The 56,641-nt window shown below is 65.8% G+C and carries 49 protein-coding genes and 1 pseudogene (2 of these 50 cut by a window edge); 29 read left to right on the top strand and 21 right to left on the bottom strand.

The features are described from left to right. Positions 1-8, top strand: a pseudogene (locus tag AC5P60_RS09645) (hypothetical protein); its annotated part reaches 409 nt to the left of the window's first position; the annotation flags it as partial. A gap of 41 nt (positions 9-49) precedes the next feature. Here AC5P60_RS09645 and AC5P60_RS09640 read toward each other — a convergent pair. Then, complete coding sequence (locus AC5P60_RS09640; RefSeq protein WP_483693553.1) at positions 50-952, bottom strand: LysR family transcriptional regulator; 903 nt, start codon at positions 950-952, stop codon at positions 50-52. Between the two features lie 123 nt (positions 953-1,075). Here AC5P60_RS09640 and AC5P60_RS09635 point away from each other — a divergent pair, with 123 nt between their 5' ends. Beyond that, positions 1,076-2,071, top strand: coding sequence for an aldo/keto reductase (locus tag AC5P60_RS09635; RefSeq protein WP_049402903.1), 996 nt, complete (start codon positions 1,076-1,078; stop codon positions 2,069-2,071). A 175-nt stretch (positions 2,072-2,246) separates the two neighbouring features. Continuing rightward, positions 2,247-3,674 (top strand): amino acid permease, encoded by a 1,428-nt coding sequence (locus AC5P60_RS09630; protein ID WP_005411719.1) that lies wholly within the window; start codon positions 2,247-2,249, stop codon positions 3,672-3,674. A 92-nt stretch (positions 3,675-3,766) separates the two neighbouring features. On the opposite strand, the gene AC5P60_RS09625 is transcribed toward AC5P60_RS09630, so the two are convergent. Together AC5P60_RS09625 and AC5P60_RS09620 are read right to left on the bottom strand one after the other, a co-directional pair. After that, positions 3,767-5,008 carry a dipeptidase gene (locus AC5P60_RS09625; protein ID WP_483693555.1) on the bottom strand — a complete coding sequence of 414 codons (1,242 nt, stop codon included), beginning with the start codon at positions 5,006-5,008 and terminating at the stop codon, positions 3,767-3,769. Between the two features lie 210 nt (positions 5,009-5,218). Next, positions 5,219-6,388, bottom strand: a complete 1,170-nt coding sequence (locus AC5P60_RS09620; RefSeq protein WP_005411721.1) for a class I SAM-dependent rRNA methyltransferase — start codon at positions 6,386-6,388, stop codon at positions 5,219-5,221. 350 nt (positions 6,389-6,738) lie between these two features. Here AC5P60_RS09620 and AC5P60_RS09615 point away from each other — a divergent pair, with 350 nt between their 5' ends. Together AC5P60_RS09615 and AC5P60_RS09610 are read left to right on the top strand one after the other, a co-directional pair. Continuing rightward, entirely contained in the window at positions 6,739-7,701 is a 963-nt protein-coding gene (locus tag AC5P60_RS09615) for a TerC family protein (RefSeq protein ID WP_010487446.1), read from the top strand. Between the two features lie 106 nt (positions 7,702-7,807). After that, on the top strand, positions 7,808-8,578 hold the full coding sequence (locus AC5P60_RS09610) for a rhomboid family intramembrane serine protease (RefSeq protein ID WP_483693556.1): 771 nt from the start codon (positions 7,808-7,810) through the stop codon (positions 8,576-8,578). Positions 8,579-8,736: 158 nt separating this feature from the next. Here AC5P60_RS09610 and AC5P60_RS09605 read toward each other — a convergent pair whose 3' ends face one another. Continuing rightward, positions 8,737-9,843 carry a glycerophosphodiester phosphodiesterase gene (locus tag AC5P60_RS09605; RefSeq protein ID WP_049453517.1) on the bottom strand — a complete coding sequence of 369 codons (1,107 nt, stop codon included), beginning with the start codon at positions 9,841-9,843 and terminating at the stop codon, positions 8,737-8,739. Between the two features lie 194 nt (positions 9,844-10,037). Here AC5P60_RS09605 and AC5P60_RS09600 point away from each other — a divergent pair, with 194 nt between their 5' ends. Further along, positions 10,038-11,132, top strand: a complete 1,095-nt coding sequence (locus AC5P60_RS09600) for a beta family protein (RefSeq protein WP_483693557.1) — start codon at positions 10,038-10,040, stop codon at positions 11,130-11,132. On the opposite strand, the gene AC5P60_RS09595 is transcribed toward AC5P60_RS09600, so the two are convergent. The 6 genes from AC5P60_RS09595 to rpmH form a co-directional block, all read right to left on the bottom strand. After that, positions 11,080-11,667, bottom strand: coding sequence for a sce7726 family protein (locus AC5P60_RS09595; protein ID WP_080264262.1), 588 nt, complete (start codon positions 11,665-11,667; stop codon positions 11,080-11,082). The two genes, AC5P60_RS09600 and AC5P60_RS09595, sit on opposite strands and share 53 nt — an antisense overlap. Before the next feature lie 106 nt (positions 11,668-11,773). Beyond that, positions 11,774-13,123 carry a tRNA uridine-5-carboxymethylaminomethyl(34) synthesis GTPase MnmE gene (gene mnmE, locus AC5P60_RS09590; protein ID WP_495201731.1) on the bottom strand — a complete coding sequence of 450 codons (1,350 nt, stop codon included), beginning with the start codon at positions 13,121-13,123 and terminating at the stop codon, positions 11,774-11,776. A gap of 3 nt (positions 13,124-13,126) precedes the next feature. Next, positions 13,127-15,799, bottom strand: coding sequence for a polysaccharide deacetylase family protein (locus AC5P60_RS09585; protein WP_483693560.1), 2,673 nt, complete (start codon positions 15,797-15,799; stop codon positions 13,127-13,129). 163 nt (positions 15,800-15,962) lie between these two features. Next, a complete protein-coding gene (gene yidC, locus AC5P60_RS09580; protein ID WP_483693561.1) occupies positions 15,963-17,678 on the bottom strand; it encodes a membrane protein insertase YidC in 1,716 nt (571 codons plus the stop codon). Then, positions 17,678-18,172, bottom strand: coding sequence for a ribonuclease P protein component (gene rnpA / locus AC5P60_RS09575; protein ID WP_005411728.1), 495 nt, complete (start codon positions 18,170-18,172; stop codon positions 17,678-17,680). The genes yidC and rnpA overlap by 1 nt, the downstream gene beginning before the upstream one ends. A gap of 5 nt (positions 18,173-18,177) precedes the next feature. Then, entirely contained in the window at positions 18,178-18,318 is a 141-nt protein-coding gene (gene rpmH, locus AC5P60_RS09570; protein ID WP_005411729.1) for a 50S ribosomal protein L34, read from the bottom strand. A gap of 255 nt (positions 18,319-18,573) precedes the next feature. Here rpmH and dnaA point away from each other — a divergent pair, with 255 nt between their 5' ends. From dnaA to AC5P60_RS09495, 15 genes are all read left to right on the top strand, one after another. After that, a complete protein-coding gene (dnaA, locus tag AC5P60_RS09565) occupies positions 18,574-19,905 on the top strand; it encodes a chromosomal replication initiator protein DnaA (protein ID WP_049453530.1) in 1,332 nt (443 codons plus the stop codon). Between the two features lie 275 nt (positions 19,906-20,180). Beyond that, positions 20,181-21,281 (top strand): DNA polymerase III subunit beta, encoded by a 1,101-nt coding sequence (gene dnaN / locus AC5P60_RS09560; RefSeq protein WP_005411731.1) that lies wholly within the window; start codon positions 20,181-20,183, stop codon positions 21,279-21,281. A 996-nt stretch (positions 21,282-22,277) separates the two neighbouring features. Further along, on the top strand, positions 22,278-23,372 hold the full coding sequence (recF, locus tag AC5P60_RS09555; protein ID WP_483693562.1) for a DNA replication/repair protein RecF: 1,095 nt from the start codon (positions 22,278-22,280) through the stop codon (positions 23,370-23,372). 112 nt (positions 23,373-23,484) lie between these two features. Beyond that, positions 23,485-25,944: a DNA topoisomerase (ATP-hydrolyzing) subunit B gene (gyrB, locus tag AC5P60_RS09550; protein WP_483693563.1), complete on the top strand. Its 2,460-nt coding sequence runs from the start codon at positions 23,485-23,487 to the stop codon at positions 25,942-25,944. A 67-nt stretch (positions 25,945-26,011) separates the two neighbouring features. Further along, positions 26,012-26,869 carry a CPBP family intramembrane glutamic endopeptidase gene (locus AC5P60_RS09545; protein WP_049453510.1) on the top strand — a complete coding sequence of 286 codons (858 nt, stop codon included), beginning with the start codon at positions 26,012-26,014 and terminating at the stop codon, positions 26,867-26,869. Between the two features lie 71 nt (positions 26,870-26,940). Next, positions 26,941-27,747: a M48 family metallopeptidase gene (locus AC5P60_RS09540; protein ID WP_005411735.1), complete on the top strand. Its 807-nt coding sequence runs from the start codon at positions 26,941-26,943 to the stop codon at positions 27,745-27,747. 132 nt (positions 27,748-27,879) lie between these two features. Continuing rightward, positions 27,880-29,067 (top strand): tetratricopeptide repeat protein, encoded by a 1,188-nt coding sequence (locus tag AC5P60_RS09535; protein ID WP_005411736.1) that lies wholly within the window; start codon positions 27,880-27,882, stop codon positions 29,065-29,067. A gap of 143 nt (positions 29,068-29,210) precedes the next feature. After that, complete coding sequence (locus tag AC5P60_RS09530; RefSeq protein ID WP_495201730.1) at positions 29,211-29,876, top strand: energy transducer TonB; 666 nt, start codon at positions 29,211-29,213, stop codon at positions 29,874-29,876. Positions 29,877-29,970: 94 nt separating this feature from the next. Continuing rightward, positions 29,971-30,732: a TonB-system energizer ExbB gene (gene exbB, locus AC5P60_RS09525; RefSeq protein WP_005411738.1), complete on the top strand. Its 762-nt coding sequence runs from the start codon at positions 29,971-29,973 to the stop codon at positions 30,730-30,732. A gap of 62 nt (positions 30,733-30,794) precedes the next feature. After that, entirely contained in the window at positions 30,795-31,220 is a 426-nt protein-coding gene (locus tag AC5P60_RS09520) for an ExbD/TolR family protein (protein WP_005411739.1), read from the top strand. A gap of 3 nt (positions 31,221-31,223) precedes the next feature. Beyond that, on the top strand, positions 31,224-31,637 hold the full coding sequence (locus AC5P60_RS09515; protein ID WP_005411740.1) for an ExbD/TolR family protein: 414 nt from the start codon (positions 31,224-31,226) through the stop codon (positions 31,635-31,637). A gap of 182 nt (positions 31,638-31,819) precedes the next feature. After that, positions 31,820-33,280, top strand: a complete 1,461-nt coding sequence (gene cls / locus AC5P60_RS09510) for a cardiolipin synthase (RefSeq protein WP_164208278.1) — start codon at positions 31,820-31,822, stop codon at positions 33,278-33,280. Positions 33,281-33,320: 40 nt separating this feature from the next. Continuing rightward, complete coding sequence (locus tag AC5P60_RS09505; protein ID WP_005411742.1) at positions 33,321-33,590, top strand: hypothetical protein; 270 nt, start codon at positions 33,321-33,323, stop codon at positions 33,588-33,590. A 9-nt stretch (positions 33,591-33,599) separates the two neighbouring features. Next, positions 33,600-34,343: a pyridoxine 5'-phosphate synthase gene (locus AC5P60_RS09500; RefSeq protein WP_049432449.1), complete on the top strand. Its 744-nt coding sequence runs from the start codon at positions 33,600-33,602 to the stop codon at positions 34,341-34,343. 101 nt (positions 34,344-34,444) lie between these two features. Beyond that, positions 34,445-35,536 carry a PA0069 family radical SAM protein gene (locus AC5P60_RS09495; protein ID WP_024958794.1) on the top strand — a complete coding sequence of 364 codons (1,092 nt, stop codon included), beginning with the start codon at positions 34,445-34,447 and terminating at the stop codon, positions 35,534-35,536. Positions 35,537-35,592: 56 nt separating this feature from the next. On the opposite strand, the gene AC5P60_RS09490 is transcribed toward AC5P60_RS09495, so the two are convergent. The 3 genes from AC5P60_RS09490 to AC5P60_RS09480 form a co-directional block, all read right to left on the bottom strand. Further along, a complete protein-coding gene (locus tag AC5P60_RS09490; protein WP_033833520.1) occupies positions 35,593-36,300 on the bottom strand; it encodes a 2OG-Fe(II) oxygenase in 708 nt (235 codons plus the stop codon). A gap of 109 nt (positions 36,301-36,409) precedes the next feature. Next, positions 36,410-37,426 carry a class 1 fructose-bisphosphatase gene (locus AC5P60_RS09485; RefSeq protein WP_049402951.1) on the bottom strand — a complete coding sequence of 339 codons (1,017 nt, stop codon included), beginning with the start codon at positions 37,424-37,426 and terminating at the stop codon, positions 36,410-36,412. A gap of 425 nt (positions 37,427-37,851) precedes the next feature. After that, positions 37,852-39,054, bottom strand: a complete 1,203-nt coding sequence (locus tag AC5P60_RS09480; RefSeq protein WP_049454335.1) for an amino acid aminotransferase — start codon at positions 39,052-39,054, stop codon at positions 37,852-37,854. A 171-nt stretch (positions 39,055-39,225) separates the two neighbouring features. Between AC5P60_RS09480 and AC5P60_RS09475 the strand changes: the two genes are divergently transcribed. After that, positions 39,226-41,319 carry a TonB-dependent receptor family protein gene (locus AC5P60_RS09475; protein WP_445950119.1) on the top strand — a complete coding sequence of 698 codons (2,094 nt, stop codon included), beginning with the start codon at positions 39,226-39,228 and terminating at the stop codon, positions 41,317-41,319. 80 nt (positions 41,320-41,399) lie between these two features. Here the strand turns inward: AC5P60_RS09475 and AC5P60_RS09470 are convergent, their stop codons facing one another. Continuing rightward, a complete protein-coding gene (locus AC5P60_RS09470) occupies positions 41,400-41,738 on the bottom strand; it encodes a hypothetical protein (RefSeq protein WP_005411772.1) in 339 nt (112 codons plus the stop codon). Positions 41,739-41,885: 147 nt separating this feature from the next. Between AC5P60_RS09470 and AC5P60_RS09465 the strand changes: the two genes are divergently transcribed. The 3 genes from AC5P60_RS09465 (at position 41,886) to ligD (ending at position 45,859) form a co-directional block, all read left to right on the top strand. Then, complete coding sequence (locus tag AC5P60_RS09465; protein ID WP_014035432.1) at positions 41,886-42,284, top strand: hypothetical protein; 399 nt, start codon at positions 41,886-41,888, stop codon at positions 42,282-42,284. Between the two features lie 164 nt (positions 42,285-42,448). Next, positions 42,449-43,369 (top strand): non-homologous end joining protein Ku, encoded by a 921-nt coding sequence (ku, locus tag AC5P60_RS09460; protein ID WP_088470435.1) that lies wholly within the window; start codon positions 42,449-42,451, stop codon positions 43,367-43,369. Between the two features lie 3 nt (positions 43,370-43,372). Continuing rightward, a complete protein-coding gene (gene ligD / locus AC5P60_RS09455; RefSeq protein ID WP_483693564.1) occupies positions 43,373-45,859 on the top strand; it encodes a DNA ligase D in 2,487 nt (828 codons plus the stop codon). A gap of 71 nt (positions 45,860-45,930) precedes the next feature. Here ligD and AC5P60_RS09450 read toward each other — a convergent pair whose 3' ends face one another. From AC5P60_RS09450 to AC5P60_RS09435, 4 genes are all read right to left on the bottom strand, one after another. Beyond that, positions 45,931-46,323 carry a hypothetical protein gene (locus AC5P60_RS09450; protein WP_033833527.1) on the bottom strand — a complete coding sequence of 131 codons (393 nt, stop codon included), beginning with the start codon at positions 46,321-46,323 and terminating at the stop codon, positions 45,931-45,933. A gap of 167 nt (positions 46,324-46,490) precedes the next feature. Then, positions 46,491-47,519: an alcohol dehydrogenase AdhP gene (gene adhP / locus AC5P60_RS09445; protein ID WP_033833528.1), complete on the bottom strand. Its 1,029-nt coding sequence runs from the start codon at positions 47,517-47,519 to the stop codon at positions 46,491-46,493. Positions 47,520-47,615: 96 nt separating this feature from the next. Continuing rightward, positions 47,616-48,254, bottom strand: coding sequence for a bifunctional 4-hydroxy-2-oxoglutarate aldolase/2-dehydro-3-deoxy-phosphogluconate aldolase (gene eda, locus AC5P60_RS09440; RefSeq protein ID WP_033833529.1), 639 nt, complete (start codon positions 48,252-48,254; stop codon positions 47,616-47,618). 113 nt (positions 48,255-48,367) lie between these two features. Next, the gene (locus tag AC5P60_RS09435; protein ID WP_005411799.1) at positions 48,368-48,958 is read right to left on the bottom strand and encodes a cysteine dioxygenase family protein; all 591 of its coding nucleotides are present in this window, start codon (positions 48,956-48,958) and stop codon (positions 48,368-48,370) included. Positions 48,959-49,196: 238 nt separating this feature from the next. Between AC5P60_RS09435 and AC5P60_RS09430 the strand changes: the two genes are divergently transcribed. Next, positions 49,197-50,252 carry a LacI family DNA-binding transcriptional regulator gene (locus AC5P60_RS09430; protein ID WP_033833530.1) on the top strand — a complete coding sequence of 352 codons (1,056 nt, stop codon included), beginning with the start codon at positions 49,197-49,199 and terminating at the stop codon, positions 50,250-50,252. Between the two features lie 109 nt (positions 50,253-50,361). Here the strand turns inward: AC5P60_RS09430 and phhA are convergent, their stop codons facing one another. Next, positions 50,362-51,255, bottom strand: a complete 894-nt coding sequence (gene phhA / locus AC5P60_RS09425; protein ID WP_483693565.1) for a phenylalanine 4-monooxygenase — start codon at positions 51,253-51,255, stop codon at positions 50,362-50,364. Between the two features lie 125 nt (positions 51,256-51,380). Between phhA and AC5P60_RS09420 the strand changes: the two genes are divergently transcribed. Together AC5P60_RS09420 and AC5P60_RS09415 are read left to right on the top strand one after the other, a co-directional pair. Then, positions 51,381-51,866 carry an Lrp/AsnC family transcriptional regulator gene (locus AC5P60_RS09420; protein WP_005411782.1) on the top strand — a complete coding sequence of 162 codons (486 nt, stop codon included), beginning with the start codon at positions 51,381-51,383 and terminating at the stop codon, positions 51,864-51,866. A 147-nt stretch (positions 51,867-52,013) separates the two neighbouring features. After that, on the top strand, positions 52,014-52,757 hold the full coding sequence (locus tag AC5P60_RS09415; protein WP_483693566.1) for a hypothetical protein: 744 nt from the start codon (positions 52,014-52,016) through the stop codon (positions 52,755-52,757). Positions 52,758-52,803: 46 nt separating this feature from the next. On the opposite strand, the gene AC5P60_RS09410 is transcribed toward AC5P60_RS09415, so the two are convergent. After that, a complete protein-coding gene (locus AC5P60_RS09410) occupies positions 52,804-53,796 on the bottom strand; it encodes a patatin-like phospholipase family protein (RefSeq protein ID WP_005411784.1) in 993 nt (330 codons plus the stop codon). A 234-nt stretch (positions 53,797-54,030) separates the two neighbouring features. Next, on the bottom strand, positions 54,031-55,047 hold the full coding sequence (locus tag AC5P60_RS09405; RefSeq protein WP_049454351.1) for a TIGR00266 family protein: 1,017 nt from the start codon (positions 55,045-55,047) through the stop codon (positions 54,031-54,033). 158 nt (positions 55,048-55,205) lie between these two features. On the opposite strand from AC5P60_RS09405, the gene AC5P60_RS09400 reads away from it, so the two are divergent. Beyond that, positions 55,206-56,641, top strand: the 5' portion of a protein-coding gene (locus AC5P60_RS09400) for a TonB-dependent receptor (RefSeq protein WP_049402969.1). The gene runs 835 nt beyond the window's last position; the window shows 1,436 of its 2,271 coding nt (coding positions 1-1,436); the start codon lies at positions 55,206-55,208; its stop codon lies beyond the right edge, outside the window.

The raw sequence follows: 56,641 nt of genomic DNA, 5'->3' as shown, positions 1-56,641 counted from the left end.
GCGTAGCGGCGCGCGTGGTCGATTGGAGCATGCCAACCAAGGTTGGCATCTACCGGTCGTGCATCTCCGCGCGCAGGTGGTCGATGAACACCCGCAGCTTGGGCGCCATCTGCTCACGCGCGGGGTAGTACAGGTGGAAGCCGGGGAATGGCGGCTGCCAGTCCTGCAGCACGCTCTGCAGTCGCCCAGCGTTGATGTCGTCGGCCATCAACGAGGCGAAGCCCTGGGCCATGCCCAGACCCGCCAGCACGGCACCATGGGCGACGCCGGCATCGTTGAACACCAGCCGTCCGCTCACTTGCACGTCCAGGTCGTGGCCGTCGCGGCTGAACTCCCAGGGCATCAGCCGGCCGTTGGCCAGCCGGTGCACGATGCAGGCGTGGCCCTGCAGGTCATGCGGGGTCTGCGGCACGCCATGGCGTTCGAAATAGGCCGGCGTGGCCACCACCACCTGCCGCTCGGGTGGCCCGACCGGCACCGCGATCATGCCCTGTGCGAGTGATTCGCCGAGGCGGATGCCGGCATCGAAGCCCTCGGCCACCAGATCGGTCAGCGCCGGGTCGACGCACAGTTCCACCTGCACCTGCGGGTAACGCGCAAGAAAATCGGGCAGCCGCGGCAGGACCATGCGATCGGCGACGATGCGCGGCAGGGTCACACGCAGTCGCCCGGCAGGCACCGAGCGCGCGCTGTCCAGTTCGGCAAAGGCCTGGTCGATCTGGTCCAGGCCGCCGCGCACGCGTTGCAGGAAACGCGCGCCGTGTTCGGTCAGGCTGACCCGCCGCGTGGTCCGCTGCAGCAGGCGCACGCCCATCCGCGCTTCCAGCGCGCGCACGCTCTGCGACAGCGCCGAGGTCGACACGCCCAGGGCATCGGCGGCGCGGGTAAAGCTGGCATGCTCGGCCACGTGGACGAAGGCGACCACAGCGGTGAGGGGGACGGAGGCATCCATTGTGAAGCCAGCCTTCAAGGTAAGTCCGGTGATCGGCAGTTTATCCACATGATGGCGTGGAGGATGCTGTGCCCCTCGCCGCTGCCCCTCCAGGCGTGGCGCCCTTCCCCCAAGGAGATCCGCATGAAGACCCGTACTCTCGGCCCTGCCGGCCCCACCGTGTCCGCCCTTGGACTGGGCTGCATGGGCATGAGCGCCTACTACGGCGGCCGTGGCAGTGACGATGACGGCATTGCCGTCATCCGGCACGCGCTGGACCGTGGCGTGAGCCTGCTCGACACCGCCGATGTGTATGGCCCGCACACCAACGAGGTGCTGGTCGGCCGCGCGATCGCCGGCCGCCGCGACCAGGTGTTCCTGGCCAGCAAGTTCGGCATCGGCCTGGACCCGGCGGACCCGAAGGCGCGGCAGGTCAACGGCCATCCGGACTATGTGCAGGCCGCCTGCGAGGCCAGCCTGCGCCGGCTGGGCGTGGACCACATCGACCTCTACTACCAGCACCGCGTCGACCCCAGCGTGCCGATCGAGGACACCGTCGGTGCGATGGCACGTCTGGTGGAACAGGGCAAGGTGCGCTGGCTGGGCCTGTCCGAGGCCTCGGCGGCCACCCTCCGCCGCGCCCATGCGGTGCACCCGATCACCGCGGTGCAGAGCGAGTACTCGCTGTGGTCGCGCGAGCCGGAGCAGAACGCGGTGCTGGCCACCACGGAGGAACTGGGCATCGGCTTCGTGCCGTATTCGCCGCTGGGCCGTGGCTTCCTGACCGGCGCCATCCGCAGCCCGGATGACTTCGACACCGACGATTACCGGCGCACCTCGCCCCGCTTCGAAGGCGAAAACTTCCAGCGCAACCTGGCACTGGTGGATACCGTGCAGGCGCTGGCCGCCGAGCGCGGCATCGCCGCCTCGCAGCTGGCGCTGGCCTGGGTGCTGTCGCGCGGCGAGCACATCGTGCCCATCCCGGGCACGACGCGGCGGGCACGGCTGGACGAGAACCTCGCTGCGCTGCAGGTGGAACTGGACACGGCCACGCTGGACGCACTGGACGCGGCCTTCCCGCTGCATGCCGCGGCCGGTGACCGCTACTCGGTCAGCGGCATGGCCAACATCGAGTCGTAGCAGCGGCCGGGACGGACGCACACCGGTGGCTACCACCGGATTGTGCCGATTCCGGCAGCCTGGCCGGGGCGCAGCGCGCGCCCGGCCATGCATGACCCCCGTCAGTGGTAATGCTGCGCTGCGTTCGGTCACACTCGGGAACTTGTCGTTCTTAGTCACCCCTTCCGAGGCCTGCATGTCCCTGTTCCGGCGCAAGTCCCTAGATTCCGTCACCGTCCACGAAGCCGGCAGGCGCCTGATCCCGACGCTCAGCTGGCCGCACCTGATCGCGCTGGGCATCGGCGCCATCGTCGGTACCGGCATCTACACGCTGATCGGCGTGGGTGCCAACCTGGCCGGCCCGGCCGTGCTGATCTCCTTCGCGATTGCCGGTGCGGTCTGCGCCTGCGCGGCACTGTCCTACGCCGAACTGTCGACGATGATGCCGGCCGCCGGCAGTGCCTACACCTACAGCTACAGTGCGCTGGGCGAGGTGTTCGCCTGGGTGGTGGGCTGGAGCCTGATCCTGGAGTACTCGCTGGTGGTGAGTACGGTGGCGGTGGGCTGGTCAGGCTACTTCGTCGGCTTCCTCGAATGGGTCCATACCCAGTTCGGCTGGAATGTGCACCTGCCGGCCTGGCTGGCCGCCGGCCCGCACGTGGAAGGCGGCATGATCAACCTGCCGGCGATCATCATCACCTGGCTGGTGGCCGGCATGCTGATGGCCGGCACCAAGGAAAGCGCCACGCTCAACGCCATCCTGGTGGTGTTCAAGCTGATCGCGCTGGCCATCTTCGTCGCCGTGGCCCTGCCCGCCTTCGACAGCGCCAACCTGCAGCCGTTCATGCCGTATGGTTTCGCCAAGTCGATGGGCCCCGACGGCGTCGAGCACGGCGTGATGGCGGCGGCAGCCATCATCTTCTTCGCCTTCTACGGCTTCGATGCGATCTCCACCGCCGCCGAGGAGACCAAGAACCCGGGCCGCGACCTGTCGATCGGCATCATCGGTTCGATGATCGGCTGCACCATCGTCTACGTGCTGGTGGCGCTGGCGGCCGTCGGTGCGATGAGCTACGCGGTGTTCGGCCACAGCGCCGAGCCGCTGGCGCTGATCATGCGCCAGCTGGGCCATCCGACCGCGGCAATGGTGATCGGCGTGATCGCGATCATCGCCCTGCCGACGGTGCTGCTGGCCTTCCTGTACGGCCAGAGCCGCATCTTCTTTGTGATGAGCCGCGATGGCCTGCTGCCGCGTGGCCTGTCCAAGGTCAACGCACGCACCGGCACGCCGGTGGCGACCACGCTGTTCACCGCAGTGGTGGTGTCGGCGCTGGCCGGTGTGGCGCGCCTGGACGAGATTGCCGCGCTGGCCAACGCCGGTACCCTGGCCGCGTTCACCGCCGTCGGCATCTGCCTGGTGGTGCTGCGCCTGCGCGAGCCGAACCGCGAGCGCACGTTCCGCACGCCGCTGGCCTTCGTGGTCGGCCCGCTGGCCGCGCTGGGCTGCATCTACCTGTTCCTCAGCCTGCCGCACACCACCCAGCTGTATTTCCTGCTGTGGAACGTGGCCGGCCTGGTGCTGTACTTCCTGTACAGCCGTCGCCACGCGCTGATCGCGAAATAACCGGATCGCCGGTAGTGCCGGCCGCTGGCCGGCACCTCACATCCTGTTGATACGGGCAATGCCGGCCAGCGGCCGGCACTACCGCAGGGCGGTCAACCGCCCTGCTTTGCCGCGTAGTCCTGCGCCTGGCGCATCACCCGCAGCAGGTTGCCGCCCCAGATGCCGGCAATCTGCTGCTCGGTGTAACCCTTGCGCAGCAGCCACGCGGTGATCTTCGGCAGCTGGCTGACATCGGGCAGGCCGCTCAGGCCACCGCCGCCATCCCAGTCCAGGCCGATGCCCACGTGCTCGGGGCCGACCACCTTGAGGATGTGCTCGAAGTGGGCGAAGAAGTCGTCGAGGCTGGCATGGCGCACCGGGTGCTCGTGGTCCAGCGCCTGTTCGGCCTTCAGCAGGGCAACACCCTGCTCGATGCCCATGCCTTCCCAGCCACCCAACTGCTTGCTCAGCGCTTCCTCGGCCTGCTTGCGCTCGGGTGTCTTCGCCGTGTCGATCAGGTAGCCGCCATAGGCGTTCACCTGGATCACGCCGCCGGCCTTGGCCAGCTTGCGCAGGCGCGGGTCATCAAGATTGCGCGGGTGGTCGTAGACCGCCTTGGCTGAGCTGTGCGACAGCACGAAGGGCACCGGCATCATTGCCAGCAGGTCATCGAACACCGCGTCGGACGCATGCGACTGGTCGATCACGATGCCCAGCTTCACCGCCTGCTGCACCAGGCCCTTGCCGGCCGGGCTCAGGCCTTTCCATTCCGCTCCCTTGGGGTCGGTGGCCGAATCGGCGAACTCGTTGTTGGCGAAGTGCACGGTACTGAGCAGGCGCAGGCCGGCACGGTGGTAGAACGAGAGCAGGCTGGGGTCTTCCACCAGCGGGCTGGCGTTTTCCATGCTGATGTAGACCACGCGCTTGCCGGCGGCCTTGATGCGTGCCGCGTCATCGGCGGTCAATGCCAGCGCGAAACGCTCGGGATTGGCGGCCAGCATTTCGCGGATCTCCAGCAGCCGCTGCAGGCCATGGTCACGCTCGGCGAGGTGCGCGGCTGGGCTGCGGTCGCCCTGATCGGTGTAGATCGCCCAGAAGCCGCCGTCCAGCGCGCCCTCGACCATGCGCGGGTAGTCCACTTGCGAGAGTGCGTTGCGGTCGTGGCGCTGCTCGATGTCGAAGCCGGTCCGGCCGAAATTGGCCGGCGTATCCAGGTGGCTGTCGAGCGTGACCAGGCGCTGCTGCAGGGCCTTGGCGCGGGCCAGTTCCTGTGCGCTGAACTCGATGGCATGAGCCGACAGCGGCGCACACAGCGCCAGGGCAAGCACGACGGACAGGTGGCGCAACGATGGCATGGGCTCTCACCGGCAATGGGAAGAGCCCGACCATAGCGCTGCGGCCGGCAGATTTGTAGAGTCGGGCTCACGCTCGGCTGCCAGGCACCGCGAGTCGAGCATGAATCGTATTCACGGCCCAGCGGCCAGCTTCCCGCGCATTGCGATGCGTTCGAAACAATGGCGCCCCCAGGATCAGGTGGCTCGGCTCGCCTCTACATCGTCCCGCGGTCAGTCGACCACGCGGCAGAACACGGCCTTCAGGTAACGCGATTCCTGCACGTGGGCCATGAACGGATGGTCCGGACCCGCACCAGCGACCTTCAGGATCTGGATCGTGCGGCCGGAGAAATAGGCCGCGCGGCGCAGCATGTCGAGGAACTGGTCCTCGGCCACCAGGCCGGTGCAGGAGAACGTGGCGAACAGGCCGCCCGGCTTGACCACGCCCAGCGCCAGCTTGTTCATGTCCAGGTACTTCTTCAGCGCGGTGATGACCTGGTCGCGGTCGCGGGTCATCTTCGCCGGATCCAGGATCACCACGTCGTACTGCTCGCCGCGGTTGGCGGCGTCGCGCAGCCACGGGAAGATGTCGGACTGGATGAACTTCGGGCGCACGTTGTTCAGGCGCGAATTGCCCTTGGCGATCTGGATGACGTCCTCATCGATGTCGATGCCGACCACTTCCGAAGCGCCACGCGCAGCGGCATACACGGCGAAACCGCCGGTGTTGCAGCACAGGTCCAGCACGCTCTTGCCTTCCACCTGCTGGCTCAGCCACTCGCGGTTCTCGCGCTGGTCGGCGAAGAAACCGGTCTTGTGCGCGCCGGCCGGGTCGGCGCGGAACTTGATGCCGTACTCGGTGATCACCGACGCCTCGGTGGTGGTGTTGCCGTGGAAGTCGAAGCTCTCCTGCTTCTGCACGTGTTCGTCGGCGAAGCTGTGGAAACGGCAGCCCGGGAACTGCTCGCGCAGGGCGTCGTAGATCCATTCGCGGTGGCGGAACATGCCGGCGGCGAAGAACTCGACCACCACCAGGTCGCCGTAGCGATCCACCACCAGGCCGGACAGGCCGTCGCCTTCGCTGTGCACCACGCGCCAGGCGTCGGAGACCGCGTCGAGCTTCAGCACCTCACGGCGCAGCGACACCGCCTGGGCGATCTTGCGCGAGAACCAGCCGGCATCCACCGGCACGTTCTGATCGGTTTCAAGGATGCGCACGGCAATGCGCGAGTGCCCGTTGTAGAACCCGCGGCCAATGAACTCGCCATCGATGCCGACCACGTCGACGATGGAACCGGGCTTGGGCCGGACGGTCGGCTTCTCGACCAGTTTCTGGAAGATCCACGGGTGGCTGGAACGCCACGCATTCTTGAGGCGGACAATCGGAAGGGGGGTATTCATCCACCCATTGTAAACCGGGCGCCGGGGTCGGATCCTCGCAGGGGCTCTGACCCCGGTGTGGCGACGATGGGGTCGGAGCCCCTTTGGGGATCCGACCCCTGGCCTCCCCCCCATTTGACGGCGGCGGGGCCAGACGGCAGAATCGGCGCCAGAAGGGGAGTAGCTCCCAGACGTTGTCGCCGTCATTTCGAGCCCGCAGGCTCCGGTGCAACGGCAGTTCCAGCCGACTGGAACTGCGAGCGAGACCTTCGCCGTACTGGCGAAGCTCTGTCCCTGGATCCCCCTCCCGATCCTCCGTTGCAGATCCTCGCCGTCCGGCCTGGCATTCATCTTTCCAACGGACATTCCCAATGCAGACGATCGGTAACGTGTGGTTGTGGGGCGGCTTCGCAGCGGTGGTGGTCATCGCCCTGCTGGTCGACCTCGTGTTGATGCGCCATGGTGGACCGCACAAGGTCACCTTCAAGGAGGCCCTGTGGTGGTCCATCGGCTGGGTCGCGCTGGCCCTGCTGTTCAATGCGGGCCTCTGGTACTACCTGAATGAGACCGCCGGCCAGGTGGTGGCCAACAAGGTCGGCCTCGAATTCCTGACCGGCTACCTGGTCGAGAAGGCGCTGGCGGTCGACAACATCTTTGTGTTCCTGATGATCATGAGCTACTTCGCGGTGCCGGAGGAGCAGCGCCAGAAGGTGCTGATCATCGGCATCCTGGGTGCGATCGTGCTGCGTACGATCATGATCTTCGCCGGCAGCGTGCTGATCAGCCAGTTCCATTGGCTGCTCTACGTGTTCGGCGCCTTCCTGCTGTTCACGGGCTGGAAGATGTGGTTCGCCGCCGGCCAGGAGCCAGACCTGGAGACCAATCCCGCCCTGCGCTGGATGCGCAAGCACCTGCGCCTGCTGCCGGACTATGCCGGCAACGCACTGAGCGTGAAGCGCGACGGCGTGCGCTGGTTCACCCCGCTGTTCGCGGTGCTGATCCTGATCGCGGTCACCGACGTGATCTTCGCCGTGGACAGCATCCCGGCGATTTTCGCGATCACCACCGACCCGTTCATCGTGCTCACCTCCAACGTGTTCGCGGTGCTGGGCCTGCGCGCGATGTTCTTCCTGCTGGCCGGCATGGCCGACCGCTTCCACCTGCTGCCGTACGGGCTGGCGCTGGTGCTGGGCTTCATCGGCATCAAGATGATGATCATCGACCTGTTCAAGATCCCGACCCCGGTCTCGCTGGGCGTGGTGGCGGTGATCATCGCCGCCACCGTGGTGCTCAGCTTGAAGTACCCGCCGAAGGAGGGCGAAGGCCAGGCCTGAGCCTGAACGGCTGAACGGCGCGGCCGGTGGGATTGTCCCGCCGGCCGTATCCACTTTCCCGCCGCGGTGGCCTTGGTTTCGCGCCAGTCACCGCCATTGCTGAGGTATGGACAACAACGCGCCCCTGCCCGCCGGCGACCTGCCGGCCCCCCGCAATGACCGCTCGCGCATCCTGCGGGCGTTCAATGTCAGCCTGGCCGCCGTGCTGGTGCTGGTGGCCGTGTTCGCCCTGCAGGGCACCTTCGACTGGCGGCCCTGGGCCGTGGCGCCACTGGAAGCGAAGGGACTGCTCGGCCTGATCGGCGGCCCGATGCTGCATGCCTCGGTCGAGCACATCGTCGCCAACAGCATCGCCATCCTGATCCTCGGCACCCTGGCAGGCAGCGTCTATCCGAAGGCCACCGTGCGCGCCCTGCCCCTGCTGTGGCTGGGTTCGGGCCTCGGTGCATGGATGCTGGGCAACCCCGGCAGCGTGCACCTGGGCGCCAGTGGCGTGACCCACGGCCTGATGTTCCTGCTGGCCAGCCTCGGCCTGCTGCGGCGCGACCGTGCGGCAATCGCCACCGGCCTGATCGGCATGCTGTTCTACGGCGGCATGCTGATGACCATCCTGCCACACGCCGATGGCGTGTCCTGGCAGTCGCACATGGGCGGTGCCTTCGCCGGCATCATCGCCGCGCTGCTGTTCCGCAACGCCGACCCGCTGCCGCCGCGCCCGCGTTACAGTTGGGAAGACGAAGAAGAAGACGTCGAACCGCTGCCCGACGATGAGCTTGAGTTGCCGTCACCGCAGCGCGTGCCGGTGCTGTGGCAGCCCCGCGAAGGCCAGGACTACGTGGTGATCCCGTTCCGCCGCCCGGACGAGCCGCGCGGTTGAAAATGCCCCGGTAGTGCCGGCCGCTGGCCGGCACCCTCATGATCCGGTAGTGGCCGACCTTGGTCGGCGCGGTTGTTGTGTGCCAACCAAGGTTGGCACCTACCACAGCACACCGGCACCCCGGGTAGCGCCGGGCCATGCCCGACGGCGTTGATCGCTCAGTTCCCCGCCGCGCCCATGCCATCCACCGCCTGCCGGCCCAGTGCCGGGTCATCGGTGAAGAACGCATCGATGCCGGTGGCCAGATAGGCACGCATCTCGGCAATCGAACCCTCGGCATTGCGCGCGTTGTCGGCGCCCTTGCGCAGGTTGCTGGCCTGGAAGTGGTTCTCCGGACGGAAGGTGTACGGAATCACCATCAGGCCCACTGCATGTGCGTCCTGTACCAGCGTGGTCGGAGTGCTCAGCGCGCCCTTGGCGTCCAGCGGAATGATCGAGCGCAGTTCCGGGCCGATGCTGTCGGCGTAGCTGGCGATGTCCTTCAGTCCTGCCGGGGTCATCATCTGCGCGTAGGTCAGCTTTCCACCGGCCTTGGCGATGTCGGCCGGCTGGGTGTCGCCCTTCCACAGCAGTTGCAGCAGGCGGATGTTGCTGCCGCGCGGGATCTTGCCGCGCAGGTAGCGCAGGTTGGCGGTCTCGAACGACTGGATGGTGACCGGGCCGACGTTGGTATAGGCATTGCCACGCAGCGCGGTCAGGAGCTTGTCTTCCATCGGCAGGCCGATCGACTGGAAGTAGGTCGGGTGCTTGATCTCCGGCACCAGGCCGATGCCACGGTTGGCACGCCCGGCCTGCTGGACAAGGAATGCGAGGATCTCGTCCAGGCTGGCGATGCGGAACTGGCCGTCATAGGCGGTGCTGCGCAGTTCCGGCAGGCGCTCGCGCGCGTACAGGGTCTTCAGCTCGGCCAAGGTGAAGTCTTCGGTGAACCAGCCGTCCACCTTCTGCCCGTCGATGACCTTGCTGGTGCGGCGGCTGGCGAATTCGGGATGCGAGGCCACATCAGTGGTGCCGCTGATCTCGTTCTCGTGGCGGGCCACCATCACTCCGTCCCTGGTCATCACCAGGTCCGGCTCGATGTAGTCGGCGCCATCGGCGATCGCCTGCGCATAGGCGGCCAGGGTGTGCTCGGGCAGCAATGCGCTCGCCCCGCGATGGCCATAGACCGACACCTTGTGCGCGGCCGGGGTGGAGGATTCAGCACTCATGGCCACCGATGGTGCCACGGCCAGCGACAACAGCAACGCACAACCCCACGACTTCACTGCGACTTCCCCAATCGGTATGTGATGGGCGTCAGTATGCGGCGGCAATGTGACAGGTGGGGGACCTGGGGTCGGATCCCCGCAGGGGCTCCGACCTGAGCGCTCCCCCCATTCTTCAAACAATTCTGATTGAAGCGCTGCACGGCCCGCGACTAGCCTCGGATGACCAACAGCGAAGTTGTCAGGGGCAGATCATGAAACAACTGATGTACATGCCGATTCTCAAATGGCGACAGGGAGAGTATCTCGCGGTGGGTCGTACCAGCGAAGGAGTCAAGGATGGGATCTATCCCCTGTTCGAGATCCCGATCGAGCAGTGGGACTTCGAGAACGATGCACCGGCCAAGTCACTCGATGACCACCTGAAGAACGTAGGCAGGCGTCTGAGCAGTAACTGGAAGGCGCGGCGCTGCCTGTTCGATTCGCCCTATCTTGCCGGTGACGACACCATGGCGGACGGCCAGCACCATCTGGAGCGGATCTTCCACCTCACTCGCACCGCAGGATGCCAGGCCATTCCCGTGACCGGCATTGACCGGCATGTCGACTACCAGCAGGCGGTGGCACGCATCGTCGCCCGCGATGATCGTGGCTGCGGATTACGGCTGGTGCCGGATGATCTTGAAGGAGGGCACCTGGCCCGGATCTCAGGGTTGCTGAAACTGTTGGGCGTGGTATCAGGTCAGGTGGACCTGATCCTCGACAGCTCGACCGATGTCGCCGACTCGCCCACGCTGCAGGCATCGACCTGGCAGGCATGGATTGCGGCCGTTCCGGATCTGGCCGACTGGAGATCGATCACCCTCGTGGGTGGTAGTTTCCCTGCCAGCCTAAGCCCCTCTTCAAGCTATCGCCCACATGGCGATGTGAACCGCCGGGAATGGCGCGCGTACACGCGGCTAGCCCGCATGCACACTGAACGAATGCCGTGGTTTGGTGACTATGGCTGCGCTTCTCCACAGACGGAATTGATGGATCCTCGCCTGTTCGACCCCAACGCCAAGATCAAGTACACGATCGATGATCAGTGGCGGATCATTGTAGGTACCCAGATCAAGCGCAACGGCCGCGACCAGTACCGTGATCTGTGTCGGCACCTGGTCTCCGATCTGCCGGTGGTCTTCATGGGGCGCGGCTACAGCTGGGGTGATGCGTACATCGAAGACTGCGCAATCAGTGTCACCAGTACCGGGGGAAGCTCGACCTGGCCAACGGTGGCGACCAACCACCATATGACTAAGGTTGTTCGCGACCTCGCCAGTCTGACCGGCGCTTCAACTGTTCCCTGACCAGCGCACGGATTTCCGCAAGACTGTAGAGCTCCGACAGACGTTCACATAGCGCTGCGCGGTTGCCGCGCAGCGCTGATTTTTCAGGCGTCCGCCTGCCGATCAGAGCAGAAATTTCATCGCGCCAGAGCAGTGCTGCGACGGCCGTCGCGCTCACTGATGGATTGAGTTTTGCAGGCCGCACTAGTTCTAGCCTCACTGCGTTGCGCGCTCCACGTGATGCCAGCCTGACCCCCCACCAAGCAGGCAACGTATCCAGGGCATGGTCCAAATGGCGCTTGCCCACCACGATCGTCGCCTTGTCGAGGACATCGGAGTAGAACTGCTGCTGCAATGGAAGTCTCCGCAGGGTGTCTACATCACTCTTGATCTCGTAGCCGTGCAGATGGCCATTGATGACACAGACATCGACCCGGCAGGCGCCGCGCGCAAGCCCCATTTCCTCCACCACAAGCGTGTTCGGATTTGCGACATGCTCAGCAATGACCTTGCCCAGCAGAGCTGATCGCACGTCACTGTCGGTTATCGGGTTCATGGCGGGAATGATATCAAGGTGGTGTCGCGCACAGGATTGAAACCCCCAGCCGTCAGTCATGAGTAAGCGAGGCGGTCAGAGCCCCTTCGGGAATCTGACCTCGGATCTACTTCCCGATGCAGAAACTGGAGAAGATCCTTCCAAGCAGGTCATCGGCACTCATCTGCCCGGTGATCTCGCCCAGCGCGTCATGCGCCAGCCGCAGTTCCTCGGCGGCCAGTTCCAGGTGCTCATGCGCCAGCTCGCCATCGGCGCGCTGCGCGTGCTCCTGCGCACGCTCGATTGCGTCCACATGCCGCGTGCGCGCGGAGAACTCGCCATCCACCTGCTCCCCTGCCCCGGCCGAAGCAATCGAACGCAGACGCGCATGCAGATCGTCGAGCCCGGCGCCGGTGGCGGCCGAAACGAACACCCGGTCCGGATCGTCCAGCGACGGCAACGCCTCCAGCAGGTCCGACTTGTTGTGGATGTAGACCTTGTGCGGCACCGCCGCCACGGCCTTGCCCAGCGCCGCTTCGCCGACCGCCGGATCGCGCGCATCCAGCACGATCAGCGCCAGGTCGGTGCGCTCGATTTCCACGTGGGCGCGGCGCATGCCTTCGCGTTCGATGGCGTCACCGCCGTCGCGCAGGCCGGCGGTGTCGACCAGGGTCAGCTCCAGGCCGTCCAGGCGGATGGTCTCGCGCAGGGTGTCGCGGGTGGTACCGGCGATGTCGGTGACGATGGCGCGTTCGCTGCCGGCCAGCGCGTTGAGCAGTGAACTCTTGCCGGCGTTCGGCGGACCGATCAGCACCGCGTGCAGGCCATCGCGCAGGCGACGGCCGCGTTCGGCATCGCGGCGCAGAATGGCCAGATCGCTGCGCGCCTGTTCCAGCCCACGCCGCACCTGCGCGCCACCGAGCGTATCCAGCGGTTCGTCGGCGAAGTCGATGGCCGCTTCCACGTGGATGCGCAGCAGAACCAGCTGCTCGACCACGACGTCGATGCGGCGCGAGAACACGCCATCCAGCGAACGGCGTGCCGCGCGCGCGGCGCGGTTGTCGCCCGCGGCGATCAGGTCGGCGATGGCCTCGGCCTGGGCCAGGTCGAGCTTGCCGTTAAGGAAGGCGCGTTCGCTGAACTCTCCCGGGCGCGCCTGGCGTGCACCGAGCGCGATGCAGCGCGCGACCAGTTGCTGCAGCAGCACGGGGCTGCCATGGCCCTGCAGTTCCACCACCTCTTCGCCGGTGAAGCTGTTCGGTGCCGGGAACCACAGCACGATGCCATCGTCGATGACCTCGCCGTCGGCATCGCGTAGGCGCGCGTAGTGCGCGTGGCGCGGGCGCAGTGCAGGCGCGCCCAGCGCGTTGGCGATGGCCGCGGCACGCGGGCCGGACAGGCGCAGCAGGCCGACACCGCCGGCGCCAGGGGCGCTGGCGATGGCGACGATGGTGTCGGTGCGGATCGCGTCGTTCATGGCTCAGAGTTTCTCCAGCTGTGCGCGCGCCTGGGCCGCGCCACTGCCCTGCGGCTGCAAGGCCAGGTAGGTGGTGTAGGCCTGCTTGGCCTTGGCCTTGTCGCCGGCGTTGAAGTAGGCATCACCCAGGTTGAGATAGGCCACTGCACGCGAGGGGTCGATCTTCAGCGTGTTCTCCAGCCAGCGCGCCGCTTCGGCATAGCGCTGCTGGCGGTAGTAGACGAAGCCGAGGTTGTTGGCGGCCTGGGCGAAGTCCGGACGCAGCTTCAGTGCCTCGGTGAACTGCGCCACCGCCTCGTCGTACTGCTTCTCGCGGTACAGCTGCAGGCCGCGGTCATTGGCCTGCTGCGCGCGCTGGCGGTCGGACGCCGGGCCCGCAGTGGGCACCACCAGTTTGGCCTTGCCGCCCTGCAGGTCGGCCACCGTCACCGGCGCCTGGCTGCCCTTGGCTTCGCTGGCGGCTTCAACCTTGTTGTTCAGGGCGATCGCATCGGCGGTCAACTGGCGCGTATCAGCATTGAGGAACTCCTGGCTGTCCGGCACCTGGAACACGAACTCGCCGCCCTGCGAACCGGGCAGGCTGCCGAAGGCCGGGGTCTGGTGTGAAACGGCTGAGACGGCCGGCGCAACGTAGGCGGCCAGTTCGGTACCGGTGATCAGCCCATCGCCGTTGAGGTCGCCCTTGCCGGCCAATGCCTGCAGCAGCACCCAGGTGAACACCGAGTGGCCGTTCGGACCGGCGTCGGCCACCTGCTGGTCGGCACCGCCGGCGGTCAGCATCTGCCGCGCGCTGCGCCGCGCGTTCTCGCGCAGGAACAACGACGACGATGGACCGCCACGGGTCAGGCCCAGGCCGCTGTAGCAGGCATCCATCACGAACATAACGTGCTTGGCCTGCATGCTCTCGGCGATGTTCTGGATGTCGGTCATCGCGATGGCGTCGGTAGCGAATTCCTTCGGGTCCGAATCGACCGGGATGATGTAGCCGAGGTCACGCCCTGAGGCGAGCTGGCGGGTCGCGCCATGGCCGGCGAAGAACACGAACACGCGATCGTTCTTGCCAGTGCGGTCATCGGCCAGGCGGTCGTGGAAGGCAGCCAGGATGTTGTTGCGCGTGGCCTGCTCGTTCTTCAGCACGATCACCTGCGTGGACGGGAAGCCGAACTGCCCGGTCAGGGTATCGGCCACCGCCTGCGCATCGTGGCTGGCGTACTCCAGCTTCGGCCACTTGGCGTAGTTGTCGATGCCGACCACGATTGCCCAGGACTTCTCGTAGCCGGTGGTGATGGTGGCGGCACCGGTATCGCCCTTGCGCGCACGGGCCACGGTGAAGTCGCGGCCGTTCCAGCCAGCGAACTGGTAGCCATCGGCGATCAGCCGGTCGAGGATCTGCGGCAGCGCCTTCACCGCACGATCGTGAATGTCGTGGAACAGGATGATGCCGCGCTGTTCCTTGTTCACCTGGTCGAGCACGCGCTGCACGATCGATTCCGGCACCGGGTCAGCCCAGTCCATCGAGTCGATGTTCCACATGATCGACTTCAGCCCGGCTTCGTTGAGCAGCTGCAGGCCTTCGGCATTGCGTGCGCCATAGGGGAAGCGGAACAGCGGCGCGCGCTTGCTGTCGACATCCTTCAGCAGCGTGTCGGTGTCCAGCACCTGCTGGCGCAGCGCGTCACCGGTGGTGCGCGACAGCTGGGCGTGGGTCAGGCTGTGATTGCCGACCGCATAGCCCTCTTCCATCAGGTTGCGGCTGATCCTGGCCATCGGGCCGAGGCTGACCTTGCCGTCGGCCTCGACCTTGCCCAGGTTGCGGCCCACTTCGAAGAACACGCCCGGCACGTCGTAGCGCTTGAGGATGGCCACCACTTCATCGGTATAGGCCTTGTGCGGGCCATCGTCGAAGGTGAGCACAACAGTCTTGGCCGGCAGGTCGCGTCCGAAGATCTCGCGGTCGCTGTCCTTCATCGACATCGGGTACGGCTCGATCACGCCGTAGTCGCGCAGGATCGCTTCGCGGCTGTAGTCCTTGTGCAGGTGGGCGATGTAGTCGTCCCACTTCTCGCGCTTCAACTCGATGGCGCGGGTGCGCTCGAAGCGGCTGAAGATGCGGGTCAGTTCCTGGTTGTAGTTGCGCTCGATCTCATCAAGCGCCTCCAGGTCCTCACCGATGCGCTGGTGCAGCTTCACCGCCGGCAGCGACGAATCGGTGCCGACCCGTTCATGCAGGTCACGCAGCACTTCGCGGAAGGCCAGGCGGTCGGCGTCGAACAGTTCCGGCGCCGACTCGATGTAGTCCAGCACGGTGCCGAGGGTGGCGAAGCGCTGCGGACTGGAGCCGCGCAGCAGCGTGTCGAACTGCGCGGCGATGGCCGTGCGCTGTTCCAGGCCATCGTGGAACAGCTGCTGGCCCACGCGCGTGGAGGTACCGCGGTCGGCAGCCGACTGCTGTTCCTCGTCGGCCAGCAGCACGATGATGCGGCGGTAGCCGTCGAGCTGCTTCTGCAGCGCGGCCAGCAACGGTGCAGCGGCGGGATCGGCGGCGGCCGCGGCCTGCGCGCTGGGCTGGGTGACCGTGGACGCCGGCGCCTTCGCGTCCTTGTCGCCACAGCCGGCAACGACCAGGGTCAACAACAGCGACGGCAGGAACAGGCGGAACGACGGCGCACGCTGCATGGAGGACTCGAAGGTGGGAGGAACGGTGTGCCGGCGATTCTAACGCCGCATGCGAAAAGCCCGCCTTGCGGCGGGCTTCTCATCGACCGGGGCGGTAGTAGAGTCGACTGTTAGTCGACTGCTCTACTGCCAGTCGACCAACAGTCGACTCTACAGGTCGGGATTACTTCTTTTTGACCGGGGCCGGCGCGGTGGTGGCCGGGACCGGCTCGCCGCCATGGCGCTTGGTCATCCACCACTGCTGCAGCAGGCCCAGGCCGCCGTTGACCACCCAGTACAGGACCAGGCCGGACGGCATGAAGGCCATCATGACGCCGAACACCAGCGGCATGAACTGCATCATCTTCTGCTGCATCGGGTCCATGCCCGGTGCCGGGGTCAGCTTCTGGGTGAACCACATCACTGCCACGTTGATGACCGGCAGGATGAAGTACGGGTCGCGTGCGGTCAGGTCCTGGATCCAGCCGAACCAGGGCGCCTGGCGCAGTTCGACCGATTCCACCAGCACCCAGTACAGGGCGAAGAAGATCGGCATCTGGATGAGGATCGGCAGGCAGCCCCCCATCGGATTGATCTTTTCCTTCTTGTACAGCTCCATCATCGCGGTCTGGAACTTCTGGCGGTCATCGCCATAGCGTTCCTTCAGCTGCGCGATGCGCGGCTGGAAACGACGCATCTTGGCGCCGCTCTTGTACTGGGTTGCCGACAGCGGGTACAGCACCAGCTTCAGCAGCACCACCAGGCCGACGATCGCCCAGCCCCAGTTGCCGACCAGCTTGTGCACCTGGTTCAGTACCCAGAACAGGCCCTGGCCGATCACCGCCATCATCGAGAAGCGGCTGTAGTCGACCACGCGGTCCAGCCCCGGCACGTCTTCCTTGGCGATCAGGTTGACCAGCTTCGGGCCGACCCACAGGCGGGCTTCGGTACTGGTGGACTGGCCCGGGGCCACGGTGAAGGCCGGGCCACGCGCTTCGATCAGGTCACGACCGGCCACCTGCGACAGCACGTAGTGTGCGGTCTGGTCCTTCTGCGGGATCCAGGCGGTGAAGAAGTGGTGCTGCAGCATCGCCAGCCAGCCGCCGGTGATGTTCTGGTTCAGCGTGCCGTCTTCCAGGTAGTCCTTGAACGCACGACGCTGGTACTTCTTGTCGTTGTCGTACCAGGTGGCACCGTTGAAGCTGAAGGAATCCGGGTTGGTCATGCTCCGCGACAGGATGGTCGGGGTGCGGTCTAGGGTGCGGTAGACGTAGCCGTTCCACGGCGCGGCGCCAGCGTTGCTGACTTCGTCCTTGAAGCGCACGGCGTACTCGTTGCGCGAGACGGTCAGGGTGCGCTTGATGGTCACGCCGTTGTCGGCGGTCCACACGAACGGGATCTGCAGCTCGTTCTGGCCCTTGGCCAGCACGAAGTCCTTGGTGCCACCCACCAGCTTGAAGCCGTCAGCGCCGGGGACCGGGGTGTTCTTGTCTTCGCTGGCCCAGCCACTGATCGCGCTGTACGGGTGCGCGGGGTCTTCGGTCAGCAGGCGGACCGGCGGGCTGCCTTCGTCCTTGGTCTGCGGGAATTGCAGCAGCTCGGCGTCGAGCACGCGGCCGCCGTCGAGCACCAGGCGCAGCACGTCGGTGGTGACGGTCACGCGCTGGCTGGCCGGGGTAGCGCTGGCCTGGGCCTGTGCGGCGGCCTGGCCGGGGGCGCCCGGCACCTGGGCGCTGGGGATGGCGCCGGGGTTCGCGCCCGGAACACTCTGTGCGGCTGCCGGGGCCGACGTGGTGGTTGGTGCCGGGGTCGGAGCAGCCTTTTCACGGCTCCACTCCATCCACAGCAGCACGGCCACCATCAGCCAGGCAAAAACGAGGAATACGCGGGTCTGGTTCATCAGCGGACAGGCTCGGCGGGGCCGGGACGCGATGCCGGCTCGGTCAAAGAAGGAGTTGCGATGCCATCAGGCGGCGGCATTGTGCCGTCCACGCCCGGCGTGGGCAATGCACGCAGGCGACGCAGGAGGCGCAGGAAGGCCTGGCGGATCTCGTCGTTGCTGGCGGAACGCGCAGCACTACGAGCCACGACGACAAAGTCGCCTGGCTGGATGTCGGTACGTGTCTGACGCAGGATGTCGCGCAGGACGCGCTTGATCCGGTTACGCCCGACGGCGTTCGGATCAACCTTGCGGGAAACCGCCAGACCCAGCCTGGCCGGCCGGTCAGCCGGCAGCCAGTGCAGGGTCATCAGCGGATCGGACACACGGCGGGCGCCGTTGAAGACCGTTGAGTATTCGGCACGCGTGCGAACCCGCGCAGAGCGAGGGAATCGCTTGCGCGGGTCTGCAGTATTCACTGTCGAAGGGATTGCGTCTGCCGCGGGGTGCGGCATGGCAATCAGGCGCTCAGGACTTTGCGGCCCTTGGCGCGGCGACGCGACAGGATCTTGCGGCCGTCAGCGGTCTTCATACGGGCACGGAAGCCGTGGTCGCGCTTACGCTTGAGGTTGCTGGGCTGGTAGGTGCGCTTCGTGGCCATTGGGGGCCTCTCGTATGAATGGGACGGAAAGAACCGGAAATTCTAGAGAGGTACCCTGCCCCAAGTCAACCCCTGGCAGCTACGCGAATTCACCGGGCTGTGCAATAGCTGTGGATGTTTTTGTGAATAAGTAGGGGACAAGCATTCCGAAGGCGGGCGCTCGGTGGTAGTCTGAGCCATCCATTTCCCCCCTTTCAGGCCTGTGTTTGGGCGCCTTGTCGCGTCCATGCCCCGGCCACCGGACGATTATTGCTGATGGATGCTTGGTCCCGTAGTCTCGAGCGCCTCGAAGCGGAGTTCCCGCCGGAAGACGTTCATACCTGGCTGAAGCCACTGCAGGCCGATCTGCGCGTGGACAGCCTGGTGCTGTATGCACCGAATGCCTTCATCGTCGACCAGGTCCGCGAGCTGTACCTGGCCCGGATCCGCGAACTGCTGGCGCACTTCGCCGGTTTCAGCGACGTTTTTCTTGAAATCGGCTCGCGCCCGCGCCCCGTGGAGGCGCAGAACGCGCCGGTTTCCACGCCGTCGGCGTATGTGTCCAGCGAACCGCAGGTGCCGTTCGCCGGCAACCTGGACAACCACTACACGTTCGCCAACTTCGTCGAAGGCCGCAGCAACCAGCTGGGCCTGGCCGCCGCCTTCCAGGCGGCGCAGAAGCCGGGCGACCGCGCGCACAACCCGCTGCTGCTGTACGGGGGCACCGGCCTGGGCAAGACCCACCTGATGTTCGCCGCCGGCAACGCCATGCGCCAGGCCAATCCGGGCGCGAAGGTGCTGTACCTGCGTTCGGAACAGTTCTTCAGCGCAATGATCCGGGCCCTGCAGGAAAAGACCATGGATCAGTTCAAGCGCCAGTTCCAGCAGGTGGACGCGCTGCTGATCGATGACATCCAGTTCTTCGCCGGCAAGGACCGCACCCAGGAAGAGTTCTTCCACACCTTCAACGCGTTGTTCGATGGCAAGCAGCAGATCATCCTGACCTGCGACCGCTATCCGCGCGAAGTCGAGGGCCTGGAAGCGCGCCTGAAGTCGCGGCTTGCCTGGGGCCTGTCGGTCGCGATCGAACCGCCGGACTTCGAGACCCGCGCCGCGATCGTGCTGGCCAAGGCACGCGAACGCGGTGCCGAGATTCCCGATGATGTTGCGTTCCTGATCGCCAAGAAGATGCGCTCCAACGTGCGCGACCTCGAAGGCGCGCTCAATACCCTGACCGCCCGCGCCAATTTCACCGGCCGCGCGATCACCACCGAGTTCGCCCAGGAAACCCTGCGCGACCTGCTGCGCGCCCAGCAGCAGGCGATCAGCATTCCCAACATCCAGAAAACCGTTGCCGACTACTACGGCCTGCAGATCAAGGATCTGCTGTCGAAGCGTCGGACCCGCTCGCTGGCACGCCCGCGCCAGGTCGCCATGGCCCTGACCAAGGAACTGACCGAGCACAGCCTGCCCGAGATCGGCGATGCCTTTGCCGGTCGCGATCACACCACGGTGCTGCATGCCTGCCGCCAGATCCGGACCCTGATGGAAACCGACGGCAAGCTCCGCGAGGACTGGGACAAGCTGATCCGGAAGCTGAGCGAATGATGCACGGATGCCGATGAGGCGTCATCGCACAAAACGGTGCAGAATCCGGTAGCAAGCGCGGGACACGTTGTGGATAAAAATGGCGTTTGAAATCGCGTCGGTTTTATCCACAGCTTTCCCCACCCTCTGGGGGTCGGTAATACAGAGGGTTTCGATGCCTGAAATCCTTTTATTTACAAAGACTTAGCGTTGTTTTCCAGCGATTCTGTCTCTACCAGCACCACCAAGCTTTTGATTTATTCCACATTTTTTAAAGCATAGGGGCACGGAACCACATGCGTTTCACACTGCAGCGCGAAGCCTTTCTCAAGCCGTTGGCACAGGTCGTCAACGTGGTCGAACGCCGCCAGACCCTTCCGGTTCTGGCCAATTTCCTGGTCCAGGTGCAGAACGGCCAGCTGTCGCTGACCGGTACCGACCTGGAAGTGGAGATGGTGTCGCGGATCGCGGTTGAAGATGCCCAGGACGGCGAAACCACCATTCCCGCCCGCAAGCTGTTCGAGATCATCCGCGCCCTGCCCGACGGCAGCCGGATTACCGTCTCGCAGACCGGTGACAAGATCACCGTGCAGGCCGGCCGCAGCCGCTTCACCCTTGCCACCCTGCCCTCCAACGACTTCCCGTCGGTGGACGAAGTGGAAGCTACCGAGCGCGTGGCGATCGGCGAAGCAACCCTGAAGGAACTGATCGAGCGCACTGCGTTCGCGATGGCCCAGCAGGACGTGCGCTACTACCTCAACGGCCTGCTGTTCGACCTGCGCGGCGATGCGCTGCGCACGGTCGCCACCGACGGCCATCGCCTGGCCCTGTGTGAAACCGATCTGGCCAAGCCCAGCGGTTCCAAGCGCCAGATCATCGTGCCGCGCAAGGGCGTGACCGAACTGCAGCGCCTGCTGGAGAGCGGCGATCGCGAGATCGAACTGGAAGTCGGCCGCAGCCACGTGCGCGTCAAGCGCGACGATGTCACCTTCACCTCGAAGCTGATCGACGGTCGTTTCCCGGATTACGAAGCGGTGATTCCGATCGGTGCCGACCGCGAAGTGAAGGTGGATCGTGAAGCACTGCGTGCCTCGCTGCAGCGCGCCGCGATCCTGTCCAATGAGAAGTACCGCGGCATCCGCGTGGAAGTCTCGCCGGGCAACCTGAAGATCAGCGCGCACAATCCGGAACAGGAAGAAGCCCAGGAAGAGATCGAAGCCGACACCACGGTCAGTGATCTGGCCATTGGCTTCAACGTGAACTACCTGCTGGACGCCCTCTCCGCGCTGCGCGATGAGGAGGTCATCATCCAGCTGCGCGACTCCAACTCTTCTGCGCTGGTTCGTGAATCCAGCAGCGAGAAGTCGCGCCACGTGGTGATGCCGCTGCGTCTCTGACAGCAACCTGTTCCACGTGGAACCGAAGGACGCCCGGGATCTCCCCGGGCGTTTTTTTTTGCAGGTTCCACGTGGAGCATCGGCGATCGCGGAATCTCCGGGTCTGGTCGAATGTCTTGCTCGAGATTGCTGCTTGCCGATTGTTCTTGGTTGCCCCTCCGATGCAATCGGCCCTGCGCGGTAGGAATCCAGATTGCTGACCTGGGCGCTGCCCAGCCAACTTTGATCGAGTACGCAGTTCCAGGTCTTCAGCCTGATTGCAGGTAACCCGATCTGGTCGAATGGATGAAGCGGATCGCATCCCCTATCGCAGTGGTTGCTTCATCTGCAGACGTCACTGTCCACAGGCCTGATTGGGGCCGGATCAAAGCTGGCCTAGCTTCTAAATCTGGGTATAAATCTAAAGCCATGGTGGTGATGGTAGGCCCAGATTTCGTGGAAAAATGCATTATCCAATTGATTTTCAAGAGATTTATACAGCTGAAACCCCCTGTATAGAGGCCCCTCAGGCTGGGGGGGAACCTGTGGATAGTTTCGCAGGTCGGGCAAAAGGGCTTTTTTATCCACAGTTTGCCCATACCTTGTGTATAAGTCATACAGGCCCGCTGTGGACAGCGTGAAACGAATGGGCTGAATTCTTTGAAATCTGTGGAACCCTCCACGGCATCGCATCGTAGATTTCAAGAAATCCGCGCGGTGTTCGCGCAACCCACCGTCGGGGGCACCTGGCGATGCTCGCGGAATGAGGCTGAAATCGCTGAAATCTGAAGGCCCGTACTCTGCGCCGCCGCTCAGAATTCAAGGATTCCCGGGCATATCCAGACCCAGGCGAGCCCAGGTGAGGGAGCGCCACCACGTGGAACACGCGTGGGGTTGCCAGGCGGAGGCTTCAGCACAGTGGCGATGTCTGGCGCGCCACGGCTGGCTTGACCGATGCAGTAAGCTGATGGATTCCCTGCCCCACTACCGCCTCGTGCGGATGGTCTTTCGCGCCCCATGCTTATCCGCCGCCTCGCCCTGCACCAACTGCGTCGCTTCAGTGCGGTGGACCTGTCGCCCCAGCCGGGATTGAACCTGCTGACCGGCGACAACGGTGCCGGAAAGACCAGCGTGCTCGAAGCGTTGCACCTGATGGCCTACGGGCGCAGCTTCCGTGGCCGGGTGCGCGACGGTCTGGTGCGCCAGGGTCAGGAAGCGCTGGAAATCTTCGTGGAATGGGATGAACAGCGTGCCGATCACCCGCCCCACCGCCGAAAGGCCGGGCTGCGCCACAGTGGCCAGGACTGGAAGGGTCGATTGGACGGTGAAGACGTCGCGCAGCTGGGCAATCTCTGCGCAGCGCTGGCCGTGGTGACGTTCGAGCCGGGGAGCCATGCACTGGTCAGTGGGGGGGGCGAACCCCGCCGGCGTTTCCTCGATTGGGGTTTGTTCCACGTGGAACCGGATTTTCTCTCCCTGTGGCGCCGCTATTCCCGGGCGCTGAAGCAGCGCAATGCTCTGCTCAAGCAAGGCGGTCCGTCGCGGATGCTCGATACCTGGGATCACGAGCTAGCCGAGGCCGGGGAACCGCTGACCAGCCGCCGTCAGCACTACCTGGAGCGTCTGCAGCAGCGTACGGTGGCCTTGGCCGCCCGCCTGGCTCCGCAACTCGGCATCCAGGGGCTGGAACTGAGCCCCGGTTGGCGGCGGCATGAGCTTCCCTTGGCCGATGCCCTGCTTCTGGCCCGGGAACGTGACCGGCAGGCCGGCTATACCTCGGTCGGCCCACACCGGGCAGACTGGAGTGTGGATTTCCACAGCGTTCCGGGGCGTGATGCGTTGTCCCGTGGCCAGGCCAAGCTGACGGCATTGGCCTGCCTGATGGCGCAGGCCGAGGACTATGCGGAACAGCGCGGCGAATGGCCGGTGATCGCTCTGGACGATCTGGCCTCGGAGCTGGATCGCACCCATCAGGCGCGGGTGCTGGAGCGCCTGCTCGATGGGCCGGCACAGATCTTCATCACCGCTACCGAAACCCCGGCGGCGCTGCTGGACCTGACCCACATCGCCCGGTTCCACGTGGAACATGCACAAATCGTGGCTGTGCCATAGTGGGCACACCAGGGCCGCTCGACCCCGGCTGGTATAATTCGGGTTGGAATCCTTTCATTCTCGGCACATCGCGCCAAGCGGTGGCCGACCTGCGGAGCCTACGGCAAGCGCAATGAGCGACGAACAGAACACCCCGGCAAACAACGGCAATTACGACGCCAACAGCATTACCGCCCTGGAAGGCCTGGAGGCTGTCCGCAAGCGTCCCGGCATGTACATCGGTGACGTGCATGACGGCACCGGTCTGCACCACATGGTGTTCGAGGTCGTCGACAACTCGATCGACGAAGCGCTGGCCGGCCACGCCGACCACGTTGCGGTGACGATCCACGCCGACGGTTCGGTCTCGGTGTCCGACAACGGCCGTGGTATCCCGACTGGCAAGCACGAGCAGATGAGTGCCAAGCTCGGTCGCGAAGTGTCTGCAGCCGAAGTCGTCATGACCGTCCTGCACGCAGGCGGCAAGTTCGACGACAACAGCTACAAGGTTTCGGGCGGCCTGCACGGCGTCGGCGTCAGCGTGGTCAACGCGCTGTCGCAGAAGCTGCTGGTGGACGTGTTCCAGAACGGCTTCCACTACCAGCAGGAATTCAGCAACGGCACCGCAGTGACCGCGCTGGCCAAGCTGGAAACCACCACCAAGCGCGGCACTACCGTGCGCTTCTGGCCGTCCACCGTCGCCTTCCACGACAACGTGGAGTTCCACTACGACATCCTGGCCCGCCGCCTGCGCGAACTGTCGTTCCTGAACTCCGGCGTCAAGATCGTCCTTGCCGACGAGCGTGGCGACGGCCGTCGCGATGACTTCCACTACGAGGGTGGCATCCGCAGCTTCGTGGAGCATCTGGCCCAGCTGAAGACGCCGCTGCACCCGAACGTCATTTCAGTCACCGGCGAGCACAACGGCATCGTCGTGGATGTGGCGCTGCAGTGGACCGACTCCTATCAGGAGACGATGTACTGCTTCACCAACAACATTCCGCAGAAGGACGGCGGTACCCACCTGGCCGGTTTCCGCGGTGCGCTGACCCGTGTGCTCAACAACTACATCGAGCAGAACGGCATCGCCAAGCAGGCCAAGATCAACCTGACCGGCGACGACATGCGAGAAGGCATGATCGCGGTGCTGTCGGTGAAGGTGCCGGACCCGAGCTTCTCCAGCCAGACCAAGGAAAAGCTGGTCAGCTCCGACGTGCGTCCGGCGGTGGAAAACGCCTTCGGTGCGCGCCTGGAAGAGTTCCTGCAGGAGAACCCGAACGAAGCCAAGGCGATCGCCGGCAAGATCGTCGACGCCGCGCGTGCACGTGAAGCGGCGCGAAAGGCCCGCGACCTGACCCGCCGCAAGGGCGCGCTGGATATCGCCGGCCTGCCGGGCAAGCTGGCCGACTGCCAGGAAAAGGATCCGGCGCTGTCCGAACTGTTCATCGTCGAGGGTGACTCGGCAGGTGGCTCGGCCAAGCAGGGCCGCAATCGCAAGAACCAGGCGGTGCTGCCGCTGCGCGGCAAGATCCTCAACGTGGAACGCGCGCGCTTCGACCGCATGCTGTCCTCCGACCAGGTCGGCACGCTGATCACGGCGCTGGGCACCGGCATCGGCCGAGACGAGTACAACCCGGACAAGCTGCGTTACCACAAGATCATCATCATGACCGACGCCGACGTCGACGGCGCCCACATCCGCACCCTGCTGCTGACGTTCTTCTACCGTCAGATGCCGGAGCTGATCGAGCGCGGTTACGTCTACATCGGCCTGCCGCCGTTGTACAAGATCAAGCAGGGCAAGCAGGAGCTGTACCTGAAGGACGACCCGGCGCTGGACAGCTACCTGGCCAGCAGCGCGGTGGAAAACGCTGCGCTGGTGCCGGCCACCGGCGAGCCTGGCATCGAAGGCCTTGCGCTGGAAAAGCTGCTGCTGGCCTACGCAGCCGCGCTGGATTCGATCGAGCGCAACGCACATCGCTACGACCGCAACCTGCTTGAAGCGCTGGTCGATTTCGTGCCGATGGACCTGGAAAGCCTGCGCGCTGCCGGCGAAGGCGAGGGCCTGGATGCACTGGCCAAGCGCCTCAACCAGGGCAGCCTGGGCAGCCCGCGTTTCACGCTGGAACTGCAGGAAGCCAACGACGAGCGCCCGGCCGCTGTGCTGGTGACCCGTCGCCACATGGGCGAACAGCACATTCAGGTGCTGCCGATGTCGGCCTTCGAAAGCGGCGAACTGCGCGCGATCCACCAGGCATCGAAGCTGCTGCACGGTCTGGTCCGCGAAGGCGCGACCATTTCCCGCGGCGCCAAGTCGATCGAAGTCGACAGCTTTGCCAAGGCACAGAACTGGCTGCTCGAGGAGGCCAAGCGCGGCCGCCAGATCCAGCGATTCAAGGGTCTGGGTGAAATGAATCCGGAGCAGCTGTGGGACACCACGGTGAATCCGGAAACCCGCCGACTGCTGCAGGTGCGTATCGAGGACGCTGTCGCAGCCGACCAGATCTTCAGCACCCTGATGGGCGATGTCGTCGAACCGCGTCGCGATTTCATCGAAGACAACGCGCTGAAGGTCGCAAACCTGGATATCTGACACAATCGGGACACGGCCGGCGCGCGGGGAGGCGCGCCGGCCTTCGACTCTTGAACACAGGTACCTGATGTCAGCATCCGCCCCGGTTTCCGCTCCGCCCCCGGTTCCGCCGGCTTCTCCGCCGGCTTCTGCCGCGCCGCGTGCCGTTTCGCCGTTGGCGGGGTTCTTCATCGACCTGGGCATCGCCGCTGTCACCCTGTTCGGCCTGAGCCTGGTCAGCGGCCTGCTGTGGGGTCTGTACCGTGGCGTGGTGGTTGGTTACGCGAACGCGCAGGCTGGCGCTGGCGCACCCGACGCCAGTTCGGTAGCGGCGTCGCTGGGCCAGCCCGGCGCGCTTGCGCAGATTCTCATGGCGCTGTTCGCCACCGGTGGCGCCGCGTTGCTGCTGTACTTCTGGCGACGGCCGGCCAACGCCGCCGAGCGCCACGCCTCGCGCCAGGCGCTGCGCCGCCCCTCCACCTGGGGCTGGACCCTGCTGGTGGCGACCCTGATCGTGCTCGGCAGCAACGGCATCGCCTTCCTGGCCAAGCAGGTCGGCGTCGAGCCGGTCCCCACCAATCTGGCGCTGATGCAGAGCGCGATCGCACGTTTCCCGTTGTTCCTGGTGCTGTTCGCGGTGGTCCTGGCGCCGGCCTACGAGGAACTGCTGTTCCGCCGCGTGCTGTTTGGCCGCCTGTGGCAGGCCGGGCGGCCAGGGTTGGGCGTGGTACTGAGCAGCCTCGCATTTGCCCTGATCCATGAGATCCCTGGCACGAGTGCCAATGGCCCGGCCGAAATCGCACAGCTGTGGCTGGTCTACGGTGGCATGGGGGCCGCGTTCTGCTGGCTCTACCGGCGCACCGGCACGTTGTGGGCGGCGATCACCGCCCATGCACTGAACAATGCGGTCGCCCTTGCCGCGATGGTGTTCCTGGGGTCAACGTAACGCCGCGTCCGCTTGACGAAAGATTAAGCCGCTACGCTACACACTCCGCATATGAACACGGGGGAGTTTCCATGAAACAACTGCTGCTGGCCCTTGTCATCACTACCCTGGTCAGCGCCTGCGCGACCACCACCTCCCCTACCGGTCGCCGGCAGATGGTGGGCGGCGTCTCGCAGGCGCAGCTGGACCAGCTCGGCGCACAGGCGTTCGCCGAAACCAAGCAGAAGGAAAAGATCAGCACCGACGGCCGCCAGAACGGTTACGTGCAGTGCGTGGTCAACGCCCTGGTCGCGCAGCTGCCAGCTCAATACCGTGGCGTACGGTGGGAGACGGCGGTATTCGTCGACAAGGAGCCCAACGCCTTCGCCCTGCCCGGCGGCAAGGTCGGCGTGAACACCGGCATCTTCACCGTGGCCAAGAATCAGGATCAGCTGGCTGCCGTGATCGGCCATGAAATCGGCCATGTCATCGCCCGCCACCACGAAGAGCGGATCACCCGCCAGATGGGCGCACAGACCGGGCTGGCCGTGCTCGGCGCGCTGGCTGGCGCAGCCTACGGCGAAGGTGCTGCCAGCACCGTCAACCAGCTCGGCGGCATGGGCGCGCAGACTGCCTTCCTGCTACCGGGCTCGCGGACGCAGGAAAGCGAGGCTGACGTGATTGGCCAGCGGCTGATGGCCCAGGCCGGATTCAATCCGGCGCAGGCGGTCGATCTGTGGCAGAACATGATGGCCGCCAGCGGCGGTCGCAGCCCGCAATGGCTGTCCACCCACCCGGATCCGGCCAACCGGATCCAGGAATTGCGACGTGATGCCCCGGGCCTGACGCCGGTCTATCAGCAGGCGCAGGCGGCCGGGCTACGGCCAAAGTGCGGATGAGTGCGCAGTTCTATGCTGTATTGCAGCACATAAAACGATTTCTCACGCCATCTGTTTCTGATACGTTTGGCGGCTCAGATTTTTCTGACAGTCCGACTTTGCCGCTAACCGGCGGTTCGATCGAGGTGAACGATGATTTTCCGTAACCACAAAGCTGTGCTTTCCGTCCTCGTCGCGACCGCCCTGACCGGCGCCGTGGTCACCGATGCCTTCGCGCAGTCCTCGCGTTCCTCCGAGCGCGGCAACCGTGGCGGCAAGCAGGCCAAGGCCGAGGCGCTGTACCCGAACGCGACCCGCCAGGAGCCGACGGTCAAGGCTTCGGCCAAGATGGGCAGCAAGCTGCAGAAAATGATCGACAGCTACAACAAGGAAAAGTTCCCGGAAACCCGCACCCAGGCCGACGCCATCCTGGCTGACAGCGCCGCGAACGAGTACGACAAGTCGCTGGCCGCGCAGCTGGCCTCGCAGGCTGCCTACCAGACCGATGACGCTCCGGCTGCCATCGCCTACCTGAAGCAGGTCCTGCAGTTCAACGGCCTGGACAACAACGGCCACTTCCAGTCGATGCTGATGCTGGGCCAGTTGCAGCTGCAGGAAGACCAGACAGCCGAAGGCCTGGCAACCCTCGACAAGTACTTCGCCGAGAGCAAGTCGACCAAGCCGGAAGAACTGATCGCCAAGGGCCAGGCGCTGTACCAGCTGGAGCGCTACCAGGAAGCGATTCCGGTGCTGAAGCAGGCCATCGCCGGCTCCGCCGAACCGAAGGACAACTGGAACCAGCTGCTGATGGCGGCCCTGTCCGAAGCCGGCCAGTCCGGCGAAGCGGTCAAGGAAGCCGAGGCGCTGGCCGCCAAGAACCCGAACGACAAGAAGGCCCAGCTGAACCTGGCCAGCATGTACATGCAGGCCGACCAGATGGACAAGGCGGCCGCGGTGATGGACAAGCTGCGCAGCAGCGGCCAGCTCACCGAAGAGCGCGAGTACAAGCAGCTGTACTCCATCTATGCCAACACCGACAAAAAGGAAAAGGACGTCATCGCGGTCATCAACGAAGGGTTGCAGAAGGGCATCCTGAAGCCGGACTACCAGGTTTACCTGGCGCTGGCCCAGTCCTACTACTACTCCGACCAGGTGCCGCAGGCGATCGATGCGTGGCAGAAGGCTGCCCCGCTGTCCAAGGACGGTGAGACCTACCTGAACCTGGCACGCGTCCTGCATGCCGAAGGTCGCATCCCGGAGGCCAAGCAGGCCGCCCAGCAGGCGCTGGCGAAGGGTGTGAAGAACCAGGCTGATGCCAAGAAAATCATCAACCTGAAGTAAGTAGGAATAACGCCTGAATGCCTGCCCAGTTGATGCGCAGGCGCTCAGGATTGGTATAAGCTTGGAGGTTCCTGCGGTGTCATGCACCGCTGATCAGGGATTCCGCCCCCGGCATCCCGGCCCCACTATTGAGCTCTTGGCGCATGACGGAACAACTAGTCGTTCACCGGTACGAACAACCCGATGACAAGGGGCTGAGCTGGCCTCGCATCGTCGGCATCGCGTTTGTAATTGCCCTGCATCTGGCCGCCTTCATGATGCTCCTCATTCCCGCCGTGGCTCCCAAGGCCGTGGCTGAGAAGGAGCGCAACGTCATGGTGACCATCGTCGATGCGCCGCCGCCGCCGCCCCCGCCGCCGCCGCCGCCGCCGACCGATACTCCGCCGCCGCCGGTGAAGAATCTGTCGCCGCCGAAGCCGTCGCCGGTCCCGCCGCCGCCGCAGGCGCCGGTCGTGGACGTGCCGGAGCCGCGCCCGAGCGATATCGTCACCCCGCCGTCGCCCCCCGCGCCGCCGGCACCTGCGACCTCGATCGAGGCCAGCGTGGACATCTCGTCGAAGGCCATGAATCCGCCGCGCTACCCGCCGGCAGCCTTCCGCGCGGGTATCCAGGGCGAAGTGATCCTGATCATTGATGTCGATGCCAGCGGCAACGTCACCAATGTCACGGTGGAAAAGTCCAGCCGTAACCGCGACCTGGACCGTGCCGCGATGGAAGCGGCTCGCAAGTGGCGCTTCAACGCCGCTGAATCTGGCGGTAAGAAGACGGCAGGTCGCGTTCGCGTCCCGGTCAACTTTGCGCTGAACTGATGCGCCCGGGTGGCCGCTTGGCCACCCCTGCTCCCGGTTCGATTGTTTAGCTTAGCTACACCCTTTATCACCACACACAACAAAGGTAAGCGTCATGCTGCAGGAAATTTTCATCGCCGCTGCTGCCGGGGGCAATCCGTCCAACGCCCTGTCGCAGATGGGCTTCGAGCACCTGATCCACGAAATGACCACCAAGCCGGGTGATTTCGCGGTTTCCTGGGTCGTGCTGCTGACCCTGATCGCCATGTCGGCCATGTCCTGGTACTGGACCGTCATCAACATCTTCCGTGCGACCCGCCTGAAGAGCGCTGCTGATCGCGTCGTCAGCCTGTTCTGGGATACCCCGAACGCGCAGGACGCCATCCGTGCCATGGAAGAGCAGCCGGCTTCGGAGCCGTTCTCGAAGATCGCCCTGGACGCTGCCCAGGCTGCTGCGCACCACCAGCGCGCTGAAGGCGGCGCCACCGGCGGCGTGGGTGAGAACCTGAGCCGTTCGGAGTTCGTCGACCGCGCCCTGCGTCAGGCCGTCACCCGCGAAAGCAACAAGCTGCAGTCGGGCATGACCCTGCTGGCCACCGTCGGCGCGACCGCTCCGTTCGTCGGTCTGCTGGGTACCGTGTGGGGCATCTACGGCGCCCTGATCAAGATCGGTGCCACCGGCTCCGCTTCGATCGACGCCGTTGCCGGCCCGGTGGGTGAAGCGCTGATCATGACCGCGATCGGTCTGTTCGTCGCGATCCCGGCCGTGTTCGCCTTCAACTTCTTCAGCAAGATCAACAGCGCGACCATCAGCAAGTTCGATACCTTCGCGCACGACCTGCACGACTTCTTCGCCACCGGCTCGCGCGTCCGCTAATTGCGGCGCGCGTCACCCAGCGACGAACGTAAGTAGTCACCAAGATCTAGACGGAGCCCGTTATGGCTTTCAGTAGTGGTAACAGCGGCGGCCCCATGGCCGACATCAACGTTACGCCCCTCGTGGACGTGATGCTGGTGCTGCTGATCATCTTCATCATCACGGCGCCCCTGATGTCCCACAAGGTCAAGGTGGATCTGCCGGAAGCCAACCTGATCCAGAAGCCGGAAGACGCTGAAAAGCGTTCCGGACCGATCACCCTGGCAGTCAAGGAAGACGGCTCGATCTACTGGAACGACGAAGAAATCAACAAGCAGACTCTCGAGTCGCGCTTGGCGACCGCCGCCCAGCAGACCCCGCAGCCGCCGCTGAACCTGCGTGGTGACCGCACCACCAAGATGCGCGTCATCAACGACCTGACCAAGGTCGCGCAGGAGCAGGGCATGCTGGACGTCGGCTTCGTCGCGACCAAAGAAAAGGGGCAATAAGCCATGGCATTCAGTAGTGGTGGTGGCAAGGGCCCCATGGCAGACATCAACGTCACGCCCCTCGTGGACGTGATGCTGGTTCTGCTGATCATCTTCATCGTGACCGCGCCGATCATGACGTACCCGATCGCCGTCGACCTGCCGCAGCGCGTGCTCAACCCACCGCCGCAGCTGGTCGAACCGCCGCCGCCGATCGAACTGAAGATCGACGCCAGCAACCAGGTCTCGTGGAACAACAGCCCGATCAATACCAGCGAGCTGCAGCAGCGGATGGAGCAGGAGGTCCAGCGTGACCCGACCAACCAGCCGGAACTGCGCATCGACGCCAGCCCGGATTCCGAGTACGACGTGATGGCCAAGGTTCTGGCCGCCGCGAAGAATGCTCAGATGAAGAAGATCGGTTTTGTGCAGCAGTAATCGCTACACCGCAACACAACAGTCATGACGCGACTGCAGACGCCCCTGGAGACAGGGGCGTTTTTTTGTTCTCGTCCTGGCACATGGGATCTCGTCCTGGCACATGGGATGGGGTCAGAACGCCTTTCCTTCGGAAAAGGGATCTGACCCCATCCGGCAGCATGCGCCGCTATGATCGGCGCATGCTTGCCCTCTTCGATTCCCTGCGCCATTGGCTCGACGGTATCGCCCACCTCGGCACGATCCTGGCGGTGGCTTACCTGCTGTACCTGTTCGCGCTGGCGGGCTGGATCATGCTGCAGAAGCGCGAGCCGGTGGCCACGCTGAGCTGGATCCTTTCGTTGGCACTGCTCCCCTATCTCGGGCTCTTCATCTACTACCTGCTGGGCCCGCAGAAGGTGAAGCGGCAACGGCTGCGCCGCGGACGCGCACGTTCGGGCATGGAGCACTACAGCGATGTCTGCCCACCGGATGCCGACTGCACCGAGCTGGCCAAGATCGCGCAGGCCACCACGGGCCTGGCGCCGAGCAGCGCGACCGAAGTGACCTGGCTGGTGGATGGTGCCGCTACCTACGCCGCTCTGTTGGAAGCGGTGGCGCAGGCTCGCGATCACGTGCACCTGGAGTACTACATCTTCAATCCGGACCATGCCGGCACCGCCCTGCGCGACGCCCTGGTCGAGCGCGCACGTGCCGGTGTGCAGGTGCGCCTGCTGCTGGATGCGGTGGGCTCATCCGCCCTGCCCCGCCGTTTCCTGCAGCCCCTGCTCGACGCCGGCGGTGAAGCGATCTGGTTCCACCCACGGCAGCTGCTGAAACCGTTCAAGCGCCCGTGGCTGAACCTGCGTACGCACCGCAAGCTGGTGATCGTCGATGGCCGGCTGGCCTTCACCGGTGGCATCAATATCACCGACGATGAAGACGAGAGCCGCAAGCCGAACGCCTACCGCGACCTGCACATGCGCATCCGCGGCCACGTCGTGCGCAGCCTGCAGCTGGTGTTCGCCGAGGACTGGCTCTACGCCAGTGGCCAGGATCCCTCGCGCATGGACATTGCCCGTCTGTGGCCGGCCGACATGCCGCTGCGCGGCGATGGTGCGATCAACGCCCAGGTGCTGGTCTCCGGCCCGGACTCGGGCTGGGAAACGATCCACCGCCTGCACGTGGCGGCCATCCAGGAAGCACACGAGCGCGTGTGGCTGGTAACGCCCTACTTCGTGCCGGGCGAAGCGGCGCGGATGGCGCTGACTTCGGCGGCACTGGGTGGACTGGACGTGCGCCTGCTGGTGCCGAAGATGAGCGACTCCTGGTTTGTCACCCAGGCCGCGCGCTCCTATTTCGACGAACTGCTGCACGCCGGGGTGAAGATCTACGAGTACGGCCCGCGCATGCTGCATACCAAGGCTTTCATCGCCGACGACGACGTCTGCATTGTCGGGAGTGCCAACTTCGACCACCGCAGCTTCCGCCTGAACTTCGAGCTGTCGATGATGATCAGCGACCGGGACCGCGTGGCGGCCCTGGCCGAGCTGCTGCAGGGTGAATTCGATCGCGCCACCCGGGTGCATGACCAGGCCGGGCGCTCGCTGTGGCTGCACCGCCTGCCCGAGGCCTTCGCCCGGCTGGCCTCGCCGCTGCTCTGACGCAGCGCTACACTGCGGCGATCATCCGGGGAGCCCGACTATGTACTGGTTGTACCTGCTGCTGGCGCTGGGCTGTTTCGCCTTCGCCCTGAAGACCCCCAGCGCCGCATTGATGACCCTGTGCCTGCTGGCCGCCCTCGCCTTCCTGCTGGCCTGGGTGCGCGGTCGCTATGTAGCCCGCTTCGGCGACCTTCAGCGGGACCCTGCCACCCTTGTCGATGCCGAGGAGCTGCGCCGCCTGCGCGAGCAGGCCCAGGCCCGCCGCAATGTCGACGCCAACGACCACGATCCGTCCCCTCTTTCCAAGTAGTTCCGTTCCATGACCCAGCTCAGCGTCAACGTCAACAAGATCGCCGTCCTGCGCAATTCGCGCGGCGGCGCCGAACCGGACGTGGTGCGCGCCGCCCAGGCCTGCCTGGATGCCGGTGCACATGGCATCACCGTGCACCCGCGGCCGGACCGCCGCCATATCACCGCCGAGGACGTGCTGGCGCTGTCCACGCTGACCCGCGCGCGTGGCGTGGAATTCAACATCGAAGGCAATCCATTCGCGCCGCCGCGCGAGGGCTACCCAGGCCTGCTGCCGCTGTGCGCGCAGACCCGCCCGGCGCAGGCGACGCTGGTGCCGGATGGCGATGGACAGATCACCTCCGACCATGGCTTCGACTTCGAGCGGGATGCCGAGCGGCTGCGACCACTGATCGCCGAACTGAAGGCGATGGGCTGCCGGGTCAGCCTGTTCGTCGATGCTGGCAACCCACTGCTGGAGCAGGCGGCCGAAGTCGGTGCAGATCGTGTCGAGCTGTATACCGGCCCCTACGCCGAAGCACACGCGGCCGGAGACGCTGCGGCGATGCTGGAACTGTTCGCCACTGCGGCGCGGCGGGCGCAGGCGGTGGGCCTGGGCGTCAACGCCGGGCACGACCTGTCACAGGACAACCTGCGCGATTTCCTGGCCCACGTGCCGGACGTGCTGGAGGTGTCGATCGGTCACGCGCTGATCGGTGAGGCGCTGTACGACGGCCTGGATGCCACCGTGCGCGAGTACCTGGCGTTGCTCTGACCGCTCCCCTGTAGCGTTGAGCCATGCTCGACGCAGCACCGCGCTGAACCCTTCAGGCAGCCGTCGCAGCCATTGAGACGGCTGCGGCGTAACCTGCCGCAATGGGTATCGCGATCAAGGGCCGAGGTTCCACGTCCCACCTTGCCGGGCGCTTTGAAAGCACCGTCAGCGAGGCGGTGGACGACGGCTGGGCGGTCGATGAGAGCGAGGAATTCCTCGCCCCACGCCTGCGCACTGAAGTACGTGCCGAGACCGCACGCAGCATCATCAGCCGCAACACCTCACCGGACGTCGGCTTCAGCCAATCGGTGAATCCGTACCGCGGTTGTGAGCATGGCTGCTCCTACTGCTTCGCGCGCCCCTCGCACGCCTATCTGAACCTGTCGCCAGGCCTGGACTTCGAGACCAAGCTGTTCGCCAAGACCAATGCGCCGCAGCTGCTGCGCAAGGAGTTGTCGAAGCCCGGCTACGTTCCGCAACCGATCGCGCTGGGCATCAACACCGATGCGTACCAGCCGATCGAACGCAAGTTCAAGCTCACCCGCCAGCTGATCGAAGTGATGCTGGAAACCAAGCATCCGTTCTCGCTGATCACCAAGAACGCACTGGTCGAACGTGACATCGATCTGCTCGCACCGCTGGCGGCGGAGAACCTGGTCAGCGTGCATTTCTCGGTGACCTCGCTGGACCCGCATCTCTCCGCAAAGCTGGAGCCACGCGCGTCGGCGCCGCATGCACGGCTGCGTGCGATGAAGCGCCTGCATGAAGCGGGCATTCCGGTGGGTGTGATGGTGGCGCCGGTGATCCCGTGGATCAACGACAGCGAACTGGAAGCCGTGCTGGAGGCCGCGCATGACGCAGGTGCGAGCACCGCCGGCTACGTGCTGCTGCGCCTGCCACTGGAAGTGGCGCCACTGTTCCGCGACTGGCTGGATACGCACCATCCTGATCGCGCCGCGCATGTGATGAGCACCATCCAGCAGCTGCGCGGCGGCAAGGATTACGACAGCCAGTTCGGCACCCGCATGCGGGGCCAGGGCGTGTATGCCGATCTGTTGAACAACCGCTTCAAGCTGGCGCGAAAGCGTCTCGGCTTCAATGCGCAGAACAGCCATTGGCCGAAGCTGGATTGCAGCCGGTTCCAGAAGCCGTTGCCGCCGAAGAAGGATTCGCCACAGGGGTCGTTGTTCTGAGTCCATCAGTCGAGCATGGCTCAACTCTACATCCGAGGCCGACGAGCAGCTCGGCGTCACCCCCCAAACAACTTCTGCGCGCTCTGGAACAGGATCCAACTCGTCGCGATGAACTTGTCCCCACCCTGCGGCCTGTTGCCACGATGGGTATGCGTAAACGCCGTCGGCGCAATCAGCAGGCTGCCGGTGCGTGGTGCGATCTTCCGCCCCTGGAACAGGAACTCGGTTTCGCCCTCTTCGAATTCGTCGTTGAGGTACAGCGTCCACAACACGTGCCGGTGCAGGGTCTCGGCCTGCGCATCCTTGGGGTACAGCTCGCAGTGCCAGTACGGATAACCGCCCTCGCCCGCCGCATACCACTGCAGGTTGATGGCGCCCGGGCGCAGGCAGGTGCGGGCCAGGTCGGCCAGCTGCTGCTGCGGCATGTCAGGGAAGTCCTCGGCAGACAGGCGTCGCGGTTGGCCCTTGCTGTCCTGGATCTGCAACATCAGCGGCGCGATCAACGCCTGTGGATAACGGCGTAGATAAGTCAGCAGGCCGTTGAACACCGCGTGCTGCAGCTGATGGTCCACATCCTGCCAGCCATCAAGGCCGCTGATGCGCAGATCCTTGCTGTGCTTGAGTTCCGGGAACACGCCACTGCCCACGGCACCGGGCTGCAGGCCACGCGCCGCCCGCATGCGCTCAACGATCGCCGCGCAGACCTCGCTGGGGACCGCGTTGTGGATGACCTCGATGAAATCGACCGGGCCCTGCTCGTGCATGCGTGCATTCCTTAGGCGGCAACGGCTTGATGGTGCCGCTTGCCGCCCTCGGTGTCACCCCACGGTCATGGTCATCGATCTGCCATGACCGTGGTCAGGCAACCGCCAATCAGCCCTGCGCGTCGTCGTGCGCGTGGTGGTAGCGCACGGCTTCGGCCACTTCCTCGCGCGAACCCAGGAACACCGGCACGCGCTGGTGCAGCTGGTCGGGCTGGATGTCGAGGATGCGCTCGCGGCCGGTCCAGGCGGCGCCGCCGGCCTGTTCGACCAGCAGGCCCATCGGGTTGGCCTCGTACATCAGGCGCAGCTTGCCGGCCTTGGACGGATCCTTCTTGTCCCACGGGTAGATGAAGATGCCGCCGCGGGTCAGGATGCGGTGCACGTCGGCGACCATGCTGGCGATCCAGCGCATGTTGAAGTTCTTGCCGCGCGTGCCTTCCTTGCCCGCCAGCAGATCACCGACATAGGCCTGCATCGGCGCTTCCCAGTGGCGCTGGTTGGACATGTTGATCGCGAACTCCTGGGTAGCCGCCGGAATCTGCATGTTCTCGGTGGTCAGCACGAACTCGCCCTTCTCGCGGTCCAGGGTGAAGGCGTGGGTGCCATGGCCGACGGTCAGCACCAGCTGGGTGCTGGGCCCGTAGATGCAGTAACCGGCGGCGATCTGCTTGCTGCCCGGCTGCAGGAAGGCGTCGTCGCCTGGCAGTTCCACGTTGGTCGGGCAGCGCAGCACCGAGAAGATAGTGCCGACGGAGACGTTGACGTCGATGTTGGAGCTGCCGTCGAGGGGATCGAACAGCAGCAGGAAATCACCGCGCGGGTAGATGTCCGGCACCGGCTGGCTGTGGTCCATTTCCTCCGAGGCGCACGCGGCGAGGTGGCCACCCCAGGCGTTCGCTTCAAGCAGGATCTCGTTGCTGATGACGTCCAGCTTCTTCTGCGCCTCGCCCTGCACGTTACCGGTACCGGCATCGCCCAGCACGCCACCGAGGGCGCCCTTGCTGACGGCGATGGAGATGCTGGTGCAGGCGCGGGCGACGACCGCGATCAGCTGGCGCAGGTCGGCGTTGATGCGGCCGGCGTGCTGTTCCTGGATCAGGAAGCGGGTCAACGAAGTACGGGACATGAGCGGGCAGGTCTCGGCAGCGGGAAAACGCTTATTGTCGCCCGTATGGCGGGGGCGTGCGTGAGCGCGGGAAGGCGTAATCGTTTCCAGATGCGTTTGCGCTCGTGGCGCATTCCTTTTGTCGAGGCTCGTGGGAGGGGGAGGCGATGCAGGACACGCTGCAAGTACGTCCATGTAGCTCGATGGCGCCTTGCTCGTGTGCGCAGTCCTGCGCACACGGCAAGACCGGGGTTGGGCGTCCTGCCCAACCCGCCCGAGGCATGCCTCGGGCCCATGGCGCCAACGGTCCTGCAGCGCCTCCCCCTCCCACGCGCTTCAGGGTTCGCCGCGAGCGCGGTGGGGAGGGCAAAGGCAAGAGCAAGAGCAAGAGCAAAAAACAAAGGCGCCTTTCGGCGCCTTTGTCTTCAAGCTACTGGAGCGTTGTTTCAGCCCTTGGCGACGGTGGCCACGGCCTCGGCGACGTATTCCAGGTTGTTCTGGTTCAGCGCGGCCACGCAGATGCGGCCGGTGCCGACGGCGTAGATGCCGAACTCGTCGCGCAAGCGCTCGACCTGCTCGCGGCTCAGGCCGGAGTAGGAGAACATGCCGGCCTGCTCGTTGATGAAACCGAACTGCGGTGCACCGGCAGCGGCCAGCTTCTCGACCAGCCCCTGGCGCAGGGCGTGGATGCGCTCGCGCATCTCGGTCAGCTCCTGCTCCCACATCGCACGCAGTTCCGGATTGGTCAGCACGCCGGCCACCAGCGCAGCACCGTGGGTGGATGGGCTGGAGTAGATGGTGCGGATCACGCGCTTGACCTGCGACTGCACCGCCTTGGCGTCAGCGGCGGTCGGTGCCACCATCGACAGCGCACCCACGCGCTCGCCGTACAGCGAGAACGACTTGGAGTACGAGTTGGCGACGATGAAGCTGTCGATGCCGGCTTCGGCGATGATGCGCACGGCGGCGCCGTCCTGCTCGATGCCCTTGTCGAAGCCCTGGTAGGCCATGTCGATGAAGGGGAACAGCTGCTTGTCCTTCAGCAGCTGCGCGACCTGCTTCCACTGGGTGACCGTGAGGTCGGCACCGGTAGGGTTGTGGCAGCAGGCATGCAGCAGCACCACGGTGCCGGCGTCCAGCTTGCCCAGGTCGGCCAGCATGCCGTCGAAATCGACGCCATGGGTGGCCGGGTCGAAGTAGGTGTAATCCAGCACGTCGAAACCGGCGGCGCTGAACACCGCACGGTGGTTTTCCCAACTCGGGTTGCTCAGCGCAACGGTGGCGTGCGGCAGCAGCTTCTTCAGCACGTCGGCGCCGACGCGCAGCGCACCGCTGCCGCCGACGGTCTGTGCGGTAGTGACGCGGCCGGCGGCCAGCAGCGGCGAGTCCTTGCCGAACACCAGCTCACGCGTGGCCTGCGTGTACGCCGGCAGGCCATCGATCGGCAGGTAGCCGCGCGGTTTGGCTTCGGCGGCGAGCTGCTGCTCGATCTGCTTGACGGCGCGCAGCAGCGGAATGCGGCCGCTCTCGTCGTAGTAGATGCCCACACCCAGGTTGACCTTGGTCGGGCGGCTGTCGGCGTTGTACGCCTCGGTCAGGCCCAGGATCGGGTCGCCTGGGACCAGTTCCACGTTTGCAAAGAAGGACACGGCGGTACTCGTTCGGTAGACGGAAAGGGGGAGGAAGTGCGCTACGCGGTCCGCGGCTTTTGGGCCGGAAACAACCCATCGTAACAAAGCCTGCCGGGGCTGGCCGCCGCCATCGTCATCTGCGGCCCCGTACCATGGCGTGCGTTGCCGCCCGATCCATCAACCTGAATCATGAATCCCGCCGCACGACGCCGTTGCCTGCCGCTGTCCGCCCTGCTGCTGTCGCCCTGGACGGCCGTGGCCGAGCCTGCGCCCACCGCCCTGCCTGCGGTGCAGGTACAGGCCGCCCGGGTGCCGGGCATCGATCCGTTCGCGCTGCCGGCCAGCCAGGACACGGTCTGGATCGACGCCAGCCGCGCGGGCACCGGCGCGCAGCTGTCTGAGGCCTTGGCCGGAGTCCCCGGACTGCTGGCACGTGACCGGCAGAACTTCGCCCAGGACACGCAGCTGTCGATTCGTGGCTTCGGCGCACGCTCGACCTTTGGCGTGCGCGGGGTGCGGGTGCTGATCGACGGGGTGCCGGCGACCATGCCGGACGGCCAGGGTCAGCTGTCGCATGCCAGCCTGTTGGGCGCCGAGCGCATCGAGGTGCTGCGCGGGCCGTTCTCGGCGTTGTACGGCAATTCCTCCGGCGGCGTGCTGCAGGTCTGGAGCGCGCAGGGCCAGGCCGCTGACCCGTGGCGGTTGCGCGTGAATGCCGGCGCCGACAACACGCTCAGTGTCGGTGCGCAGCTGAAGGGTGCCGGTCAAGTGCTGGACTACAACATCGCCGCCAATCACTTCCGCACCGATGGCTGGCGGGACCATAGCCGCGCGCGCCGTGAATCGCTCAACGCACGCATCGGTGGAGAGCTGGGCGGTGGGCGGTTGGAGCTGCTGCTCAATGCGCTTGACGCCCCCGATGCGCAGGATCCGCTGGGCTTGACCCGTGCCCAGGTGGCGGCTGATCCGCGCCAGGCCACGGCAGTCGCGCACCAGTACAACACCCGCAAAACCGTGCGCCAGCAGCAGGCCGGCCTGCGCTGGACCCGTGAAACGGGAGCGCAGCGCTGGCAATTGATGGGCTATGCCGGCCAGCGCGCGGTACGCCAGTACCTGACGATTCCGCCGGCACCCCAGACCAACAGCCCACTGCATGCCGGCGGCGTGATCGATCTGCAGGGCGGCTATGGCGGGCTGGACGCGCGCTGGGGCTGGCACGGTGACCTGGCCGGGCGACCGCTGGACCTGGTAGCCGGGCTCAGCGCCGACCGCCAGCGCCAGCACCGCACCGGCTTCGAGAACTTCATCGGCAGCGCCCTGGGCGTGCGTGGGCGGCTGCGTCGTGACCAGATCGACGTCGTGCAGAACGTAGATCAGTTCGCCCAGGCCTGGTGGCAATGGAGCCCGCGTTGGTCGCTGCTGGCCGGGCTGCGCCACAGCGCCGTGCGATTCGAATCGAATGACCGCTACATCGTCGGCGCCAACCCCGACGACAGTGGCCACCGCCGCTACCAGGCGATCACGCCGGTGGCAGGCGTCAGCTTCGAGGCCAGCCCGCAGTGGCGGCTGCACGCGGCCGTGGGGCGTGGTTTCGAGACCCCCACCTTCAACGAACTGGGCTATCGCGCCGACGGCCAAGCCGGGCTGGCACTGGATCTGGCCGCCGCGCGCAGCCGCTCCATCGAGGTTGGCAGCAAGTGGCACGCACAGGATGGCAACCAAATCGATATCAGCCTGTTCCGTGCAGATACCGACGATGAGCTGGCCGTTGCCAGCAATATCGGCGGACGCAGCACCTACCGCGACGTTGGCCGCACCCGCCGCCAGGGGCTGGAGCTGCAGTACCGACAGCCGCTGGCCGAGCAACTGGAACTGCAGCTGGCGTGGACCTGGCTGCAGGCGCAGGTGCGCTCGCCGTACCTGACCTCGAACACCCTGGTCGCTGCGGGCAGCCGTCTGCCCGGCGTGCCGCGCCAGCAGGCCTTCGCCCGGCTGCAGTGGAGCCCTGCCGATTGGCAGTGGGCGCTGGAGGCAATGGCCAGCAGCGATACCGTGGTCAATGACGTGGCCACCGAGCGCGCGCCGGGCTACGCCCTGCTGCACCTGGAAGCCGGCCGTCGATGGACGCTGCCGGGCGGCGAGCTGCGCGCCTTCGCCCGGCTGGAGAACGTGCTGGACCAGGCCTACATCGGCTCGGTGATCGTCAATGACGGCAATGGTCGCTTCTACGAGCCGGGACCGGGACGGCGAGCCAACGTCGGCCTGCAATGGTCGTGGCGCTGAAAGGGGTAGTGCCGGCCGCTGGCCGGCATTGCGCCGTGCACGACGTCAGGAGGTTGCCGGCCAGCGGCCGGCACTACCGGTCAGTCGGGGGCCTTGGCTGGCACGAACGGCGAGGTCGGGTCGCTGGCCGGGAAGGTCTCCTCCAGCGCCTCGTCCTGGTTGTCGCTGGCGCGCTGCTTGCGTTCACGGCGCTTGAGCGGGCTCTCTTGGCCACCGCGATGGCGGTCGCCGCCATCCTTGCGGTCCTGGGCCGCCTGTTCAGCCTCGTGCTTCACCGGCAGGTGGTCGTGCTCGGCATCGAAGAACGGCGCGCCGGTGCCGCGGTAGTCGGCGTTGTCGGCATCGCGCTTGCCGCGCTGCTCGCCGGGAATGGGCGGGTGGTTCTCCCGCAGCGGGTCTCGCGAGGTCTCTCGGCTCATGGTCTGGTACCTGCCCTTGGGGGGATTCCACTACACCGCCCCGCAGGTAAAGCCGTTGCGAACCTGGCGTCATGAACATCTCGCTCACCCCCCGGTAACGGCACCGCGCGTATTCCTGCCCACCCGCCCCCGCTGCAGGAGCCGGCCATGCCCCGTCTTGAACGACCCGCACCGTCCGTGTTCAACGCCCTGCTCGATCCGCTCGGCCAGCGCACCGCGCAGCGCCGTACGCGTCGCCATGAAGACCCCCAGGCGGTGGCGCAGGACTACCTGCAGTACATGCTCAGCGACTACGAGGAGCGCCGCGGGCAGAGCCACCGGAACTGGCGCGACCTGTGCCCGGTGTATGCCTTCGCGTTGACCACGCATGCTGCGGATTGGCCACGCGGTGATGCCGCCGATACCTGCGAGGAACTGGCCGAGCACTGGGAACAGATGCGCGGGCAGTCACGGTTGGGCTGGTCGCAGGCGCGGCCGGTGGTGGAGGACGCCTGGCGCGCGCTGGACCATATTCCGGCGGCGGCGGTGAGGCCGTTGCTGCAGTAGTGCCGGCCGCTGGCCGGCAACCCCAGGAAACTTCAGGCCGCGAGCTCTGCCGGCCAGCGGCCGGCACTACCGCATCTGCGTAGAACCCACGTGCACGGTATCGACACGGGTGGTTTACACCGCCCATCCGAAGCTGGATGCCCTGCCCCGCCAAAGGTACGCCCATGGCCCGCCCGATCTGGACCGGCACGCTGTCGTTTGGCCTGCTCAACGTGCCGGTGTCGCTGATGTCCGGCGAACGCAAGGTCGACCTGCAGTTCCGCATGCTCGATTCCCGCGACCGCAAGCCGATCCGTTTCGAACGGGTCAACGCCGACACCGGCGAGGAAGTGCCCTGGAAGGACATCGTCAAAGCCTATGAGTACGACAAGGGCAGTTATGTCGTGCTGGAGGAAGGTGATATCCGCTCGGCTGCGCCGGAAAGCCACGAAGCGGTGGAGGTGGAATCATTCGTGGATGCGGCGCAGATCGACCCGCGCTATTACGAGAAACCGTATCTGCTGGTGCCCGGCAAGAAGGCCGAGAAGGGCTATGTGCTGCTGCGCGAAACGTTGCGCAGCACCGGCAAGGTGGGCATCGCGCGGGTGGTGGTGCGTACGCGCGAATACCTGTGCGCGGTGATGCCGCATGAGGACGCGCTGGTGCTGATGATCCTGCGCTATCCGCAGGAACTGGTGGATCCCGAGGACTACAAGCTGCCCACCGGCAAACTGTCCGACTATCGCATCACCAGCAAGGAAACGGCGATGGCCGAGCAGTTGATCGAGTCGATGGCCGGCGACTGGGATCCGTCGCAGTACCACGATGAATTCCGCGAGCGCCTGCAGCAGGTGTTGAACAAGCGCATCAAGTCCAAGGGCGGCACAACGCGGGTGGACGATGAGCCGGCACCGCGCGAGGACGCCAGTACCAATGTGGTCGACTTCATGGCGCTGCTGCAGAAGAGCCTGGATGCGAACAAGCGAACGCCAGCGAAGAAGGCCGCAACGCGCAAAGCAGCCGCCAAGCCGCCAGTGAAGAAGGCCGCAAAGAAGACAACGAAGAAGGCTGCAAAGAAGACCGCACCCCGACGCAAGGCGGGGTGAGCCATGTCGTTGCACCAGTATCGGCGCAAACGCCGGCTTGGCGGTGGCGCCGGGCAGACAACGGAGCCCGACGACACGCTCACACCGGGCGACCCGAAGCGGCGGCCGACCTTTGTCATCCAGCTGCACCATGCCAGCTCGCGTCACTATGACTTCCGCCTGGAAATGGACGGCGTACTGAAGAGCTGGGCGGTGCCCAAGGGGCCTTCCCTGCGCGTCGGTGAAAAGCGGCTGGCCGTGGAAGTGGAAGACCATCCGCTGTCCTACGCCGGTTTCGAGGGAGACATTCCTGAAGGTCACTATGGTGCGGGCCACGTGGAAGTCTTCGATCACGGCACCTGGGCCTGTGAAGGCGATCCACTGCAGGCACTGGCGGCGGGCAGGATCGACTTCGTGCTGCATGGACAACGCCTGGCCGGTGGCTGGAAGCTGGTGCGGACCGCGATGAAAGGGCGCCAGGTGCAATGGCTGTTGATCAAGCGCAGTGACGGGGAAGCGCGCGACGCGGAGGCGGATGACCTGCTGACGGCACCGATGCCGAAACGAACACCTGCGGCGAAGAAGCGTTCCGCGGACAAGACGGCGCGAGCTGCACCCGTCGCACGCACGGGCACACGCAAGGCCGATGTGCGCTGGCATGCACGCGCGCTGCAACTGCACGGCGCACGTGACGCACCCTACCCGCATGCATTCAAACCGCAGTTGACCGATCATCGCGACAGTGCGCCGGACGGCGACCGCTGGCTTCACGAGATCAAGTGGGATGGCTATCGCCTGCTGGCTGATCTGCACAATGGCGAGGTCAAGCTGCGCTCCCGCAATGGTCTGGATTGGACCGATGATTTTCCCGAAGTGGTGCAGGCCGTGCAGGCGCTGCCGGTGCGCGATGCACGCCTGGACGGCGAACTGGTGGTGCTGGACAAGGAAGGACGCAGTGACTTCGCAGCGTTGCAGCGGGTGATCGACGGCAGTTCGAAGCAACCGCTGCGCTACATCGTGTTCGATCTTCCGGGCGTGGCTGGAGCGGATATCAGTCGTGCGCCGTTGCTGGAGCGCAAAGCACTCCTGAAAGAGCTCATTGGACCCGCGCCTGGCACCCTGGCCTTCAGCGAGCACGTGATCGACCATGGCCCGCAGGTGTTCGATGCCAGTGGCAAGGCCGGATTCGAAGGCATCGTCAGCAAGCAGGTGGATGCCCCGTACGTGAATACCCGCGCGCGCAGCTGGGTGAAGGTGAAGCACGAAGACACCGACGAGTTCCTGATCGTCGGCTACACGGCACCCAAGGGTTCCCGGCTGGGGTTCGGCTCGCTGCTGCTGGCGACGCCGGACAAGGGCGGCTTGCGCTATGTGGGCCGCGTTGGCACCGGTTTCGACGACCAAAGCCTGCGCGCGCTGCTCAAGGCACTGCAGCCATTGGCGGTGAAGACGCCCGTGCTGCAGCTGCCGGCGCATGTGCCGTTCCGCGCTGCCAGCGTACGCTGGGTGAAGCCATTGGCGGTTGCCGAGGTGGCCTTCCGTGGCTGGGGCAAGGAAGGCCTGCTGCGCCAGGCCAGTTTCAAGCGACTGCGCAGCGACAAGCAGAAGGAGGACCTGGGAATGAGCACCGCAGATACCGAGACCGGAGGCGAGGTCGAGATCACTCATCCGGAGCGGGTGGTGTTTCCAAGGCAGAAACTGCGCAAGGGTGACGTGGCCGACTACTACCAGCTAATGGCGCGCTGGATCCTGCCCGAGATTGCCGGACGTCCGCTGTCACTGCTGCGCTGCCCGGACGGCGTGGGCAAGGCCTGCTTCTTCCAGAAGCACCATGGCCCCGGCCTGGGGGACGCGGTACATGCGGTACCCCTGCAGCAGAAGAGCGGCCGCGAGGATTACGTCTACGTCGACGATGCGCGGGGCCTGCTGCAGCTGGTGCAGATGAACACCCTGGAACTGCATCCGTGGGGCGCGACCGTGGCCGATCCCGAGCACCCGGATCGTCTGGTGTTCGATCTCGATCCAGGTGAAGGGGTGAGCTGGGCACAGGTGAAGGCCGCTGCGCGCGATGTTCGTGACCGCCTGCAGGAGGTGGGCCTGCAGAGCTTCGTGCGGCTGTCCGGTGGCAAGGGCGTGCACGTGGTGGTGCCGCTGCAGCCCAAGGCTGGCTGGGACGAGGCCAAGGCGTTCTGCGAGGCGTTCGCGCAGGCAATGGCGCTGGAGCAGCCTGATCGCTACGTGGCGACGATGAGCAAGGCCAAGCGCGGCGGCGTGATCTTCATCGATTGGCTGCGCAACACACGCGGTGCCACCAGCGTGTGTTCATGGTCGCTGCGCGCGCGAGATGCTGCCGGCGTGGCGGTGCCGCTGCGCTGGGAAGAACTGGCCCGGGTGAGCGCGGCCGACGCGTTTCCGATGGCCAAGGCGCTGGCGCGCGCCAAGCGGCTGAAGGGTGACCCATGGCAGGGCATCGCGCGGTTGAAGCAGAGGCTGCCGTCGCTGAAGCGGTAGTGCCGGCCGCGGGCCGGCAACCTCGGCCATCCTGCAGTTGCCGGCCCGCGGCCGGCACTACCTGCATGCGCTCAGCGCAGATCGCGCGAGGGGCGGCGCCCGAACCACCAACCGACCAGCAGTTGCAACGGCAGCGATGCCAACAGCGAAATGACGAACCAGAACGGGAAGTCCGCACCCGCCGTCCACATCGCGTAGCCACAGCCCAGCGCGATCAGCGACCAGATCGAGAACCCGTGTGAACGCGGCCAGCACGGCGCGTAGTAAGTGGCAAAGGAAATGCCGGCGACGCCACCGAGTACGCTGAAGGCCAGGTCCCACCCCAGCTGCACGCTGTTGCTGTCCGGCGACAGGCCCAGCAACGGCGGCAACCAGCCGGCGACGCTGCTGACCAGCGCAAGCGACAGCACGCCGCCGATCAGGGCGACGATGGACAGGAACAGGGGCTTGAGCAGGCCAGGCATGCGCGTATTGTACGGCTGCCACAGAGTGCCCTCGTTGCCGGCCAGCGGCCGGCACTACCGAACCGACTGGGCTTTTGCCGGCCAGCGGCCGGCACTACCGATGAATCGGCATGGCCGCCGTGCCCGCGGGAGAGGGGTACGGAGCAGCGGCGGCCATGCACAGGCAGTCAGGCGGCGAAGTCGAGCACCACGCGGCCTTCGATGGTGCCCGCGTGCATGCGCGCGAACACGTCGTTGATGTTTTCCAGGCGGTCGGTGCTGACCGTGGCTGCGACCTTGCCTTCGGCGGCGAACTGCAGTGACTCCTGCAGATCCAGCCGGGTGCCGACGATCGAGCCGCGCACGGTGATGCCGTTGAGCACCATGCCGAAGATATCCAGCGGGAAGTTGCCGGGCGGCAGGCCGTTGAGCGAAACGGTACCGCCACGGCGGACCATGCCCAGAGCCTGTTCGAACGCCTTGGGCGACACTGCGGTGACCAGAGCGCCGTGCGCGCCGCCGATCTCCTTCCTGAGGAATGCGGCCGGATCGGTGGTACGCGCGTTCACGGTGATCTGCGCGCCGAGCTGCCGGGCCAATGCCAGCTTGTTGTCGTCCACGTCCACCGCAGCCACATTCAGGCCCATCGCACGGGCGTACTGCACCGCCATGTGGCCCAGGCCACCGATGCCGGAAACCGCCACCCAGTCCCCGGGCTTGGTGTCAGTCACCTTCAGGCCCTTGTAGACGGTCACGCCGGCGCACAGCACCGGCGCTATCTCGACGAAGCCCACTTCCTTCGGAAGCAGGCCGACATAGTTGGCATCGGCCAGTGCGTACTCGGCGAAGCCGCCGTTGACCGAGTAACCGGTGTTGCGCTGCGTCTCGCACAGCGTTTCCCAGCCACCCAGGCAGTGTTCGCAATGGCCACACGCCGAGTACAACCAGGGGATGCCGACCCTGTCGCCTTCCTTGACGTGCCCTACCCCGCCTCCCACGGCCACGACGTGCCCCACGCCCTCGTGGCCGGGGATGAATGGCGGGTTCGGTTTCACCGGCCAGTCGCCCTCGGCGGCGTGCAGGTCGGTGTGGCAGACGCCACAGGCCTCGATCCTGACCAGCACCTCGCCCGCCCCCGGGCGCGGTACCGAGACTTCCTCGATGACCAGCGGCTTGCCGAACTCGCGTACGACGGCGGCCTTCATGGTGGATTGCATGTTCGGATCTCCGCAGTGCGCTTGCCCACAGAATGACGCCGGCTCGAGGCCGGCGCTTTGATCACGATCAAACCTTTGAAGATCCGTGCAGCAGGTTCAGCTGGCCAGCACCGATGCTTCGCGCGCCAGTCGTTCGATGGCGTCCCAGTCACGGGTCTGCAGCAGCGCCGGGGTGGTCAGCCACGAGCCGCCCACGCACAGCACGTTGGGCAGGTGCAGGAACTGTGGCGCGGTCTGCGCGCTGATGCCACCGGTCGGGCAGAACCGCACGTCGGCAAACGGGCCGTGCCAGGCCGCCAGCAACGCAGCGCCACCGGCCTGCACCGCCGGGAAGAACTTGAAGGTGTCCGTGCCCTGCTCCAGGCCCAGGATCAGGTCCGAGGCGGTGGCGGCACCGGGCAGGTACGGCAGGTCGGCATCGCGTGCGGCGGCATACAGCGCCGCCGTTGCACCGGGCGACACCGCGAAGCGCGCGCCGGCCTGCTTCGCCGCCTGCATCTGCGCGGCGTTGAGCACGGTGCCGGCGCCGATGACAGCATCGGGCACGGCCTCGACCATGGCCTTGATCGCATCCAGCGCGTGCGGCGTGCGCAGCGTCACTTCGATCACCGGCAGGCCGCCGCGGAACAGCGCCTGGGCCACTTCGACCGCCTCATTCACATCTTCGGGGGTGTACACCGGGATCACCGGTGCCAGCTTCAACAGCGCGCGCAGGCGCGGATCAGCGCTGGACATGGTCTTGCTCCTTGCCCGATGGGGCATCGCGGATCGCCGCCGGGTCCGGCAGCGCAGCGGCGCATGATGCCATGCACGCTGCGAAGGTGCTGGTATCCTGCCCTGCGGCGGATTCAGACTGCGTCGGCCTGCAGTGCCTGGATGCGGCGCTGGTACCAGTCACCCCCAAGCGGGTCGAACACCGCCGAACGTTCCATCGGCGCTTCGTATACATGCACCGAAATGGCCAGGGCTTCATCGCTGGCATTGCGCAGGGTGTGGTATTCGTGAGGTGGAATGAGGCTGCCGGCGCTGCCGCAGCCGCCGCGCAGCGCGGCGTGGCGTCGGAAGCGCCAGCGTTCGCCGGCGCATTCCAGCAGTTCGTAACGGGTGATCTCCAGTTCCCCCAACCACACGCCCTCCACACACCACATGGCATCGTGGTCGTGCAGCGGCGTGCCCTGCCCTGGGCCCCAGCTCATGGCAATCACGCTGTAGCCGTGTTCCTGGCTGTGGTACAGCGGGCGTCGCGCGTAATGATCACTGACCGGACGGTGCACGCATTCGGGTAGCTCGATGCGGCTGTCCGCGATGGCTTCCTGCAGCGCCAGCTGCAGGTCGGCGGTGATGCGCCCGGCATCACCGGAGGTCATCGCCGCGTCGACTGCGGCGATCAACCGGTCGCGGCCACGGAACGCCGGAAACGGAGAGGTCTGCAGGTCCATGCCCCGACTGTAGCGGAGCATGGTTAAGGGAATGTTGGTGTTCGCGCGCGTCGCACCCGCATTCGTGGCAAGCACGCGTGAAAAACGGTTCAGATGCAAACGCAGTAGAGCGATCACAATGGAACCTCACGCGGTGGAACGTGTCGAACACGGTCTGTGCCGCTCCAGCTGCGACATTCCGCAACTTCGCGCCCGACGGGCGCAAGGCTAGAATTCTCCGACTTACCTGGTTCTATACATGTCAGTGCGAAATATGAGCGATGCCGCGTTACCGGCATCGAAAGGCAAGGCTGCCACGATCAACGACATCGCACGACTGTCGGGAGTTTCCAAGAAAACGGTTTCAAGAATCATCAACAACTCGCCGCTGGTGCGCAAAGACACCCGCGACAAGGTCGAGGCGTTGATGCGCGAGGTCGGTTACGTGCCCGACCCCCTGGCGCGCGGACTCGCGTTCCGCCGCTCCTTCCTGATCGGGCTGGTGTACGACGACCCCGGCGCCCAATGCATTGTCGACCTGCAGCACGGCGCGCTTGAAGCGCTGCGCGGCACCGGCTATGAGCTGGTGGTGCATCCCTGCGACAGCCAGGACCCGGAGTGCGCGCAGGGCGTGCGCCGCTTCGTGCAGCAGCAGAAGCTGCATGGGGTGATCCTCGGCCCACGTGCATCCGAATCGGTTGCACTCGCGCGGATGCTGGACGACATCGACTGCCGCTACGTGCGGATCAACGCGCATGCGTCGGAAGAAGACGTGCAGGCGGTGGTCACCCACGATCGCGATGGCGCGGCAGCAGCAGCGGGCTACCTGCTCTCGCTCGGCCACCGCGACATCGCGGTGATCGCCGGACCGGGTGACCGGCGCGCGGCGCGTGAGCGTACCCATGGCTTCCTTGACCGGTTGGCCCAGGTGGGGCTGACCCTGCCGGGCGAGCGCGTGCTGGAAGCGGGCGACACCTTCGAATCCGGCGTGCATGCCGCCGAGCAGTTGCTGCTGGGTGAAGGCCGCCCCAGTGCGATCTTCGCCGGCAACGACGAGATGGCGGCCGGTGTCTACCAGGTCGCGCTGCGTGCGGGTATTGCCGTGCCACAGCAGCTGTCGATCGTCAGCTACGACGACAGCCCGCTGGCCTCGCGGCTGTGGCCGCCGCTGACCTCGGTGCGCCGCCACGTGTCCGACATCGGCCGCATGGCCGCAGCGATGCTGGTGCAGTCCGATCTGCCGGATGCGCCGACCGCAGCCAGCGTGCATCCGCAGTTGATGGTGCGTGGTTCCTGCCGCGCCGTGGACGCCTGAGTGCCCTGCCCTCGCCGCGCCGCTGCAATGGCGCAGGCAGGCAACAACGAAAACGGTGCATCCAGGTGCGCCGTTTTCCTTTCAATGCGAAGCGCTGTACGCCGTGCGCTTACACGTCGCCGCCGTCGGCCCAGCCTTCGCCGGTGCCCTTCTGGAACACGCGGTCATCGCCCTGCACGTCACCGGCCGGCAGATGCGCCTGGCTGGCCAGTGCCGCGTAGATCGGGGTGAAGTCCGGCGACGTCGCCTGCATCAGCTGTTCGAAGCTGTCGATGACGAAGTAGGTCTTCTGGAAGGTGTCGATGCGGTACTTCGTGCGCATGATCCGCTGCAGGTCGAAACCGATGCGGTTGGGCGCGGCCGATTCCAGCGAGTACAGCGACTCGCCCTTCGACGACACGATGCCGGCGCCGTAGATGCGCAGGCCTTCGGGCGTATCGATCAGGCCGAACTCCACCGTGTACCAGTACAGGCGGGTCAGGTTCTGCAGTGCATCCGGGCCGATCGCGTGGGCTTTGACGCCGCCACGGCCGTACGCCTCCATGTAGTCGGCGAACACCGGGTTCATCAGCAGCGGCACGTGGCCGAACAGATCGTGGAACAGGTCCGGCTCGGCGATGTAATCAATCTGGTCCGGGCGACGGATCCACCAGGTCACCGGAAAACGGCGATTGGCCAGGTGGTCGAAGAAATCCAGTTCCGGCAGCAGGCCTTCAACGCCGACCAGGGTCCAGCCGGTGGCGGCGCCCAGCACTTCGTTGAGCTGGGCGAAGCGCGGAATCATGTGCGCGCTCATGCCCATCTCGTCCTGTGCATCCAGGAACTCCTGGCAGGCGCGGCCGACCAGCAGCTCGCGCTGGCGCTGGTACAGCGTGCTCCAGGTGGCGTGGTCGTCGGCGGTATAGGTGTCCCACGGCTGCTCGACGAGCGCGGTGGTGTACACCGGCACATAGCCCTTGTCGGTCTGCTGGTGTTCGACGCGGCGGGGCTGGGCGAGGTCCATGGGGCACTCCTTGACGGGATGCCTACGATGCTAGGGCAGAGCACGCGCAACAGGGTTGCAAAAGTTGCGCCCGTTGGCCCTCTTGGCGCAATATCCTTGCGTACTCACCATGTTGCGGGGCAACAATGGCCGGAGAAGTCCAGTTTGATCGCACGGATATACGCCTGCTGGCTGAAATCCAGCGGGATGGGCGCGCCACCAACGCCGAACTGGCGGCGCGGGTGAATCTTTCGCCTTCGGCCTGCCTGCGGCGGTTGCAGCGGCTGGAAAGCGAGGGTGTGATCGTCGGCTATGGCGCGCGGCTGGAGCCGCGGCAGCTGCGGCTGGGCCTGCAGGCCTTCGTGCGCGTACAGCTGGAAAAGCACGACCAGGCCGCCATCGGCCACTTCGTGGACAGCGTGCAAGCGTGGGACGAGGTGGTGGCCTGCCATGCGCTGACCGGCGACATGGACTACCTGCTGCACGTCTACGTGCGCGACCTGGAGCACTTCTCGCGCTTCCTGCTGGACCGGTTGCTCAACGCCGGTGGCGTGGCCGATGCCAATTCCAGCTTCGTGCTGCGCACGGTGAAGGGTTTTCAGGCACTGCCGCTTTCGCAGCTGGAGTCGTGATCATCCGGCGGATGTGGGAGAGCGTGACTTGCTTTGCATCCTGGGCGACGCAAGGCATTTTCCTACGGCGAGACGGATGAACCTCTGACAGAGTGACGCAATCAGCCTTCCTAGACTCACTGGACAACCCTGTCCGGAGAGATCGACATGAAAGTCTGCCTTGCTCCAGTCATTGCCCTGCTTGTCGCTGGCCTGATGCCGGCCGCTGCGGGTGCTTCCCCCCAGATCGCCAACGCCCAACCTCTGACGCTGAGTTGCGGTACCACTGAATTCGTCGGCATGACCAGCAACTCGTCGACGCTGGCCAAGCGCCAGTGCAATGGTAGCTATGTCTATGGAATCGGCGTCTCGGTCAATGAAGCGGTGGAGAACCTCAACGGCTTCATGGCGGTGCTGCAGGCCGGCGTGAGCTGCAGCGCGGATGCCAGCAGCATCGTCAGTGGTGCCTACGGCAAGGGTGTTTTCGCCCAGTTTGTCTGCAATGGCTGGTCGATCGCCGGCGTGGGCAACTCACCCACCACCGCGGCGCGCAACTCGCTGGCCATCGCGACGGAAATGGCGGCCACGGGTACCCATTGCGCAGCGCCGCTGCAGGGTTCGTACTATCCGGAATCCTGGGGGTTCCGTTTCCGCTACGACTGCGGCAACACGCAGACCCTGAAGAGCTGGTCCATCAGTGGGCTCGGTGCCAGCATCGATGACGCCAACGTCATCGCCATGCGACTGATGCGTTACTCCACAGCGGCAGGCCAGAGCTGCAACTTCGAGAAGGCCGAAATCAATGGCGTCATTCTGCACGCCACGCTGGTCTGCAACGGCTCGTACATCCATGGCTACGGCAGCTCGGTGACGGCCGCAGCCAACGACGCACTGGCCCAGATCGGCGCCTGACCCGTCGTGAGGCCCCTGGGGGTGACCCGCATGGAGCGGGTTGCCCTCAGCACTTGTCCTTGCGGCCCATCAGCTTGCCCAGGCGCGAGGCTTCCTCGCACTTGGGGGCAGCCACCGGCGCCGGTGCAGCGGCCGCAGCACGCGCACGCTGCAGCTGCTGGATCCTGGCGCGGATCTGCGGCATCGCGGCCATCGCGGCCTTTTCGCCTTCCAGGATCGCCGTGCCGCGCTGGCTGAAATCGGCAGCGCCGATGTCCAGCACCTTCGGCCGGATGACGATGTCGGCGCGTGCCAGTTCCTGTTCGCCCAGGCGCTGGCCCATGATCGAGATGGACTGGTTGACGATGCCCAGCATGTCGGTCGGCGCCTTGCCGCTGGCCTTGCTGGAGATGTCCACGGCGATCACGAAGTCGGCGCCGAGCTGGCGCGCGGCATCCACCGGCACCGGGCTGACCACGCCGCCATCGATGTAGTTGCGACCACCGATCTTCACCGGTTCGAACACGCCGGGAATGCTGCTCGACGCGCGCACCGCCTGGCCGACGTTGCCGCGCACGAAGATCGCCCGCTCGCCGGTTTCCAGCTGGGTGGCGACGGCGGCGAACGGCTTCTTCAGGCGTTCGGCTGGACGGTTGGCAACCTGTTCGTTGACGTAGTCCTGCAGCTTCTGGCCCTGCACCAGGCCACCGGAGAACAGCCGCACGTCGCGGATGCTGGCTTCATCCAGCGCCACCGCCTTGCTCTGCATCTGGAACGCGTCCATGCCGCTGGCGTACAGCGCGCCGACCACGCTGCCGGCACTGGTGCCGGACACCACCGCCGGTTCGAAGCCATTGGCTTCCAGCATCTTGATCACGCCGATGTGGGCAAAGCCCTTGGCCGCGCCACCGCCGAGGGCGATACCGATCTTCACCGGCTTGGCCTGTGGCACCACGGTCGGCGCCGGCGGCGGCGTGGGGCGGACCGGATCGCCACCGCAGCCGGCCAGCAGGCCGATCAGGGCGACGGACAGCAGCATGCGGGGGCGGAACAGGCTCATCGGCAGTGCGCTCGCGGCGCCGGATTCAGGAAAGGGCGCCAGCATACCGAAGCCGTGGCGGGGCGGGCAGGGTGGGAAATATCGCCCATTCATAAAGGTAGTGCCGGCCGCTGGCCGGCAACCATAGGGAAACTGGAAACGGTCCATGGGGTTGCCGGCCAGCGGCCGGTACTACCGGGATGCGCGCCAAGGTCCATGGGGTTGCCGGCCAGCGGCCGGCACGACCGGAGGCGGTCAGAAGCGGTTGTCGCCGTCCAGCATCCGGCCCAGGCCGCCCAGTACCGAACCCTCGCCGCGGTTCTGGCCACCGCCCTGCGGCGCGGCCATCCACATGCGGCCGGCCAGGCGCGAGAACGGCAGCGACTGCAGCCAGACCTTGCCTGGGCCGGTCAGCGTGGCCAGGAACACGCCCTCGCCGCCGAACAGCATGCTCTTGATGCCCGCAACACGGCGCACGTCCATGTCCACGGTCGGGTGGTAGGCCACCACGCAGCCGGTATCCACGTCCAGGCGCTCGCCGGCAGCCAGCTCGCGTTCCACCACGCAGCCGCCGGCGTGGATGAACACCCAGCCGTCGCCTTCCAGCTTCTGCATGATGAAACCCTCACCACCGAACAGGCCGGTCATGATCTTGCGCTGGAACTGCACGCCGATCTGCACGCCGCGCGCACCGGCCAGGAAGCTGTCCTTCTGGCAGATCAGGCGGCCGCCGTGCTGGTCCAGTTTCATCGCCAGCACCGTGCCCGGGTAGGGCGCGGCGAAGGCGACCTTGCCCTTGCCGTGCCCGCTCTGCGTGTAGACGGTGGCGAACAGGCTCTCGCCGGTCAGCACGCGCTTGCCGGCGGCCATCACCTTGCCCATGAAGCCGCCGCCCTGGTCGCCGTTGGCGGCGCCGAACACCGTGTCCATCTGTACCGTGGCGTCCTTGAACATCAATGCGCCGGCCTCGGCGATGGCGCTCTCGCCGGGGTCGAGCTCGATCTCCACGAACTGCATTTCATGGCCGACGATGCGGAACTCGATGTCGTCGGCGCGGCCGCTGGCGCCGACGGGGACCGGCGGTGGGGTGTTGGGCATGCCCGGGGCCGCCGCCTGCAGCTCGGCCACCTCGGTGATCGGTGTCCACCCGCTCATGCCCTGGCACCAGGCCAGCGCGCGTGGATTGGCCTGCGCGTAGCGGCGCGCGGCCTCGTCATCAAGCGGGCCGATGCGCTCGGCCTGGGCGGAGGCATGGAAGTACCACTGGGTCATGGCGGCGGGTCCGTCGCGTTGGAAACCCCGAGTCTAGCGAGCGCCTGGGGGCGCCGGCGACGGGGCCATGAACGGCGGGCATTTGCGGCGTAGGTGCTGTATTGCAACAATTATCTGGTAGCGCCGTTTTACCACCCCTCCAAACACAGCCTACCGCCATGTCCCCGACCCGTACTTCCCGTGGCCGCCTTCCGGTCGCGCGCCCCCTCGTTGCCGCTCTTTCCGCCCTGCTGCCGCTGGTAGCAGCCGCTCAGGAAACCCCCGCCGCCAAGGATCCGGTTGCCCTCGATGCCCTGCAGGTGACCGCGCAGCGCCGCGTCGAGAACGCCAAGGACGTACCGGTCGCACTGAGCGCGATCCAGGGCGAGAAGCTGGATGTGCTCGGCTCGGCCGGCGATGACATCCGCTTCCTGGCCGCGCGCGTGCCCAGCCTCAACATCGAGTCGTCCTACGGCCGTGCCTTCCCGCGCTTCTACATCCGCGGCCTGGGCAACACCGATTTCGACCTCAATGCTTCGCAGCCGGTGTCGCTGGTGTATGACGACGTGGTGCAGGAAAGCCCGCTGCTGAAGGGCTTCCCGCTGTTCGACCTGGCCAACGTGGAAGTGCTGCGTGGCCCGCAGGGCACGCTGTTCGGCCGCAACACCCCGGCCGGCGTGGTCAAGTTCGATTCGGCGCGACCGTCGCAGGATGCCGACGGCTACGTGCGCGTGGGCTACGGCAGCTACAACAGCTGGAACGTGCAGGGCGCCTACGGCGGCCCGCTGACCGACCGCTGGTCGGCACGTGTCTCGGCGATCTACCAGCGCCGCGATGACTGGGTCGACAACACCCGCGCCGGTGCCCCCAACAGTGGCTTCGAAGGCTATGACGAAGCCGCCGGCCGCGTGCAGTTCCTGTACGAAGGCGACGACTTCGAAGCGCTGTTCAACCTGCACAAGCGCAAGCTCAACGGCACCGCGCGCCTGTTCCGCGCCAACATCATCCAGAAGGGCGGCAATTCGCTGGTCGAGAACTTCGACCGCGACAAGGTGGCCAACGACGGCGTCAACTTCTCCGACCTGGAAACCTGGGGCGGCAGCGCGCGCCTGCAGTGGAACCTCGGCTCGGTGACCCTGCACTCGATCACCGGCTACGAGACCGCCGAATCGCTCAACCGCGGTGACATCGACGGCGGCTACGGTGCGGCCTTCCTCGGTGCCGGCAACTACGGTCCGGGCCTGATTCCGTTCTCGTCGGAGTCGGCCGACGGCCTGCCGCACCACCGGCAGTGGACGCAGGAAGTGCGCATCGAGTCCAACGAATGGGGCCGCTTCGACTGGCAGGCCGGCGTCTTCTACTTCGATGAAGACGTGACCATCAACAACTTCAACTACGACTCGCTGACCCCGGGCAATCCACAGACCGGCCACGTGGTGCAGAACCAGCGCAACAAGGCGTGGGCGGTGTTCGCTTCGGGCGACTTCGATGTCACCGATCGCTTCAAGCTGCGCGCCGGCGTGCGCTACACCCAGGACAAGAAGGACTTCAGCGCCAGCGTGCTGCAGGCCGTTCCGTTCGGCACCCCGGTCAGCGGCCCGTACCTGGCCAACAC

The sequence above is a fragment of the Stenotrophomonas sp. YJH_SMC_120 genome (assembly GCF_059368675.1).
Note: the sequence above shows the minus strand (reverse complement) of the source record. Positions and strands in the feature narration are given on the sequence as shown.

Excerpts from the sequence above, each read along its gene's own strand:
- AC5P60_RS09640 (WP_483693553.1), bottom strand. The coding sequence starts at position 952 with ATGGATGCCTCCGTCCCCCTCACCGCTGTGGTCGCCTTCGTCCACGTG.
- AC5P60_RS09635 (WP_049402903.1), top strand. The coding sequence starts at position 1,076 with ATGAAGACCCGTACTCTCGGCCCTGCCGGCCCCACCGTGTCCGCCCTT.
- AC5P60_RS09630 (WP_005411719.1), top strand. The coding sequence starts at position 2,247 with ATGTCCCTGTTCCGGCGCAAGTCCCTAGATTCCGTCACCGTCCACGAA.
- AC5P60_RS09625 (WP_483693555.1), bottom strand. The coding sequence starts at position 5,008 with ATGCCATCGTTGCGCCACCTGTCCGTCGTGCTTGCCCTGGCGCTGTGT.
- AC5P60_RS09620 (WP_005411721.1), bottom strand. The coding sequence starts at position 6,388 with ATGAATACCCCCCTTCCGATTGTCCGCCTCAAGAATGCGTGGCGTTCC.
- AC5P60_RS09615 (WP_010487446.1), top strand. The coding sequence starts at position 6,739 with ATGCAGACGATCGGTAACGTGTGGTTGTGGGGCGGCTTCGCAGCGGTG.
- AC5P60_RS09610 (WP_483693556.1), top strand. The coding sequence starts at position 7,808 with ATGGACAACAACGCGCCCCTGCCCGCCGGCGACCTGCCGGCCCCCCGC.
- AC5P60_RS09600 (WP_483693557.1), top strand. The coding sequence starts at position 10,038 with ATGAAACAACTGATGTACATGCCGATTCTCAAATGGCGACAGGGAGAG.
- AC5P60_RS09595 (WP_080264262.1), bottom strand. The coding sequence starts at position 11,667 with ATGAACCCGATAACCGACAGTGACGTGCGATCAGCTCTGCTGGGCAAG.
- mnmE (WP_495201731.1), bottom strand. The coding sequence starts at position 13,123 with ATGAACGACGCGATCCGCACCGACACCATCGTCGCCATCGCCAGCGCC.
- AC5P60_RS09585 (WP_483693560.1), bottom strand. The coding sequence starts at position 15,799 with ATGCAGCGTGCGCCGTCGTTCCGCCTGTTCCTGCCGTCGCTGTTGTTG.
- yidC (WP_483693561.1), bottom strand. The coding sequence starts at position 17,678 with ATGAACCAGACCCGCGTATTCCTCGTTTTTGCCTGGCTGATGGTGGCC.
- rnpA (WP_005411728.1), bottom strand. The coding sequence starts at position 18,172 with ATGCCGCACCCCGCGGCAGACGCAATCCCTTCGACAGTGAATACTGCA.
- rpmH (WP_005411729.1), bottom strand. The coding sequence starts at position 18,318 with ATGGCCACGAAGCGCACCTACCAGCCCAGCAACCTCAAGCGTAAGCGC.
- dnaA (WP_049453530.1), top strand. The coding sequence starts at position 18,574 with ATGGATGCTTGGTCCCGTAGTCTCGAGCGCCTCGAAGCGGAGTTCCCG.
- dnaN (WP_005411731.1), top strand. The coding sequence starts at position 20,181 with ATGCGTTTCACACTGCAGCGCGAAGCCTTTCTCAAGCCGTTGGCACAG.
- recF (WP_483693562.1), top strand. The coding sequence starts at position 22,278 with ATGCTTATCCGCCGCCTCGCCCTGCACCAACTGCGTCGCTTCAGTGCG.
- gyrB (WP_483693563.1), top strand. The coding sequence starts at position 23,485 with ATGAGCGACGAACAGAACACCCCGGCAAACAACGGCAATTACGACGCC.
- AC5P60_RS09545 (WP_049453510.1), top strand. The coding sequence starts at position 26,012 with ATGTCAGCATCCGCCCCGGTTTCCGCTCCGCCCCCGGTTCCGCCGGCT.
- AC5P60_RS09540 (WP_005411735.1), top strand. The coding sequence starts at position 26,941 with ATGAAACAACTGCTGCTGGCCCTTGTCATCACTACCCTGGTCAGCGCC.
- AC5P60_RS09535 (WP_005411736.1), top strand. The coding sequence starts at position 27,880 with ATGATTTTCCGTAACCACAAAGCTGTGCTTTCCGTCCTCGTCGCGACC.
- AC5P60_RS09530 (WP_495201730.1), top strand. The coding sequence starts at position 29,211 with ATGACGGAACAACTAGTCGTTCACCGGTACGAACAACCCGATGACAAG.
- exbB (WP_005411738.1), top strand. The coding sequence starts at position 29,971 with ATGCTGCAGGAAATTTTCATCGCCGCTGCTGCCGGGGGCAATCCGTCC.
- AC5P60_RS09520 (WP_005411739.1), top strand. The coding sequence starts at position 30,795 with ATGGCTTTCAGTAGTGGTAACAGCGGCGGCCCCATGGCCGACATCAAC.
- AC5P60_RS09515 (WP_005411740.1), top strand. The coding sequence starts at position 31,224 with ATGGCATTCAGTAGTGGTGGTGGCAAGGGCCCCATGGCAGACATCAAC.
- cls (WP_164208278.1), top strand. The coding sequence starts at position 31,820 with ATGCTTGCCCTCTTCGATTCCCTGCGCCATTGGCTCGACGGTATCGCC.
- AC5P60_RS09505 (WP_005411742.1), top strand. The coding sequence starts at position 33,321 with ATGTACTGGTTGTACCTGCTGCTGGCGCTGGGCTGTTTCGCCTTCGCC.
- AC5P60_RS09500 (WP_049432449.1), top strand. The coding sequence starts at position 33,600 with ATGACCCAGCTCAGCGTCAACGTCAACAAGATCGCCGTCCTGCGCAAT.
- AC5P60_RS09495 (WP_024958794.1), top strand. The coding sequence starts at position 34,445 with ATGGGTATCGCGATCAAGGGCCGAGGTTCCACGTCCCACCTTGCCGGG.
- AC5P60_RS09490 (WP_033833520.1), bottom strand. The coding sequence starts at position 36,300 with ATGCACGAGCAGGGCCCGGTCGATTTCATCGAGGTCATCCACAACGCG.
- AC5P60_RS09485 (WP_049402951.1), bottom strand. The coding sequence starts at position 37,426 with ATGTCCCGTACTTCGTTGACCCGCTTCCTGATCCAGGAACAGCACGCC.
- AC5P60_RS09475 (WP_445950119.1), top strand. The coding sequence starts at position 39,226 with ATGAATCCCGCCGCACGACGCCGTTGCCTGCCGCTGTCCGCCCTGCTG.
- AC5P60_RS09470 (WP_005411772.1), bottom strand. The coding sequence starts at position 41,738 with ATGAGCCGAGAGACCTCGCGAGACCCGCTGCGGGAGAACCACCCGCCC.
- AC5P60_RS09465 (WP_014035432.1), top strand. The coding sequence starts at position 41,886 with ATGCCCCGTCTTGAACGACCCGCACCGTCCGTGTTCAACGCCCTGCTC.
- ku (WP_088470435.1), top strand. The coding sequence starts at position 42,449 with ATGGCCCGCCCGATCTGGACCGGCACGCTGTCGTTTGGCCTGCTCAAC.
- ligD (WP_483693564.1), top strand. The coding sequence starts at position 43,373 with ATGTCGTTGCACCAGTATCGGCGCAAACGCCGGCTTGGCGGTGGCGCC.
- AC5P60_RS09450 (WP_033833527.1), bottom strand. The coding sequence starts at position 46,323 with ATGCCTGGCCTGCTCAAGCCCCTGTTCCTGTCCATCGTCGCCCTGATC.
- adhP (WP_033833528.1), bottom strand. The coding sequence starts at position 47,519 with ATGCAATCCACCATGAAGGCCGCCGTCGTACGCGAGTTCGGCAAGCCG.
- eda (WP_033833529.1), bottom strand. The coding sequence starts at position 48,254 with ATGTCCAGCGCTGATCCGCGCCTGCGCGCGCTGTTGAAGCTGGCACCG.
- AC5P60_RS09435 (WP_005411799.1), bottom strand. The coding sequence starts at position 48,958 with ATGGACCTGCAGACCTCTCCGTTTCCGGCGTTCCGTGGCCGCGACCGG.
- AC5P60_RS09430 (WP_033833530.1), top strand. The coding sequence starts at position 49,197 with ATGTCAGTGCGAAATATGAGCGATGCCGCGTTACCGGCATCGAAAGGC.
- phhA (WP_483693565.1), bottom strand. The coding sequence starts at position 51,255 with ATGGACCTCGCCCAGCCCCGCCGCGTCGAACACCAGCAGACCGACAAG.
- AC5P60_RS09420 (WP_005411782.1), top strand. The coding sequence starts at position 51,381 with ATGGCCGGAGAAGTCCAGTTTGATCGCACGGATATACGCCTGCTGGCT.
- AC5P60_RS09415 (WP_483693566.1), top strand. The coding sequence starts at position 52,014 with ATGAAAGTCTGCCTTGCTCCAGTCATTGCCCTGCTTGTCGCTGGCCTG.
- AC5P60_RS09410 (WP_005411784.1), bottom strand. The coding sequence starts at position 53,796 with ATGAGCCTGTTCCGCCCCCGCATGCTGCTGTCCGTCGCCCTGATCGGC.
- AC5P60_RS09405 (WP_049454351.1), bottom strand. The coding sequence starts at position 55,047 with ATGACCCAGTGGTACTTCCATGCCTCCGCCCAGGCCGAGCGCATCGGC.